The organism is Pseudomonas sp. IT-93MI4 (assembly GCF_949767635.1).
Lineage (GTDB): Bacteria > Pseudomonadota > Gammaproteobacteria > Pseudomonadales > Pseudomonadaceae > Aquipseudomonas > Aquipseudomonas putida_A.
The window spans coordinates 1-54,682 of sequence record NZ_CATKPP010000008.1 but is presented as its reverse complement, the minus strand read 5'-3'; the positions used below and the strand labels follow the sequence as shown (position 1 = coordinate 54,682).

The following is a 54,682-nucleotide window of genomic DNA, read 5'->3' as shown; positions in this document are numbered from 1 at the left end:
TTTGGCGTATGGGGGGCAGGACAAACTGGCATTGATGGCAGCACAGGCGGATCTGCTTGGGTTGAGTCGGGTGTAGTGTCTTCGTCACAAATCTTTCTGAAAGTTGTTACGTCCAGCTCGTCGGGAAATGCTCAAGGTAATCGGGGCGTCTCTTGGTTGGCCATCGGGAAATAAGGAGTTGGCATGCGTTATTACAGTCCAAGCACGGGAAGCACCTATCTTGAAGGTGTTCATGTGTGCCCCGATGATGCGATCCCTATTTCCGAGGAGCGGTACTTGTCGGTGATTGCTTGTCGGGTTGATGGGAGGGTTCGCGGCCATGATGCCGAAGGCTTGCCGATTTTGATCGACCCACCGCCACTCAGTGCCGAAGAGCTTGAACAGGTCGAACGAGTCTGGCGTGACGCTCAATTGGTGCAAACCGATAGCTTGGTGGTTCGTCACCGTGATGAGGTTGAGGACGGCAGTACTACAACCCTGATCGCTGAGCAGTATGCTGAGCTGCAAGCCTTCCGGCGGGCGCTTAGAAACTGGCCGGAGGGTGACGAGTTCCCGCTGATCGAACGCCGGCCACTAGCGCCTCTTTGGCTGGCCGGACTCCAATAAACGCCCCGCATTGACGGGGCGTTTTCATTTTCACTACGCGCAACTCGAACACACCTCACAGCCTCGCTTATGCGGGGCTTTTTCGTTTCTGGAGAACGAGCCTTATGAGTTTCTTTCACGGCGTCACGACCACTTCGGTCGATACCGGCGCACGCACTATCTCGTTGCCGTCCTCGTCGATCATCGGCTTGTGCGACACCTTCAGTCCCGGGCTGCTCGGTGGCGGTACCGCCAAGGCCGGCGAACTCAAACTGATCACTACCGAGCGTGAAGCCATTGCCGCGTTCGGCGCCGAGTCGGCGATCACCAAAGCCTGCCAAGCGATCTACACCAAAGCCAAGGCGGTCATCGTCGCCATCGGTGTGCCAAAGATGGACGACCCGGCGCTGCAGACATCAGCCATCATCGGCGGTGTTCTGGCGTCCGGTCAGCGTACCGGCCTGCAGGCGCTCCTTGATGGCAAAAGTCTGTTCAACGCCCAGCCGCGATTGCTGATCGCACCCGGCCATTCCGCCACCCAAGCGGTGGCCACGGCCATGGATAGCCTGGCGCAGAAGCTGCGGGCAATCGGCATCATCGACGGGCCATGCACCACTGATGAGGCCGCGATGGCCTACGCGAAAAATTTCGGCAGTCGCAACCTGTTCATGGTCGATCCGGGCGTGCAGTACTGGGATACCGGTGAAAGCAAAACCGTGGATGCACCTGGCTCTGCATGGACGGCGGGCCTGTTTGCCTGGACGGATGCCACCTACGGTTTCTGGGCCTCGCCTTCGAACAAGGAACTCACCGGCATCACCGGTACCACCCGCGCCGTCGAGTATCTGGACGGCGATGAAACCTGCCGGGCCAACCTGCTCAATAACGCGAACATCACCACGATCATTCGCGACGACGGCTATCGCCTCTGGGGCAACCGTACCCTGTCGAGCGATCCGAAATGGGCGTTCGTCACCCGCGTGCGCACGCTGTTCATTCTCATGGACGCGGTGCAGGCCGGCCACAAATGGGCGGTCGACCGCTCGATCACCAAGACCTACGTCAAGGACGTCACCGACGGCCTAGAAGCATTCATGCGCGACCTGAAAAATCAGGGCGCGGTGATCAACTTCGAGGTGTACGCCGACCAGGAGCTGAACACGGCCAGCCAGATCGAGCAGGGCAAGGTGTATTGGCGGATCCGCTTCACCGACGTACCGCCGGCCGAGAACCCGAATTTCCTTTTCGAAGTCACCAACGAGTGGATGACCGAAGTGCTTGAAGCCGCCTAAGGAGGCCACCTGATGATTCCTGAAGTTCTGTCCAACTGCGCCGGGTTTATCGACGGCGTGAGTTTTGCCGGCGAGATGCCGAGCCTGACCCTGCCCAAAGTCGTACTGAAAACTGAAACCTATCGGGGCGGCGGCATGGCCGGCGAGATCGAGATCCCGACCGGTGTCGAGAAACTTGAAGCCGGGTTTACCACCAACGGTGTGCGCCGTGAGGCATTGAAATGGTTCGGTTTGTCCGACCGCACCGCTTGTACGGCGGTGTTCCGAGCCACGTTCAAAGGCCTCAAGGGCAAGGTCACTCCGGTCATCGTGACGATGCGCGGCGGTCTCAAAGAAGTCGACATGGGCGACTGGAAGGCCGGCGAAAAAGCCGAGAGCAAACACAACATGGCGTTGACCTACTACAAGCTCGAAGTCGGCGGTCGGTTGATCTACGAGATCGACATGGTCGGCATGGTGCTGGTGGTCGACGGCGTTGATCAACTGGCAGAAGAACGTTCTGCCCTGGGCCTTTAAGGACTTACGCAATGACTCAAGCAATTCAAGTTACACCCGAACAGTCGCTCCCTAAGTGGATGGAACTGACCGAGGAAGGGTTTCGTATCAGCCTCAAATACCCGACCGAACTCAATGGTGTACAGGTCGACCGCCTGACGATGCGCGCACCTTGCGTGCGGGATGTGCGGGCCGCGCAAGCGGCCTCCAACGGTGACGCCGAACAGCGGGAACTGTCGCTGTTTTCCTCGCTGACCCAAACCTCCGAGGTGGATCTGGTGGGGCTCAAGATGGTGGATTACATGCGCTTGCAGGCCGGCTACTTTCGTCTGGTCACGGACGACTAAGTGCGACGGTTCTACGTTGAAGATCCTGGCCAAGCGTATGGCTAAAGAAACCGGATTCTCGGCGGCCGAGATCCTGGCCATGTCCTTCAACGAACTGGTGTGGTGGCTCTCCGATTGAGCCACCGCTTAACCAACCTTGCGCATAAGGTCCGCACATGGCGAAGAACCTCGCACTCGGCTTTGTCATTGGCGGCGCCGTCGATCCGACGGTAGGCAAAGCGTTCAAGGACGTCGAAAGCAAAATCAAACATTTGGACACCGTGGGCAGCAAGGCCCGCGTGTTGCAGAACACCATCGGCGACACCATGCGTCTGCGCGATGAATGGCGCAAGGCGCACATGACCGGCGTCGCCGGCGCGGACAAACTGCTGAGCAAGTACGAAAAGAACCTCGAACTGCTGAAGAAACAAGGCGTTGAGGTCGGGCGGCTGAGCAAGGCCTACGCCACGATGGGGCGTGTGGCAGCCGGCGCCGAACTCAAGGCGCTTGGACATCGGCAGATTGAGGAGGGGCGGACGGGTCTGAAAAGCACCCTCGGTCAGGCTGGTGCACTGACTGCAGCGGCTGCCATTCCAACCAAGGTCAGTGCGGACTATGGTGCGATCATTCGCGACATTGCGATCAAGGCCAACATTGCCAACACGCCGGAAGAGGCGCAACTGTCCAAGACTGTGATCGACACGTCACGCGATACAGGCATGGCGCGTAATCAGGTGGCCGAAGTCGTCAACGCCCTGGTCGCCGCCGGTATGGAGTTGGACAAGGCGCTGTCCTATGCACCGACCGCAGCCAAGTTTGCGGTGGGGCAAGGATCGGAAGGCACTGAAACGGCGAAGATGATCAACGCCTTGGGTCAGAACGCCAAGATTACCGACCCCAAAGTGATGCAGCAGGCGCTGGAGGCTATCGCCTACCAAGGCCAGGCGGGCAGTTTTGAAGCGGTCGACATGGCCAAGTGGTTTCCTGAATTGCTGGCCGGGATGGGCAAACTGGGTATCACCGGCATGGATTCGGTGACGCAGTTGGGCGCGATGTTGCAGGTGCAAATGAAGACGGCCGGTGGTTCGGACGAGGCGGCGAACAACCTCAAAAACTGGATGGAGAAAATAGGCTCTGGTGAAACGGTCAAGGCCTACCAGAAGGCCGGGATCGACTATAAGGGGTCGATGCAGACCGGTTTGCAGAATGGCAAATCCACACTGGAATCCAGTTTTGCCCTGGCCCAGAAGTACATTGAAGCGACCGATCCGAAGCGGGCGGCCGAAATGGCCAAGGCCACAGCGGCGATCAGTAAGGAGGCTGACCCCGAGAAAGCCAAGGCCATGATGAAGTCTCTGGAGGAGGCTTTGCGCACCGGTGACCTGTTCGCCGATATGCAGGTCAAGGCTGCGCTGACCGCGTACATGCAGAACAAGGATCTGTATGAGCAGCTGAAAAAGGATTCCGCCGGGGCGACCGGGATCCTCGATAAGAACCTAGCCGAGCGCCGGCAAACCTCGGCGCAGAAATGGTCCGAAATGGCCCAGTCGATGGACGATGCCATGCGCAGCATCGGCGATGCGATCCGGCCGGTCACCGATTCCGTGGCCGACGGCATCAACAACGTCAGTCGCAAACTGTCGGGCTTTGCCGACGAATTTCCACGGGTAACGCTTGGCATCGGCACAGCCGTGGCTGGACTGGTTGCGCTCAAGGGGGCCGTCAGCGCCTTCAAGGTTGGTAAGGGGCTGATGCACCTCGGGCGCGGTACGCTGATGGGCAACCCAAACATCCCGCAAAAGGTGATCGTCACCAACCTTCCCGGTGCTGGTGGCGGGCTGAATGGCGGTGATCTCGATGCCAGCGGCGAAGGCAAGAAAGGCAAAGGGGGGAAAGGCCGCGGGAGAGGAGGAGGTGGTCGTGGCGCGAAGATAGTCGGAGGCATGAAAGGTCCAGCGTTGCTGGCGGTGGTCGATGCTGGTTTTAAAGCCTACGACACCTATGAAAATGCCGAGACCCAGGATGAAAAGGCGGAAGGTTACGGACAAGCGGCCGGCGGTTTGGCAGGTACCTTGGCCGGTGCGGCTGCCGGTGCAGCCATCGGTACGGCGGTGCCGATCATTGGCAACATCGTCGGCGGCCTTATTGGCGGCTATCTCGGTTACATGGGCGGCGATGCGCTCGGTGGAGTCATGGGTAAAAAACTGTTCGGCGCTGATGAGTCGCTGAAAAAAGTACCGGATGCCGGGCCGTTGATGATGGCTGATGCCGGGAAAAACCTGACGCCGGTGATGGGCGACATTGCCCGGTCATTCGAACCCAAGCCGGCTGGTCCTTTGGCGCCTGCTGCAGCAATGGGCGATGTGGCTAGGTCGTTGGCCGCACCTGCCAGTACGCCAGTGCCACCGGCTCTTCTGGCTGCACCGGTTCCGGCTGTGAAAGCCGAGTCGCCTAAGATCGAGCAACAGGTCCAAATCTCGGCGCCGCTGCACATCACCGTCCAGGGCGATGCCAAGGATCCGGCGCAAATGGCGCGTGAGCTGCAGCCCTTCATTGCTCAGCAGATGCAGCAGGCCACGCAGCAGTTGCAGAACCGCAAGCTTTATGACGAACCGCATGTGTAAGGAGGGCCAATGGCCTACATGGAACAGCTGCAGTCTGGTCTGAAGAATCTGGCTGCAGCGGGGGAAACTGGACGCCGTAGCCTGGACGGCATGATGGGGCCGGTCAACGGTGCCATCAGCGAGATCAGCGGCGCTGCCTCGGAGTTGGAAGGTATTCCAATCGTGGGGCCGGCGGTCGGGGCAAAGCTGCAGCGTGTCATGCGCAGCGTCAACGCCGCGCAGGCTAAGGTCGGGCAGGTGGTGGCCACCTACAACAAGGCTACCCGCGCCGTGTCGCAGATTGATGAGCGGATGGGAGAACTCAAGGAACAGGCAGCGCGGGCGTCCACCGCGATCAACAAGATCGCCGGCAAGGTCAGTCCATCACTGGGGAACATTCTGCCGACCGGATCACTGGCGGGTGATGCGACACCGATGCCGGAAGCGGTGAAGCCGTTTCCGCACCTGTTAATCGTACAGCCGCTGGATCCCAAGGCGGTCCCGTATTACTTCAACCTGGACACCGCCGCCTTCGACGAGCTGCGGCGCTCGACGGAGTACCGCTGGGCGTCGCAAGAACGGTTAACCCGCCGTCCGGCGCAGCAAGCGGTGGGCATCGGCGAGGAAAAAATCACCCTCAAGGGCGCGATCTTCCCGGGCTTCAAGGGCGGAATCAAGCAGCTGGACACCCTACGCAGTCTCGGTGCCCAGCTCCTGCCTCTGACCCTGACCACCGGCTATGGCGATGTGCTCGGCACTTGGTGCTTGAAGAACGTCGAAGAAGAACAGAGCGCGCTGCTGCAGGGCGGTATCCCGCGCAAGCAGGCATTTACATTGGAGTTCACGCGTTATGGCGATGACCTGCAGAACGTCTGACGGGGATCTGCTGGACACCCTGTGCTACCACGCCTATGGGCATCTGAGCGGATCGGTCGAAGCGGTGCTGGACGCCAATCAGGGCCTGGCCGACGAGCCGCAACCGTATCGCGCCGGCATCGTGATCGAGCTGCCGGACCTGCCGGCACCCGATGACAGCGAGGTGATGCTGTGGGGCTGATGCCCCTCCGGTATTCCGCGCAATGACTCAATCGGCCCGCCCAGTGCGGGCTTTCTTTTGGATGGAATGATGACCCCAATCTTTCGCGTCGTGGCCGACGGCGCCGACATCACCCAGCGGATAAATGATCGGCTGCTGCAGCTCAAGACCACCGACAAGCCCGGCATGGAATCCGATGAGTTCGAGTTACGCATCGATGACCGTGACGGCGCTGTGGTGCTGCCTCCACGCGGGGCCAGCATCGAGATCTTCCTCGGTTATGCAGAAACCAAACTGACCCGCATCGGCCGTTACGTCGTCGATGAGATTGAGCTATCTGGCCCGCCCGATACGCTGGTCATCACCGGTAAGGCCAGCGACATGCGCGGCAGTGGCAAGACCACCCGCAGCGGCAGTTGGGAAAACGTACCGCTGTCGCGGATCGTCGCCGACGTCGCCGCGCGCAATGGCTGGCAAGCGGTGTGCCCGGTACAAACCAAAGTGCCTCGCGCTGATCAACTCAGCGAATCGGATTTCAATTTCATCACGCGTCTGGCCAAGCAGTACGACTGCACGGCCAAGGTCGCCGACAGCAAACTGCTGGTCATGTCGCGCCAGGCCGGGCAGAGCGCCTCGGGTAAAAGCTTCGGCGTTGTAGCGATCCAGCGGCGCGACGTCAGTCGATTCCAGTTTCGGCTCGGTGATCGGAACACGCACAAGGCGGTATCGACCAAACACCAGGATAAAAAGACGGGAAAGCTCGCAGTGGTCACTTTAGACAACAACGAATCGCCGGACGGCTTACCGCCAGTGCATACCGACCGCCACATCTACCCGAACAAGTCAGCCGCCGAAGCGGCAGCCCAGGCACGTCTCACTGCGTTCAACCGCTCCACTGCCGGCGTCCGGCTGGAAATGCCAGGGCGCACCGATCTGTTTGCCGAACGATCGATCAACGCTCAAGGCTTCAAGGCCGGCCTCGATGGCGAGTACCTGGTCGACTCTGTGGAGCAGGTGTTTACCCAGTCCGGCTGGAGCACAACGGTCGAGTGCAACGGCGGTAAGAAGGGCAAGGCAAAAGCTAAAGGCAAGAAGAAAAAAGCGGCGAAGGATCTGAAGGTCGTTCAGCTCAACTAAGAGCGTCGCATCCCCACACCTCAAGGAGACATCAATGTCACTGACAGAACAGCAACTGCAACGCATCATGCCCAACGCCCGCCGCCAAGCGGGCGTTTTTGTATCTGCACTCAACGCTGCCATGGCGCACCGACAGATCAACACGCCGAAACGCCAAGCCGCGTTCCTGGCTCAAATCGGACACGAGTCAGGTCAGCTGCAGTACGTGCGGGAGCTGGGCGGCGAGCAATATCTAAGCAAATACGACACTGGCGCTCTGGCCGCAAAACTGGGCAATACCCCGGCAGCGGATGGTGATGGCCAGCGCTATCGCGGTCGCGGCCTGATCCAGGTCACCGGCCACGACAATTACCTGCGCTGCAGCCTGGCGCTTTTCGGTGATGAGCGATTGCTGCGCACGCCTGAACTGTTGGAGCTGCCGCAGTGGGCCGCCGAGTCGGCCGCATGGTTCTGGTCGGTGAATGGTTTGAATGCGCTCGCGGATCAAAACGAATTCAACGCGATCACCCGCAGGATCAACGGTGGTCTCAATGGGCTGCAGGATCGGCTGGAGCTTTGGGGGCGGGCGAGGGCGGTGCTATGCGTCTCGGCGAACTGATCCCGGCACCGTATCGGCTGGTGGCCAAAGGCTTGGTGCTGGTGGCCGTTACTTGGCAAGTACAGGATTGGCGCTACGGCAAACAGCTCGCAGAGCAGGCCCGCCTCCACACCGAAACCCTCAACCAACTGAATCTGGCCTCGGCCGCGCAGCAGCGTGACGAACAAGACAAACGTCTCGTCCTCGAGCAGCATCTGGCGACGAGCGAACAAACTCATTATCGAGCCTTGAGCGATGTCCAACGTGATCAAGGTCGCTTGCGCGACCGCCTTGCCACTGCTGATCTGCGCCTGTCAGTCCTACTCGAAGCCACCAGCGGCGCCGGCAACGGATCGGTGTCAGCCACCACCGGCAGCGGCGGCGTGGTTCATGGCCCCACAAGAGCCGAACTTGACCCAGCGCATGCTCAACGAATTATCAGCGTCACCGACGACGGCGACCGGGGGCTGATTGCCCTCGCGGCCTGTCAGGCATACGCCAAAGAAGTCTCAACACCGAAGTGAAAAAGAGCGGCCGGTCCGGATGCGTCAACATCCGGATCGACCGCCGTCCCTGCAGATGATCCCTGCAAGTCCAGCCAAGGCTCTTGCTCCGTGCACAAAGCGCGGCGAGCCTAGTACCTGTTTATCTATACAGTAAAGGTCTTGCTTTTTATGTCTACACCCATCATCCCTTGGATGGGCGGCAAACGCCGCCTGGCCGACCGCCTCATCCCGCTTTTTCCGCCACACGAATGCTACGTAGAAGTCTTTGCCGGTGGTGCCGCGCTGTACTTCATGAAGCCCCAGCCATCGCCCGTGGAAGTCCTCAACGATATCAACGGCGACCTGGTCACACTTTATCGCGTTGTGCAGAACCACCTCGAAGAGTTCGTGCGCCAATTCAAATGGGCGCTCAGTTCGCGGCAGGTGTTCGAATGGCAGAAAATGACCCGCCCCGAAACTCTCACCGACATCCAGCGCGCCGCCCGATTCTTCTACCTGCAGCACCATGCCTTCGCCGGCAAGGTCTCCGGTCAGACGTTCGGCACGGCGACGACTGCCCCGGCCATCAACCTGCTACGCATCGAGGAGAACCTCTCGGCCGCATGGCAGCGCTTGTCCGGCACCTACGTCGAAAATCTCTCATGGCTTGAATGCGCTGAACGCTACGACCGGGCTCACACCTTCCACTACATGGACCCGCCTTATTGGCAGACCGCTGGTTATGGCGTCGAATTCCCGTTCGAGAACTACGAACGGATGGCTGACTTCATGCGCCGCTGCAAAGGCAAGGTGATGGTAAGCATCAACGACCATCCGGATATTCGTCGTGTGTTTGAAGGCTTCCACTTCGAGACCTTGGAAATTCGCTACAGCAATACCAATCAGCGGCAAGGCAAAGCGGAAGTCAGTGGCGAACTGGTGATCATGAATTGGAGCGCTGATGCTTTTAATTGTTTGTTTTAAGGGGCGTTATTTCAGTTTTCTGGTGTTCGGCTAGTTTAATGTGGGCTGAGCAGTCCAGTACATCACAAGTGATACTAGGGCAGTCCAAATCAAGGCGATGAGCACTATAAGCGCTATAAGTAGTCTGCTTATAGGTTCGTCGCTCTTTTTTGTTTTCTTTTTCATGAGGTGCGGGAGTGAGTGTGTTGTGTTACTTCTGGATTTCGGCTACCCAGTGAAATAACTCGGTTAGTGAAATGCTGAGCAAGGTCATGTGGCAAGGCCCCCTTTCTTTCTAGGTCTAATAAGACTTTCAAAAGATAATCAATTGCTTCTGGTCTTCCCTCGGCAAGTCCAAATCCAGTTTCAATGATTGTAGCTGTTAAAGAATTGTGATCTTTAATAGGCTCGGGCTCAATTGAGTTGACGAGGTCTATGGCAAGCTCACCAGAAGAAGAATCAATTAATATTAATCTTTGGAGTGGGTCGTTAAAGTGAGGATCGATAGAGATTGACATGTTCTGGACTCCCCAGTTTTTCAAAAAAATATAGCACCACCAAAAACGGCAAAGGGCCATCTTTTGGTAAAAATATCTATACATATTTTTTTGATTGTATAGGATTCTATGAATTTGTATAGGTTTCTATATTTAAGTAGCGACGCGACAAATGCCAATTCTGTTGATAAATCATAAGCATATTCCTAGCGTATCGTCTATGTAGGGGTGTACGAATCCATTCGTCGGCTGCGTAAAAAAGAAATGCAATTTCTAACCTTGTGGCTGCTTCAGAACTGTGTGATTCAAGATTTTTTTAACACTGTCTGAGGAGACTTCTAATGTTCATACATAACAAGCGGCTTCAATACACCGTGCGTGTTGCCGAACCCAATCCAGGGTTGGCCAATCTATTACTTGAACAATTTGGCGGAGCACAGGGAGAACTCGCTGCGGCATCGCGGTTTCACCCAAGCGCTGGCCGAGGATGATCCGGGCCGCAAAGACTTGCTGATGGACATTGCGACCGAGGAGCTGAGTCACCTCGAAATCGTCGGCTCCATCATCGTCATGTTGAACAAAGGCGCGAAAGGCCGAATGGCCGAAGGCGTTGAAGAGGAAGGTGAGTTGTACCGGGCCATCAATGGTGCGGGCAACGATTCACACATCACCAGTCTGCTTTACGGCGCCGGCGCACCGCTGACCAACTCCGCTGGTGTGCCATGGTCGGCAGCCTACGTTGATACGATCGGTGAGCCGACGGCCGACTTCCGTTCCAATATTGCTGCCGAGGCTCGCGCAAAAATCATCTATGAGCGGCTGATGAACGTAGCGGACGACCCCGGCGTTAAAGAAGCGCTCGGTTTTCTCATGACCCGTGAAATCGCCCACCAACTGTCCTTCGAAAAAGCACTGCATGCGATCCAGCCGAACTTCCCGCAGGGCAAGCTACCCGGTATGCCGGAGTTCACCAACGTGTACTTCAACATGTCCCAAGGGGAAGGCAGCACCCGTGGTCCGTGGAACCAGGGTGACGACTGGGAGTTCGTGGAAAACCCAGGGCCAGCGGTGGATGGCGGGGACGGGACCGCCAGTGTCCAGCTCAGCACTGAGGAAGATGCGCTGCTGCTGGACATGAAGGCTGGAACCATGTCCGACCCGGACAGTAACCCCATCACCGGCGCCGATCTGGGGGCGGGTGTTCAGGGTGACCCAAAAGCTTGATGACCAGTCCCGCACGCCGCCACGGCGTGCGGTTTTTTATTCATGCCGAGGTACACGACATGAGCTCGAATACCGATGTTTTCAACAATGACCTGGCGCAGTCCTTGACCGATCGGTTCAACGCAACCGCTGCATCCTATGACCGCACCGCCCTGCGGATCGCCCGAACGTTGCGCCAATCCACGGTCAGCACCAATGGGAAACATTCAACAGGACGATAGGAGGCGACATGGCACTTTCCTCATCGTCTGCCAGAACCCCATCACGTAACTGGTGGGGCATGGTGTCCAGTGGCGGTTGGCCCGGGGTGCTGTTCTGGGCGACGCTGCTGCTGGTAACTGGATTGCTTTCGATCAGCGGTTACTCTGCGCTGGTAGGGGCTGATAATGAAAATCTGCGTCTGGCAGCATTGGGAGGATTGTCGGGGTTCGCTGCGACCGCCCTGGGCGCCTTGGGGGCGATCATCCTTCGCGATATCGCCTCGCGCACCCAAGACATCATGCTGGGTTTTGCCGCCGGCATGATGCTGGCAGCAAGCTCCTTCTCGCTGATCCTTCCAGGTATCGAGGCCGCTCAGGCACTGTGCGGTAACCAGCTACTTGCCGCTTTTGTTGTCGTGTTCGGACTGGCTCTAGGCGTTGTACTGATGGTCGGCTTGGACAGATTCGTACCTCACGAGCACCAGGAAAGCGGCAGGCGCGGACCCGGCTCCCAACGTATCAATCGAGTCTGGTTGTTCGTTCTGGCCATCACGCTGCACAACTTGCCGGAGGGCATGGCCATCGGAGTCAGTTTTGCCAACGGCGACATGAAAGTAGGCCTGCCTCTGACGACCGCCATCGCCATTCAGGACATTCCGGAAGGCCTCGCCGTAGCGTTGGCTCTGCGGGTCACCGGCATATCGGCTTGGCGGGCGGCCCTGATCGCCATCGGTTCCGGTTTGATGGAGCCTTTGGGCGCAGTCGTGGGCCTTGGTGTATCGAGCGGATTTGCCTTGGGTTATCCAGTAGCCCTGGGTCTCGCAGCCGGCGCGATGATCTTTGTGGTATCTCACGAAGTCATTCCTGAAACGCATCGAAACGGCCATGAGACACCTGCGACCCTCGGTCTCATGTTGGGATTCGGGGTGATGATGTTCCTCGATACCGCGTTGGGTTAGCGGCATGAGCACTTCATCTGCGAATCGAAAAAATCTTGGAACGCCTCTCAAAAGGGTTGGGTCATTTTTCATGAACGCCACGATGGCGGGCGAGTCATCCTGATCGTCACGCCTCGGGCAAACATCCAACGACCAGAAGGAAGTTAGGAAATGGCTAGAAAAACTATTGAAGACTTGTTCATCCATGAACTCTCCGATGTTTACAGCGCCGAGAAACAGATCACCAAAGCATTGCCGCGTTTGGCGCGGGCCGCGACCAATCCACTGCTCGCGGAAGCCTTCACCTCGCACCTTGAAGAAACCCAGGGTCAGATCGAACGTATTGATCAACTGGTCGAGCTAACTGGATTGAAGCTCAAACGCATGAAGTGCGTTGCGATGGAAGGCTTGGTCGAAGAGTCCAAAGAGTTGCTCGATGAAATCGACAAAGGTGCGGTGCTGGACGCGGCGCTGATCGGTGCGGCGCAGAAGGTTGAACACTACGAAATCGCCAGTTACGGCACTCTGATCGCAATGGCCAAGCACCTTAAACTCGACGATGCCGCTGCATTGTTGCAAGCCACCCTCGCTGAGGAGAAAGGCGCCGACGAGAAGCTGTCGAAGATCGCGGAGCAAGGGGGTAACCAGGCGGCCACCCTGGAAAAATAACAACGCGCTGAAGTAGGTCGCCTACACACGCCACAGCGAATACGGTCGCTGTGGCGTTTTGCAAAGAAGCCGACTGTCGAACCGTATGAACCTTAGCGATCGGTCGCTCACCAAACTATACAAACGACGGAGGTGCATCATGCAAACCGAATACTTTTGGATCGCCTGTGCGGTGATTATGGTGCTGCTGGATCTATGGGCAGTGAATAGTGTGATGAGGAGCGATAAGCCTTCCGGGGCCAAAGTAGGGTGGGCGGCGTTAGTTTTTTTGATCCCTGTAATTGGGGTAGTGATCTGGGGGGCTGCGGGACCCCGGGGGGTCACCAAGGGGCCTTCCTCGCCGGAGCATAGCAAGGGGTAACCACGTTCGTCCTGATATCGCCTTCGATTAAAACGTAGCTTAATCCAGCGCCAACGTGATTATCAGCGATTATGCTCACTAAACTTTGCAGGAGTGCCATACTCTTAAGAGGAATAGTGGTCCGGTCTGCGGACTATGCCTTCTCCGGTTCGTTTTTGTGATTTCCAGTGATGATTTTCGTTTTACAGCCCACAAGCTTTTGCTGGAGCTGGATGCGTCTACGACACGCCTGATGATGTTGGTGGTCTCGGGTAAGGTATCGGGTGCTGATTGGGTAGAAGCTTTATCTCACCAGAAGCTGGCATTTGATACATGGTCTGTTTTTTCTATTCCCATTCATACGGATCCTATTCCTGCATTGGATGCGAGGCCTTAAACTGAACAGTCGCTGGATTCAGATTTATCGATGAAATTAAATCGGCAGACCAAATCCAGTTGTCAATCATCGAATTGAAGTACTAGTCGGCATTTTTTCTTTAAAGTCACCCGCGAATGCGCAGCAGATCCTGCTGCGCTTCAATACGTTTAGCATCGGCCAGAACCTTGGCTTGTGTAAACCGTTTCCAAGACACTGCGCTCGTGGAGTCGCCCTCTAGTAGGCTGTAGGCATACGCCTCCAGCCGGTCCACCTCGAAGAAAAGTGCCGCGTTGCGCGCGAGCTCATCGTCGGCCGATGAAACCGCCTGCTGCATTGTGTCTTGGTTCATGAAATAGCCCCCGTCCACTCTACTTTGGTAGTTTCCCGCCATCTCACGTCCGTCACGCCGAACCTCTCAGCCATAGGCTTGCTGAACATCTTGAGCGGAGCCTTCCCCGGTTTAGGGATAGGTGCCAAGTCTGCGTCGCAACATCCCCAATGCCAGGCGTCAGCGTTCCGCATTTTTGGAGAACGAATGACGAACGACTTTGGCTTTCCATGAAGCCGATATTCAATGATGTACAGATCAGTGCGATTCATGAGGCCCTCCTTTTGCTCCGCAACCACTCGTTGCGGTTGACGACGGCCGAGTCGTGTACGGCAGGCAAGATCGTCACCCTTCTGTCTGAAGTGGAGGGCAGTGGCGAACTGATTGAAAGCGGGTACGTCGTCTATTCCCCTGAGGCCAAACAGCGCTTGTTAAATGTCAGTCCCAGTACAATCGAGACGTTCAACCTGACCAGCTGTGAAGTGGCTCGAGAAATGGCGCTGGGCGCTTTGCGCGATAGCCCCGCCAGCGTTGCACTGGCGACCACCGGAATTCTTGGCCCAGATGATGTCGACGGGATACCTGCGGGCACCATCTGTTTCGCATGGGCCTTCCAAACCGATAGGGGGCAGAGCGTATTCACCCGGCAGTTGCGATTCTTCGGCTCTCGTTGTGAAGTTCAGCGCCAAGCCGCTGAGCACGCGTTGCAATCGTTGTCCCAGTTCCATCACCGTGTTCTCGCCGGCGAGCAGGCATAGGAACCCAGCCATGGATAAGTCACAGCACACTGATTATCAGAGTCGTACCTACCCGGTACGCGAACAAGCGACCGCTACCGGCCAAAAGCTGCCATTTCCTTCCGGCGGCTTTGGACTCAACGCGGCCTTTGACGAAGGGCTGATATCGGCAAAAAAGCAGATGTCGGCGCGTATGTCGTTGATGGAGTTATACGGTTTCAGGCATCACGCAAGCCGGATTCATCAAAGATGGCCGTGGATTTCAGCATCTTCAAAATCACTAACGCAAAAGCCCGGCTTTTTGTCTCGTTGTCCAAGACTTCTAGCGAAAGTTTTTCGTAGTCGGTCATAGCATCCAGTACGGTGTCCAGAACACGCTTGGGGAATAAGCCATGCATCACTTGATCTACCGAGTGATTGTTCACCTGAGCCATCACATCTGCCTGGCGGCTGATGCGCTGTGCAATGCCTGTGAGGAACTGCAGTTGGTCCTCTTCGCCCACCTCGGCACCGAAGATATCGTTCAGTGCCTCGATGATTTCCGACAGACGCTTTTTCTCCGGGTCATGGGGCTTACCGCTGCCCACATCGCTGCCGGGCTTGAGGGTGGATTCGCCACTTTCTTCGCTCAGCCGCAGCTGGTGCTCAGCACGCTTGCTCAGGCGATAGTGGCTCAGTTGCAGTTCGCCCACGTCCACGTCGTCTTGTTGCAAACGATCTATGCGCAGCAGCGGATGTAGATGCTTAGCGTACACACACAGCTGCTCTAGCTCGCGGTCCTCATAAGGCACGATCTGCGAGAGGAACTCGTACAGGCGCACAAAGCTCTGCAGGTTCTTGCGGAACAGGTCGAGCTGATCAATCTGCTCGCCAGCCTCTTTCAGCGCGTGCTCGGCTTTTTTCAGGCCAGCGCTGTCGCCGTTGGCTTCGGCGGTGCGCTTGTAATCCAGCGCCTGCTGGTGCGATTCGATCGAGAAGGCATAACGCTTGGCAAAGCGCTCTTTAGCCGGGGTGCAGTAGTAGCTGAGCTTGCTGGCCGCCGCCTTGGGGTCGAAGAAAGCCATGGCGAACGCTTCGACCTCCTGCCAGTGATAAATTCCCTCGGCATCCAGTGTCTTCTGCAGGTCATAAATGATCTGCGGATCAGTCACATCGGTCAGTTCGGCCTTGGTGTAGTAAGGCAAGAAGGCGTCAAGAATGTCCTGCGGCTCGTTGAAGAAGTCGAGGATGAAGGTTTGCTTGCTATCACCGAAAGTGCGGTTCAGCCGCGACAAGGTTTGCACACAGTCCACGCCTTGCAGCTTCTTGTCCACGTACATGGCGCACAGCTTGGGCTGATCGAAGCCGGTCTGGTACTTGTTAGCGGCGATCATCACGTTGAAGTCTTGGGTGTCAAAGGCGTTCGCCAGGTCGCGGCCATTGAGGCCAGCGTTGAGCAGGTTGTTGTTTTCCGTCACTTCTTCGGGGATCACCTCATCCGGTAACACGCTACCGGAGAACGCCACCAGCGGGTGCACATCGCTGTAACCCATCTGCTGCACGTAAGCCTTCATCGCCAACTGGTAGCGCACGGCTTCCTGACGGCTACTGGTCACCACCATCGCCTTGGTCTGCCCCCCCAGGAGGCCACGGATATTGGCGCGAAAGTGCTCGACGATCACCTCGACCTTTTGGCTGATGTTGTACGGGTGCAGACGCACCCAGCGGGCCAGTTTGATGCGCGCCTTTTTGCTGTCCACTTCGTCGTCTTCGCCGTCCGGGTGGGCGATCTTCCAGGCGGTGCTGTAAGTGGTGTAGTTACGCAGCACATCGAGGATAAAACCCTCCTCAATTGCTTGGCGCATAGAGTACAGGTGAAACGCCTCCGGCTTATTGCTTGAGCTGGCTGGCAGCGTCGGGTCGGCCGGGCGCCCGAATAGTTCCAGGGTCTTGGCCTTGGGCGTGGCGGTAAAGGCGTAGTAGCTGATGCGCTCATTCGGTTGGCGCGCCTGCACAGCAGCGTCGAGCAGCTCTTCGGCGCTGACTTCTTCCCCTTCCAAGGCATCGCTGCCAAGAATCTGCTTCAGCTTGCTGGCCGATGAACCGGTTTGCGAGGAATGCGCCTCGTCGGCGATTACCGCATAGCGCCCACTGGCGAGCTTGGGGTATTTATCCAGCGCGTCGAACAACGCCGGGAAAGTCTGAATCGTGACGATGATGATGCGCGTCTGCTCGGCCAGTGCTTCAGCAAGTTGTTCGGATTTGCTCTGGCTGCTGTTTTCACGATTGATCTGCTTGACCACGCCTTGGGCATGCTCGAACTGGTAGATGGTGTCCTGCAGCTGCTTATCCAACACGGTGCGGTCGGTAATCACAATCACCGAGTTGAACAACCGTTGGCCGGCATCGTCGTACAGCGAGGCCAGTTGATGCGCCGTCCAGGCGATGGAGTTGGACTTGCCCGAGCCGGCGCTGTGCTGGATCAAATAGCGCTTGCCCGGCCCATCGGTGCGGGTGGTATCGATTAGCTTATTGACCACTTCCCATTGGTGGTAACGCGGGAAGATCATCGTCTCCCTGGTCACCAGCGTTCCATCGAAGCTTTCACTGGTTTTCTTGTCCAAGTGCAGAAAGCGACCCAGCACTTTGAGCCACGCATCCGGCTGCAGCAGGCGTTGCCATAAGTAGCTAGTGGAGTATTGGCTGTCGCCCTCAGGCATCGGGTTGCCCGCACCACCTTCCTCGCTGCCGAGATTAAACGGTAGGAAGAAGGTGTCTTTACCCGCCAGCTTCGTGGTCATCGCCACCTCGTTCTGGCCTACGGCAAAGTGCACCAGCGCGCCGCGCTTGAAGGTCAGCAGCGGCTCGGGTTTGCGCGTGAGCGGGTCTTTGACCTGGCGGTCCTGGCGGTACTGGCGCTTGGCGTTTTCCACCGACTGCTTGAACTCGCTTTTCAGCTCCAGCGTGGCGGTGGGGATCCCGTTGACGAACAGCACCAGATCCAGCCGTGGGTTGTAGCTTTGACCGCTGCTGCCCGCCTCACGCGCATGCGGCGAGTACGACACCTCCGGCACCACGCGCAGGCGGTTGCATTGGTAGCGCTTGAGGGTGTCCGGGTTCATGCCATGGTCGGGCTGGAAGCTGCACAGCTCCACCTTGACTGCCGGTAGTTTGAAACCATGGCGCAGCACATCCAGGGTGCCGCTTTGCTCCAGCTCACGTACCAACTTTTGCACCAGCACATCATCCGGGTCATTCGGGTTGGCCTTGGCGAACTTGACCCAACGCTCCGGCCAGGCCTCCTTGAAGTAGCCCAGCACATCTTCGGTATAGAGTGCCGTGCGCCGGTCGTAGCCGCTGGCGGTGCCGACTAGCCAGCCCTGGGCGGCCAGGGCGAGGATGATGTCTTGTTGAAACTGAGCTTCCTTGCTGTCCGCCATTACACGGCCTCTTCTTCTAATTCGGGGGATTGGGCAAGAGCCAGTGGCTGCCAGCCGCGCACGTCGATTTTCCCGGTTACGGCGGCGGAGATTAGGGCGGAGCGGCGCTCTTTCAGTAGATCAATAGCCTTGATTGCTTGACCCAGCAAAGAACCGAACTCCGCAGTGACTCTATCTAAATAATCAGAGATTTTTATTTGCTCAACTACTGGCGGAATAGTTACAGGCAGCAACTTCAGCAAGTCCTGGCTTAAAGATGCTCGGGTAACCAAATTCATTTCCTTGTTGAAGAAAATACGTAGCCTTTGGTTACGGAAATAATATTTAGAGAACCCAGGGGATAGAGACTTTCCCGTCGGCCTAAATCGAATCAGAAATCCAGCAAAAACAGCACTTGGAAGCTCCTGCAGGCAGGTTGCACTGAAGCCTATCTCGTCAACTGTTTCCGATGTTCGGGTGAAAAATACATCCCCATACTCAATCGAGTAACGTCGCTGGTCTTCCGGTGAGGATTGAACAAGCCCGGTAACTTCACTAGGTAATACGGCGTTCTTATACACATCGCCATAACTTACAAAAGGGGAGCCCGACCCGAAAGCCTCTCCTCCAATATTTATGCCGTTTTGACACTCACCCAGATAACGTAAAGCCTTCACTCCCCAATGCGCCGGCACCTCGCCTAGCCACTCCACACCGGAGTCTTTCATCGGCACCGTGGGGTCGAGTCCTTTGGTGACGGCGTGGGATATCAAGGCCTGACGCTTTTCCTTGAGCAGTTCAATCAGGCGATGCTGCTCTTCGACCAGCGCGTCAATGCGGGCGGTTTCGTGGTCGAGGAAGAGAGCGATTTGGGTTTGCTCGCCTGTTGTAGGAAGCCAAGCAATACCACCGCGAAGAATTTCCTGAGTAACACTGAATACCTTGACCCCTTTTACACCCATACGTAACTGGGTTCTGAAGGCGAATGACTCTAGGCAATAGGCGAGAAACCGTGAATTTACGTCCGAATCCAAGCTGTAGATAATCGTGTGATAACCAGCGAAAAGAGGGTCCAAGCCTGACACATGAGTAAAATTACCGACGCCTTCAAGGTCCTCCGAGGTATCGGCAAACACAAAATCGCCATAGCTAATACAAGATGATGGCTCTGTGTCCAGATACTCCGCAGGCACGCACTTTAGAACCTGTATGTCTTGGTTCACCTCAAAAGGATATAAGGAGTGAACTTCACCATAGTTCAGACAAGGGATACCCGTATCAGTTAAATCTGCCTTTGTTATCGTCAACCCCTTTCTAAAGCGACCGAGATATCTGAGCGGTTTAATATCCCAATGTACAGGTACAGCCCCTAGCCACTCGACCCCGGAATCCCTGTAGTCCGGATACACTGGAAACGTCATGCCGACAGCCCCTCAATCATCTGTTTGATACTGTCGGTACAGGCTTTCAGGTCGCTATCGATCTCGGCCAACAGGCGCGGTGGTTGGAACACATAGAAATGGCGGTTAAAAGGAATCTCGTAACCGACAATGCCGACCTCACCATCCTGCGCATCGGTTTTGCTCTCGTCGATCCAAGCATCCGGCACATGGGGGATGATTTCGCGCTGAAAGTAGTCGTATACCGACTCGCCCAGCGGCACATTCGCGTTGTCGCGCAGGCCAGCGTCGGCTTCCGGCTGGCCTTTGGTCATGCAGATATCCGCTTCGGGGTCGCGCTCGCTTAGGGCGTTCATCAGGGCTTTGAGTTCGGGCGCACTCAGGCTGACGCTCTGCGCGGTGAGGGCTTTTTTCAGCAGCTTGCTGAACTGCTCTCGGTTGCGGTGCAACACGCTGGCATCCATCGCTTGAAGGGCGTCCATCAGCTGTTGTTGAGCGGTGCTGTCGAGTTTCTGCAGGGCTTTTTCATCCAGCACTTTGGCAATGCGTTCGGCGCTAGTTTGGAAGTTCTGGCGCAGCGGACGTTCGACAGTGATACGCCGGTAGCCGAAGGCGTCGATGGGGAAGATTTTGCTCTGCGCGGTTTGCTCGAAGCTGCCATACAGGCGCACCAGCTTGCTGATTTGATCCTCAGTGATGTACTGGCGCTTGCTGCCCAGCGACTTGCGCATTTTGGCGTAGTGCTGGCTGCCGTCGATCAACTGCACCTTGCCCTGACGCGCAGCGGCCTTGTGGTTGGAGAGAATCCACACATAGGTGGCGATGCCGGTGTTGTAGAACATGTCGGTGGGCAGTGCGACAATGGCTTCGACCAGATCGTTCTGCAACAGGTAGCGGCGAATCTCCGACTCTCCCGAACCCGCACCGCCGGTAAACAGCGGCGAGCCGTTGAGGATGATGCCGATGCGCGAGCCGCCGTCGCGTGGATCACGCATCTTGCTGACCAGGTGCAAGAGGAACAGCAGCGAACCGTCAGACACACGCGGCAGGCCTGGGCCGAAGCGGCCGTCGAAGCCTTTGCGGCTGTGCTCGTCGGTGATCTGCTTCTGCACCTTCTTCCACTCCACGCCAAACGGCGGGTTGCTGAGCATGAAGTCGAAGCGCTTGTCGGCAAGCTGGTCGTTGGACAGGGTGTTACCGAGCTTGATGCTGGCTACGTCCTGGCCCTTGATCAGCATGTCCGCCTTGCAGATGGCGTAGGACTCAGGATTGAGCTCCTGACCGTGTAGCGACACGCTGACCTTCTCGCTGATGGACTGGATGTACTCATCGCCCTCGGACAGAAAGCCGCCGGTGCCGGCGGTTGGGTCATAAATAGTGACGATGCTGTTGGGCGCGAGCTTGTGGTCTTGATCGGTGATCACTAGCGAGGTGGTGAGGTGCACGATATCGCGTGGGGTGAAGTGCTCCCCGGCGGTTTCGTTGGAGCTTTCCGCGAACTTGCGGATCAATTCTTCGAAGATGATGCCCATACCGAAGTTGCTGATGCGTTCAGGGCTCAGGTCGGTGGCGGCAAATTGCTGCACCACCTGATAGAGCAAATTGGCGCTGGCCAGTTGCTGGACGAAATCTTCGAAGTGGAAGTGTTCGAATATCTCGCGAGCGTCCTTACTGAAGGATTGTACGTAACTCATTAGGTCGGCAGGAGTCTGGCTGTCGGACAGCGTGCCAAGAGTTAGAGGCGAGGCGTTGAAGAACTGCAGGCCCCTTGCCGCACGCAGCATGTACATTTCACGTACCGTGTCTGGACGTCCTTCCTGAGCGTAAAACTCGCGAATCACAGCATCCTTGGTGGGCGCCAGCACACACTCCATGCGCCTCAGCAGGGTTAATGGCAGGATGATGCGACCGTACTGAGACTGCTTGAAGTCACCGCGTAGCAAATCGGCAATCGACCAGAGAAACGCGGCCGTTTGGGAATGATTTTCCGTATTCACGCAACAACACCTTGGAGTCGGGGTAAATGGGCAAGTCTAACATCCAGAATGCCCATCACGAGTGCACGTTTTGGCTGAAAGCTGACGGCCAAGGCGACCGCTTATGGCCGATAGCCGCCATTCGATTTACGGTCAAGCCATGATTCAACAATGAAAAAGCCCCGCATCGCTTGAAGCAATGCGGGGCTTTTTCAATGTATGTGGGATATGAATTCCGTACCAATTTCTGTACCAATAACTGTGTATTAGCATGAAATTCTGGGTTGTCCTCGGTGCTAAGCCCCTGATTTCATTGACCCTGAGAACCTACTGAATGCCCCTAAACATGGCGGTGTAATTCTGTTCCAGGGACATGAAACTACCTGTGGGGATTTTCGCAAAGGGCAAGGGTACGGTGGCGGACACAACCCTGCAAGTTCGGTGTAACGCGATTATTCGTCGCGGCCTTCCATCATGGTGCGTTTGAGCATCACGTACACCGCGCCCGCACCGCCGTGTTTCGCCTGGCACGAGCAGAAACCGAGCACTTGCGGATGCTGACGCAGCCAGGTGTTGACGTGGCTTTTAATCATCGGCCGCTTGCCGTCCAGGCGCACGGCCTTGCCGTGGGTGACGCGCACGCAGCGGATTTCGAATTTGGTCGCTTCGGCGAGAAAGGCCCAGAGGGTCTCGCGGGCTTTTTCGACGTTCATGCCGTGCAGGTCGAGGCTGCCTTCGAACGGGATCTGGCCGATCTTGAGCTTGCGCATCTGGCTTTCCTGCACCCCGTCGCGGGCCCACATCAACTCGTCTTCGGGGCCGACGTCGATCACGAACTGATCGGACAGGCCATCCACGGTGGTGGTGTCGGTGCGCACGGTGGCGGACTGGCGCAGTTTGGCGATCTGCGCGCGGTCAGCCTTGGGTTTGCCAGTGTCGGCGCGGTCGTGCTTGATCGGCTTGACGCCTTGGATCGCACTTTTGAACAGGGAAAAATCGTCGTCTTGCATGTCAGCCTCCGCGAAGGGCGGCCAGTTTACCCAAGTCGAAACAAAACGGCCCGGCAAAAAGCCAGGCCGTGGAGTCAGTCGTGTTTTTTCATCAGGTGCGGGGACATGTTCAGCTCCCGCGATTGCCTGGCGCGACGCCGGCATCGACGCCACAGCGCCACACCGAAATACAGGAACAACAAGCCGACCGCGAGAATGATCGCCGAACCCATCGGCGTGGCATTCAAATCGCCGAGCGCCGGCGGGCGTCCCAGCAGGCTGGCGGCACCGGCCATCGCCAGCAGCACACCGAACGTCGCCAGAATGGCGGCGATCGCTGCGCCGAATCGAAAACGCCAGTTGCTTTGGCCTTTGGGCCGCAAGCGGCGTGCGTCAAATCCATCGGATAACTTCATTCCGACCTTCCTCAATGGGTATCGGCCCTTCGACCGGGAGTTGACCGGGTTGTTCCTGAGGCTAAGGCAATTGAAGCAAATGCGAGGCTTTTGCGGATGAGCGGCGCGGTGAGCCGCTCATCAGAGCAGATCAGATCAGATCTTGAGTCAGGGCAAGGGTGGCGAAGTTGTCGGCCATGATCGCCATTTCCGCTTCCTGCACCACGGCGGCGCTGAGCACGCGGCCCTTGAACGGCAGGTCACGGGTGGCGCAGGCGTCTTCGACCAGGGTGCAACGGAAGCCCAGGTTCTTCGCCGCGCGCACGGTGGTGCTGACGCTGGAGTGGCTCATGAAGCCGCAGACGATCAGATCCAGCGAGCCGAGATTCTGCAAACGGTCGAGCAGTTCGGTGCCGTGGAACGCGCTCGGCAGCAGTTTGCCGATGATGGTTTCATCACCCTGTGGCTCAAGGCCCGGGATGAACTCGCCGCGTTCGCCCTGCGGGTCAAACAGGCCACCGACGGTGCCGAGATGACGCACGTGCACGATCGGCCGACCGGCTGCACGGGCCGCGGCGACCAGTTGTTTGATGTTCGCGACGGCCGCGTCCATGCCGCTCAGGGCCAGCGGGCCACTGAGGTACTCTTTCTGGGCATCAATGATGACCACGGTGGCATGGCTCAGTGTGGCCGCTGCGTAACCGCGGCCGCTGAGTTGAAACATCGTTTTTGGAACGGACATTCGGGGCTCCTTGGGGTGGGGCTTTTGCGGCATTGTCCTCTGGCTGAGCGGTTCTGTGAACCGCTACCATCGTAGGCAGCGTCGTTATTGGCCTGCAGCCTTGTCAAGTTACACGTTCTGTTCAATAGCTGATGCAAAAAACAGAAAAGTCCTACTGTCGGCGGCGAATGTTTCCCGCGTCGTCGTGACGCGTTTTGGCTGCTAGAATCGCCAGTCGTTTTTTCTGGAGTTCTGCCCCGTGATCACTTCCCGACTTCGTACCCTGCGCGACCACATCCGTTGGGCCGTCAGCCGCTTCCATGGGGAGGATCTGTTTTTCGGCCATGGCACCGACAACGCCTGGGATGAAGCCCGGCAGTTGGTGCTCGGTGCGTTGCACCTGCCGTGGGAGATCGCCGACAGCTATCTCGACTGTGCGCTGGAAGACGACGAACTGGTCAACCTGCAACGCCTGCTCAAGCGCCGCATCGAAGAGCGCATCCCGACTGCGTACCTGTTGGGTGAGGCATGGTTCTGCGGCATGTCGTTCATCGTCGATGAGCGCGTGCTGATCCCGCGTTCGCCGATTGGCGAGCTGATCGAAAACCGCTTCGCACCGTGGATCGGCGACGAGCCGGCACGCATCCTCGACCTGTGCACCGGCTCGGGCTGCATCGGTATCGCCTGTGCCTACGAGTTCCAGAACGCCGAAGTGGTGCTGGCGGACCTGTCGTTCGAAGCGCTGGAAGTGGCCAACCAGAACATCGAGCGCCATGGCGTCGATGAGCGTGTGTACACCGTGCAGGGCGATGGTTTCGATGGCCTGCCGGGGCAGCGTTTCGACCTGATCGTGTCGAACCCGCCGTACGTTGATGCCGAAGATTTCGCCGACATGCCGGACGAATACCAGCACGAACCGGAGCTGGGCCTGGCCTGCGGAGATGACGGTCTGAACCTGGTACGGCGGATGCTCGCCGAAGCGGCGGATCACCTGACCGAGAAGGGGCTGTTGATCGTTGAAGTGGGCAATAGTCAGGTACACGTCGAAGCGTTGTACCCGGAAGTCGATTTTGCCTGGCTCGAATTCGAGCGTGGCGGGCATGGTGTGTTCATGTTGACGGCGGAGCAGTGCCGCGATCATCAGGCGCTGTTCGCTTCCCGAGTCTAAAGGATAAAAGCTTCGCGAGCAGGCTCGCTCCCACAGGGAAGTACATTCCAAGGTGGGAGCGAGCCTGCTCGCGAATAGCCGCGCCGCGGTCTCAAGCCATCAGCGGTGTGTGGCAATCCAGATCAACAACCCCGCCTGAAACACCGCAAACGCCACCAGACAGGTAATGGTGAAGCGCAAACCAGCGTCTTCACGCTTGAACTTGCTGACCTTCTCTTCCTGCTTCTTCAGCTTCACTTCCTGCTCGGCCAGGTTCTGCTCGGCCTGTTGCAGCATCTGCGCCGCTTCGAGAATCTCGACGATCTGCAGCTTCTCGCTGTTCCAGTCGCCCAACAGGTCACCGACCTGTACCTCTTTGACGCTGCCCTTCAAATGCTGGGCGTCGGCGTAAACCACGTCAAAACCATGCACGCGCAAGAAGTGATCGCGATGCAGGCGGGTGTCTTCGTTCAGCGCGTCCTTGTTGTTCAAGTCCATGCCGTCGACGGTGTAGGCGGGCCAGCGTTTTTTCGCCCAATTGATGCCTTGTGCAGCCATGAAACGACCGATACCACGGTTCAACGGTTCGATCTGCAAACCGCTGTCGGGGCCGAAGTGCACACGTTTGCTGGTGTGATTGACCCACACATCCAGATGGTTCTGCTCTTTACGCACGCGCTGACCGGGCAGTTTGATCGCCATGCGCATCAGGCTGTGTTCTTTGCTGTTGCGCTCGGCGTAGCCGAACTCGACAAAGCGCAACGGCCGGCCACCGGTGTGACGGTCAGTCTGCAGTGGGGCCAGGCGGAGCATCTTGTGGTGCTCGACGCTGACGTCCGCCCATGGCAGCTCGACCGCTGGCGGTGCGTCTTTTTCAGCGGTGGTGTCGGGTGAAGTCGGGGTATCAGTCATAACGGCGAGATCCTGTCCAAGCCCTGCTTGTCGCCAGCCGATACGCTGGCGACAAAGGCTTATCGGCCGTTTTTTGCAGGACTGGAGGGCAAACTACGGTTAACGGTTGCGAATGCCGTCAATAAATTCGATGAGTTTGCCGCCCAGTTCCGCCGCCAGTGGCAAATTGGGGTCCTTGTACGAGGCCAATTGCCGCTTCACATCGGCGGGGACGATGCGCATGACGTGGTTCATGCCTTCGATCACCACCAGTTCGGCGTCGGGTTTGGCGGCTTTCAGCGCCTGCGCATCGCCGACGCCGACCTGCATGTCGTTGCTGCCCTGGACGATCAGCGCCGGCATCTTCAGTTGCGCAAAAGCCTTGGCCGGGTCCTGGCGGAAAAGCGAAATCAGATACGGCTGCACGCTCGGGCGGAAGATCGGTTGCAACGGCGCCGGCACGTCGGCATCGGTGTGACCGGCCTTGAGGCTGTCGAGAATCTGGTTGCTGCGCAGCATCAACGGTGGCGGCAGGCTACGGGCCAGTTGTTCGCGGATTACCTGATCCACCGGGCGGGCGCTGCCGGACAGCGAAATCAGCGCAGCGGCGTCGGCACGCGGGGCGGCGAGGGTGGCAATCAGTGCACCTTCGCTGTGACCGAGCAGAATCAACGGGCCGAAGCGCGGATCGTTTTTCAGCTTCTGGCTCCACGCCACGGCGTCGTCGACGTAGCCTTCCACCGACAGATTGCGCTCGTCAGGTGTGGCCGGCCGGCTCGCAGCCACCCCGCGCTTGTCGTAGCGCACGCTGGCGATGTTGTGTTTGGCCAGCACCCAGGCCAGTCGCTTGAGGCTGTCATTGCGCCCGCCATCGGGGTTATTGCCGTCACGATCTGTAGGACCGGAGCCGGCAAGGATCAGGACAACCGGCACTGGGTTGTCGGATTTTGGCAGCAACAGCGAGCCGAAAAGTTCACCGCTCCCGGTATCCAGAGAGATCGGGCGCTGCAGGACAGTCGCGTGGGCAAAGCCGGTAAACAGGGTAAGACTCAAGATCAGAACTCGCAGCATCATCACGCCATCATTCGCCAAGGTGCCGGTTGGACTCACCAACACCACTAAGGTTCGAGGATGAACTACTCGGTTAGCCTGCGTATACTGGCGCGCATCGAATTCGGGTTTGATTTCACGGAGCGTCCTGCATGTCCGGCAATACCTACGGCAAGTTGTTCACTGTCACCACCGCTGGCGAGAGCCATGGTCCGGCGTTGGTCGCCATTGTCGACGGCTGCCCGCCGGGCCTGGAGATCTCCCTCGAAGACCTGCAGCGCGACCTCGATCGGCGCAAGCCAGGCACCAGCCGCCACACCACCCAGCGTCAGGAAGCCGATGAGGTCGAAATCCTTTCCGGCGTGTTCGAGGGCCGCACCACCGGTTGCTCGATCGGCCTGCTGATCCGCAACACCGACCAGAAGTCCAAGGACTACTCGGCGATCAAGGATCTGTTCCGCCCGGCGCACGCCGACTACACCTACCACCACAAATACGGCGAGCGCGACTACCGTGGTGGCGGTCGCAGCTCGGCGCGGGAAACCGCGATGCGTGTGGCGGCAGGTGCGATTGCCAAAAAGTATCTGGCCAGCCAGGGCATCGTCATCCGTGGCTACATGAGCCAGCTCGGCCCGATCGAAATCCCGTTCAAGACCTGGGATTCGGTGGAACAGAACGCGTTCTTCAGCCCGGATCCGGACAAGGTCCCGGAACTGGAAGCCTACATGGACCAGTTGCGCCGCGATCAGGACTCGGTCGGGGCGAAGATCACCGTAGTCGCCGAAGGCGTGATGCCGGGCCTCGGCGAGCCGATTTTCGACCGCCTCGACGCTGAACTGGCGCATGCGCTGATGAGCATCAACGCCGTGAAAGGCGTGGAAATCGGCGCCGGTTTCGCCTGCGTCGCTCAGCGCGGCACCGAGCATCGCGATGAACTGACCCCGCAAGGTTTCCTCAGCAACAATGCTGGCGGCATCCTCGGCGGCATCTCGTCCGGTCAGCCGATCGTCGCGCATCTGGCACTGAAGCCAACGTCGAGCATCACCACCCCGGGCCGTTCGATCGACATCCACGGCAACCCGGTGGACGTGATCACCAAGGGCCGTCACGACCCGTGCGTCGGCATCCGCGCCACGCCGATTGCCGAAGCGATGATGGCCATCGTGCTGATGGATCACCTGCTGCGTCATCGTGGGCAGAACGCCGACGTGCGCGTCAGCACCCCGGTGCTGGGTCAGCTTTGATGGTTGATCGCCAAGTCGTCGCGGTCTGACCGTGGCGGCGCTTCCGTACTGGCGGCTGTCCAGTTTCTATCTGTTCTATTTCGCCTTGCTCGGTTCGACAGCGCCGTTTCTGGCGCTGTACTTCGATCACCTCGGCTTCAGCCCCGCGCGCATCGGCGAGTTGGTGGCGATCCCGATGCTGATGCGCTGTGTGGCGCCGAACATCTGGGGCTGGCTCGGCGACTACACCGGCAAACGCCTGGCCATCGTGCGCTTTGGCGCGGTGTGCACGCTGCTGACGTTCTCGCTGATTTTCGTCAGCAAGACCTACGCCTGGCTGGCGATGGTCATGGCGCTGCACGCATTCTTCTGGCACGCGGTGTTGCCGCAATTCGAAGTCATCACCCTCGCGCACTTGCAGGGGCAAACCGCGCGCTACAGCCAGATTCGCCTGTGGGGCTCGATCGGTTTCATCATCACCGTGGTCGCGCTGGGCCGACTGTTCGAATGGCTGAGCCTCGACATCTACCCGGCGGCGCTGGTGCTGATCATGGCCGGCATCGTCCTCAGCAGCCTGTGGGTGCCGAATGCGCAGCCGCCGCAGGGCAATCGGCCGAGCGGGGAAGGCTTTCTCACGCAACTGCGCAGCCCCGGTGTGCTGGCGTTTTACGCCTGCGTCGCGCTGATGCAGATGAGCCACGGCCCGTATTACACCTTTCTGACCTTGCACCTTGAACGCCTCGGTTACACACGCGGCACAATCGGCATGCTCTGGGCCGTGGGCGTGGTCGCCGAGGTGCTGATGTTCATGGTGATGAGCCGGATTCTCGTGCGCTTTTCATTGCGTCGGGTGCTGATGGCGAGTTTTCTGCTGGCGGCGCTGCGCTGGTTGCTGCTAGGTTCGTTCGCCGAATTCCTCTGGGTGCTGTTGTTCGCGCAGGTGCTGCACGCGGCGACCTTCGGCAGCTTTCATGCGGCTGCCATCGCCTTCGTGCAACGTAGTTTCGGTGCGCGTCAGCAAGGTCAGGGTCAGGCGCTGTACGCGGCGCTGGCCGGCACCGGTGGCGCGCTGGGCGCGTTGTATTCCGGTTACAGCTGGAATGCCCTCGGCGCGACATTGACCTTTAGTATTGCCAGTCTCGCGGCGCTCGCTGCTGCCGTTATCATTGCCACACGTATGCAAGAGGACAGGCCATGAGCCTTACGCGTGAACAGCTCGCCCAGCAGATCGTCGACGCCGGGCGTTTTCTTTATGGTCGCGGCTGGTCGCCGGCCACCAGCAGCAATTACTCGACGCGTCTGTCGCCGAGCGAAGCGCTGCTGACCGTGTCCGGCAAGCACAAGGGCCAGTTGGGCCTGGACGACGTGCTCGCCACGGATTTGTCCGGCAACAGCCTGGAACCGGGCAAAAAGCCCTCGGCCGAAACCCTGCTGCATACCCAGCTGTATAGCTGGCGCCCGGAGATCGGCGCGGTGCTGCACACCCACTCGGTGAACGCCACGGTGCTGTCGCGCCTGACGCCGCAAGACTTTATCGAGTTCGAAGACTACGAACTGCAAAAAGCCTTCAGCGGCATCTCCACCCACGAATCCCGGGTGCGCGTGCCGATCTTCGACAACGATCAGGACATTGCGCGCCTCGCCGCCAAGGTGCAGCCTTGGCTCGACGCCCATCCCGATTGCGTCGGTTACCTGATTCGCGGCCACGGCCTCTACACCTGGGGCGCGCAGATGAGCGATGCCCTGCGGCAGATTGAGGCTTTTGAATTCCTGTTTGAATGCGAGTTGAAAACCCGCAGCGTCATGAACCGCCAAGGCTGACTTCACCAGAAGCCGCCCATTCGCCTGATGAAATGCACTGCCCGACCGGTCTGCAAGAGCCGGACGGCAAGGCCGATACCGAGGAATTGCCCATGAGCAGCCTGTCCGTCTATCACGTATCCAGCCCCGAGATTCCGAACAAGGTGCTGACCCATTTCGAAGACATCGCCTCGACGCTCGCCGAGCAGGGCGTGCGCTTCGACCGCTGGCAAGCCGCGGCGAAGATCCAGCCCGGCGCCAGCCAGGAAGAAGTGATCAGCGCCTATCAGGAGCAGATCGACAAACTGATGACCGAGCGCGGTTACATCACCGTCGATGTGATCAGCCTCAACAGCGACCACCCGCAAAAAGCCGAACTGCGCGCCAAGTTCCTTGAAGAACACCGCCATGGCGAAGACGAAGTGCGCTTTTTCGTTGCCGGTCGTGGCCTGTTTACCCTGCACATCGACGATTATGTCTACGCGGTGTTGTGCGAGAAGAACGACCTGATCTCGGTGCCGGCCGGTACCAAGCACTGGTTCGACATGGGCGAGCACCCGCACTTCGTGGCGATTCGCCTGTTCAACAACCCGGAAGGCTGGGTCGCGAATTTCACCGGCGAAGACATCGCCGGGCGCTTCCCACGTCTGGAGGACTGAGCCGATGCCGATCAAAGCCATTGTCACTGACATTGAAGGCACCACCAGCGCGGTGAGTTTCGTTTTTGATGTGCTGTTCCCGTATGCGGCCAAACACCTGCCGGACTTCGTGCGACAGAACGCCGAACGTGCCGATGTGGCTGAGCAACTCGACGCCGTGCGCCGCGACAGCAATGCACCGCAGGCCGATGTTGAACGGGTTGTTGAAATTCTCTTGAGCTGGATCGAGGAAGATCGCAAAGCCACGCCGCTCAAAGCCTTGCAAGGCATGGTCTGGGCGCAGGGTTATCACGCCGGGCAGTTGAAGGGCCACGTGTACCCGGATGCCGTTGAAGCGCTCAAGCGCTGGCATCAGGCCGGTTATCAACTGTTTGTGTATTCGTCGGGTTCGATCCAGGCGCAGAAGCTGATCTTCGGCTGCTCCGAGGCGGGAGATCTGACACCGCTGTTCAGCGGGTATTTCGATACCACGTCGGGGCCCAAGCGTGAGGCGCAGTCTTACACCAACATTCAACAGGCGATTGGTGTCGAGCCGCAGGACATTCTGTTTCTGTCCGACATTGTTGAGGAGCTGGATGCCGCTCAATCGGCAGGCCTGCAGACCTGCGGCCTGGCGCGCGAGGGTGGGGAGCTGGGAAGCCATATCACCGTCGACAGCTTCACCGGCATCGAACCCGAAGCCTTCTAACCACCCTCAATCCAATGTGGGAGCGGGCTTGCTCGCGAAAGCGGTGTGTCAGCCAAATATTTTTGACTGACACGCCGCTTTCGCGAGCAAGCCCGCTCCCACACAAAGTTTTGCATCAGCCACAAAAACAGGCCGGACAGTGAAAACTGCCCGGCCTGTTTTTGTTTAAGGCTGTTTAAAACCTCGAATCAAATTACAGCGAGTGATACGTCGGCAGGGCAAAGCGCTGCTGGCTTTGCAGCATCGCAATCTGCGGCAGTTCACTGGCTTCTTCCGCCAGGTCACGACGGATCGCGCTGATCGCCCACGACAGTTGGTCGGCGTTGTGCATTTGCTGATACGTCAGGGCGCGCTTGAACACTTTGCCTTCACTGCTGCGCAGCGTCAGCAGAATCCCGCCATCGGGACGTGGCGCAGTGGTGACGTTGAAGTTGGAGAACAGCGAGGTAAATTTTTCTTGGATCAGGCTCATGTCTTTCAGCTCCGTATGCACTTGAATGGCAAGCATGCTGAGGAGGTTGCAGCGATTGTGCCAGCACACGAAAAAATAAAAATGTATATAAATCAATAACTTAAAAATTGTGAAATTTGCATGGCTCGTGCAATCTGCATGAATGGCCATCGTGCATCCTGCATTTTGCGGGATTCTCATGAGTTGAACGGAACCAAACGGCAAAGTCGCAATCACCGCCGCCAGGCGTGACAGGGCGGATACAAAACATTGCAAAAACCGCGTGTACAGGCCGCGAAGCGCTGACGTATTTTCGATCTCGACCTTGCCCACAGCGCAGGTCATGCCCACAGCCCGAACAATAAAAAACCGGCCGACCAGGCCGACCGGGGAGCTGCCATGCGTCACGCGTCGAGCGACACGATTACTTGGAGCATGATGCTCCGCAAACTGCCGACGATCGCCAAAGCCATCCCGCGGGTGGTCAAGGGCATGAAAGTCGCCAACGTCACGGATCCGACCCAAACGTGTGGCCTCGGCTGGACCTTCGAGCAAGCAACGCTGCGCAATCCAGAGGGGCAGGCGATCTTGCAGGACAACGTCTTGCTGACCTATGCGCAGGTCAACCAGTGGGCCAATCGCATCGCCCACTATCTGAGCGCGCAGGGCATCGGCAAGGGCGACGTGGTCGCAGTGTTCATCGAAAATCGTCCCGAGCTGCTGGTGACCATTCTGGCGCTGGCCAAACTCGGCGCGGTCAGTGCGCTGCTTAATACTTCGCAAACCCGCGACACACTGATTCACAGCGTAAATCTGGTGGCGCCGGTGGCGATTGTCCTCGGTGAGGAATTGCAGCCGGCGTTTGCCGCGATCCGCGAGCAGGTGTCGATCCCGGCGCAGCGCACCTGGTTTATCGCCGACCGTGACACCTATAGCCACCCAGGCATTGCGCCCGAGGGCTACGTCAATCTGATCAGTGCCAGTGCTGACGCCTGCACTGAAAACCCGCCCAGCAGCGGCGAAGTGTTCTTCGACGATCCGTGCTTCTACATCTACACCTCCGGCACCACCGGCCTGCCCAAGGCCGGGGTGTTCAAGCACGGCCGCTGGATGCGCAGCTCGGCCAGCTTCGGCATGATCGCCCTGAACATGACCCCCGACGATGTCGTCTATTGCACCTTGCCGCTGTACCACGCCACCGGCCTTTGTGTGTGCTGGGGCTCGGCGATCAACGGCGCTTCCGGGTTCGCGATCCGTCGCAAGTTCAGCGCCAGTCAGTTCTGGCCGGACGTGCGTCGCTACAACGCGACTACCCTCGGCTATGTCGGCGAATTGTGCCGTTATCTGGTCGATCAACCGCCCAGCGCCGATGACAGCCGTCACGCGGTGCGCAAGATGATCGGCAACGGCTTGCGTCCCGGCGCCTGGGCCGAGTTCAAGACCCGGTTTGCCGTCGAGCACATCTGCGAGCTGTACGCGGCGAGCGACGGCAATATCGGCTTCAGCAATATCCTCAACTTCGACAACACCATCGGTTTCTCGCTGATGGCCTGGGAGCTGGTGGCGTACGACCACGACAGCGGTCAGCCGTTGCGCAGCGCCGACGGCTTCATGCGCAAGGTCGGTAAAGGCGAGCAGGGCTTGCTGCTGGCGCGGATCGACGAAAAAGCACCGCTGGACGGTTACACCGACCCACAGAAAACCGCCAAGGTGGTGTTGCACGATGTGTTCAGCAAGGGCGACCGCTTCTTCAACACCGGCGACCTGCTGCGCAATATTGGCTTCGGCCACGCGCAGTTCGTCGATCGACTCGGCGACACCTATCGCTGGAAGGGCGAAAACGTCTCGACCACTGAAGTGGAAAACCTGTTGCTGCAGCATCCGCATATCTCCGAGGCAGTCGCCTACGGCGTCGAAGTGCGCAACACCAACGGTCGCGCCGGGATGGCCGCAATCACGCCCGCCGAGTCACTGGCGACCCTGGATTTCGCCGAATTGCTGGCGTTCGCCCGCCAGCGCATGCCGGCCTACGCGGTGCCGCTGTTCCTGCGGGTGAAGGTGAAAATGGAAACCACCGGGACTTTCAAATACCAAAAGACCCGACTGAAAAACGAGGGCTTCGACCCCGGCCAGACGGGCGATGACCCGATCTACGCGTGGCTGCCCGGCACCCAGACTTACGTGCAGGTGACGGACGAAATTCTGGCCGATATTCATCAAGGCAAATACCGCTATTGAGATTGGCTATGGCCTGACTTGAGAAAAAGGGGGTGACAGCTATCGTCGCGCTCGGGAAACTGTCGGCTTTGCGAATAACCGAAAGTGGAGTTGCCCTATGTCTGACCAGAGCCGCCAGATGACCCCTGAAGAAGCTGCCGAATTCACCGAGCAGGTTTTCAACAAGGCGCGCGAAGGTGATGCGCTGATGCTCGATCGGCTGATCAGCGCCGGTTTGCCGGTGAACCTGAAAAACAGCAAGGGCGACACCCTGCTGATGCTCGCCAGTTACTATGGCCACGTCGACGCCGTGCAGGTGCTGCTCAAGCACAAGGCCGACCCGGAAATGCGCAACGGCAACGGCCAGAGCCCGATTGCCGGCGCCGCGTTCAAGGGCGATCTGGCGGTGGTCAAGGCGCTGGTGGAAGCGGGCGCCGAGATCGAAGGTTCGTCCTTCGACGGCCGTACCGCGCTGATGATGGCGGCGATGTTCAACCGTGTTGAAATCGTTGATTACCTGATCAGCAAGGGCGCCGACCCGCAAGCCAAGGATGCCAATGGCGTCACCGCGCTGGACGCGGCCCGCACCATGGGCGCGGTCGATACCACGGCGCAGCTGGAAAAACTGCTGGCCTGATCAGGTCAAAAGATCGCAGCCTGCGGCAGCTCCTACAGGTCTCACATTCGTTCGCCAAATGGGCGCGGAACTTGTAGGAGCTGCCGCAGGCTGCGATCTTTTGCTTTGTGCGCTATCCTCCGCGCCCTCAAATTCAACCTTCCACAGGATCCGCCCTCATGAAAGCCGCACTCGTCGAACTCATCAGCAAAATCAGCTCTGGCTGCATGGGCGAGGACGAGATCCTGAACGTGGCCGACGAAGCGGCGCAGGCCTACGCCGATGCCGACGCCTTTCTGGCAGCCAACCCAGACATCAACTACGACGAAACCTTCCCGATCCCGCTGGGCGAGTGGGTGGTGGTCGGCAGCCTGCCGGAAACCGTGCTGTTCCAGGCTGATACCTACGCTGACCTGTTCGCGCAGATCGTCGCCTCGTTCGGCCCGGGCGTCGATTTCAACCTCAAGCCCAAACAACTGGCCAAGACCGAAGCGCTGACTGCGCTCAATCGCATCCAGGTGCAGATGAGCAGCCTGAACAAGGAAAACGGCGGTTACACGCTGATGAACTTCAGCCAGTTGCTCGACGACGAGCTGCAAGTGGTGCTGGTCTACGGCAACGACGTGCCACGGGTGCTGGAGCTGTGCGCCGAAGTCGGCATCGCTGCTGCGCCTTCGCTGGAAGCGCTGAAAGTCGCCGTTCACGTCTGAACGCAATAAAAGGGAACCCTGCGCGCGACCGTCTATCCTAAAAGTGCATGCCACTATTCTGGAGCGACACCATGGGTTCCACGTTCAACGGTCTGATTGGCCTGATCATTCTCGCCCTCGATATCTGGGCGATCATCAACGTACTGAAAAGCGGCGCCGAGACCGGGATGAAAATCCTCTGGGTTCTGCTGATCATCCTCCTGCCAGTACTTGGCCTGATCATCTGGGCGATCGCCGGGCCACGGGGCAATGTGCGGGTCTGACCACAACTTTGAAAGCACCCCATAACTTGTGGGAGCTGGCTTGCCAGCGATAGCATCGCAGCGGTTTCACTGACAGACCGCGTTGACTGCATCGCTGGCAAGCCAGCTCCCACAAAGTTATGTGGTATGCCGATGAAGTGAGGTTCGACCTGTCATCTTCGGCAACGTAGAATGCGCGCCTTTCCCGGGCAATCGTCCCCCACGATTGGCGCCCGCGCATTCATCGGAGCACTTGACCATGACCGTCACCAAAACCAGCGAGTACCTGGAAACCCTCTACGAAGGCTACGGCCAGCGTTTTCGCATGGAAAAACTGCTGCACGAAGTGCGCACCGAACACCAGCACCTGGTGATTTTCCAGAACCCGCGCATGGGCCGGGTGATGGCGCTGGACGGCGTGATCCAGACCACCGAAGCCGATGAATTCATCTACCACGAAATGCTCACCCACGTGCCGATCCTCGCCCACGGCACTGCCAAACGCGTGCTGATCATCGGCGGCGGCGACGGCGGCATGCTGCGCGAAGTGACCAAGCACGCCAGCGTCGAGCACATCACCATGGTCGAGATCGACGGCACCGTGGTCGACATGTGCAAGGAATTCCTGCCGAACCACTCCAAGGGCGCCTACGACGACCCACGGCTGAACCTGGTGATCGACGACGGCATGCGTTTCGTCGCCACCACCACGGAAAAATTCGACGTGATCATCTCCGACTCCACCGACCCGATCGGCCCGGGCGAAGTGCTGTTCTCGGAGAACTTCTATCAGGCGTGCCACCGTTGCCTGAACGAAGGCGGGATCCTCGTGACCCAGAACGGCACGCCGTTCATGCAGATCGACGAAGTCAAAACCACTGCCGGTCGCCTGCGCAGCCTGTTCCCGGACTGGCACTTCTATCAGGCGGCCGTGCCGACCTACATCGGCGGTTCGATGACCTTCGCCTGGGGCTCGACCAACCCGGCCTACCGCAAACTGAGCCGTGAAACCCTGCAACAGCGCTTCATCGGCAGCGGCATCGTCACCCGCTACTACAACCCGGAAATCCACATCGGCGCATTCGCGCTGCCGCAGTACGTGTTGCAGGCGATCAACAAGCCGAGCAACGACTGACGCACTATTCCCGGATCGGTGATAGATCCCCTGTGGTGAGGGGATTTATCCCCGATCGGCTGCGCAGCAGTCGTAAAATCGGCAGACGCGTTGGAACTGACACTATGCGTTCGCTGAATTCAGGGACGCTTCGCGCCCATCGGGGATGAATCCCCTCGCCACACAAGCCTGTTTCCCCATCGGTTAATTTTTTTTCATGTTCGTCCGCTGCAATCCTTTTGAACGATCAATCTCGCCAAAAGTCGAGATAGATGTAAGCCCATTTGCGGGTTTGATCGAGGAGGCACCGATGCAAAAGTGGAAAGTCACTTTCGTGGACGATCATGGTGAAATTGTCGATGAGGTGTTCGAGCGCGCGGAATGCCCCAGCGATGACGAGGCTGCACGCCTGATCAAGGAACGGCTTCTGCCCGTGGCCGCCGAACTGGATCTGAACGATCTGGAAGGGCGCACCCCCGACGCCGGGGCGAAAAGCCTGAAAACCCAGAACAGCATCGAAATCCGCAGTATCACGCCAATCTGAAATTCTTCCTGTCACTTGAAGCACCAGGCCTTGGCAGCAGCTCTATCTTGGGGCTACTCTGCAAGCGAGATCAGCGAAACAATCGCTAAGGTCTGGTCTTGTCAGCTACATGCTTGTTTCCCGCGTGCAACCACGTTGCCGAAGTACTTTGGCCTGTAAGGCCCGGGGCGGGAATACGGAAAGTCTATCCATCTATCCGAGGGGGACGATTCATGAGCACAGCCTATCAAGAAGACATCAGCAGCAATGTTCTGCGCCGCATGAAAGAAGGCGGTTTCGACTTTTCCCGGTTCCATCCCATCGAGTTCTACGCCATTTTCCCGGATGAGGAGCGGGCGCGCAGGGCGGCAGGCAAATTTCGTGGTGAATCCATCAATGCCCAGGTCAGTGCGCGCGACGATGGCGCCTGGTCGCTGGAACTGAGCAAAGTGATGTACGCAACCTATGACGACATTGGCGATTTCGAGCAGGGCTTCTCTGCCGTGGTCGAGCCGCTGGGCGGCATCATCGAGGGCTGGGGCGTCAAGCAGGAGGTGCGTAACCGCCATCGTCTGAACTGATCTCTGGTTTCAGGTATTGAGCAACGGCTGACCTTCGGGTTGGCCGTTGTCGTTTCTGGCCGCCGAATAGCCCGTGGCAAAACCCTGAAACAAGAATCCCGGGCAAAAAAAAGCCACCGGAGAGGGCGGCTAAAGGGAAGACCGATAAGTAGAGGAAACCGGTCAGGGTTACGGCCTGCGGGGACTGCGCGGGCAGTCCGGATCAGTGGAGCTGAAACCTTCACCGGGGAAGTTTTCAGCGAATGCGCCGATTATCCGCAGCTCGGTGCGAGCGGTGAAATCAACTCTGACTATGCTGGTGATAGGCGATGCAATGCGTCGCAATGAAGCGGGGGCAATCCGGTTGGGGCCATTGCCGCACAGGAATGGTGCGGTGCTTGCGGCGTGATTATCCAACCGATTGAAATCAAAGCGTTTATGCCGATGGCACGGGCCTTGCGAAGGCCTGTAGGTCCGGGTGACAAGGAGTACGGCATGATCCGCACCTATTTTGATGAAATGTACGATGCCGGCGGCCAGGTCCGCCCGCATTACCGGGAGTTCGCCCGCTGGCTGGCCGACACGCCTGACGAGTTGCTGGCACAACGGCGACGCGAGGCCGATCTGCTGTTCCACCGGGCGGGGATCACGTTCACGCTCTATGGCGACGAGCAGGGCACCGAGCGCCTGATTCCGTTCGACACCATCCCGCGCAGCATTCCCGCCAGCGAGTGGCGGATCGTCGAGCGCGGCTGCATCCAGCGGGTCAAGGCGTTGAACATGTTCCTCGCCGACCTTTATCACGAGCAGCGCATCATCAAGGCCGGGATCATCCCCGCCGAACAGGTGCTGGCCAACGAGCAGTACCAGTTGGCGATGCAGGGCCTGGATCTGCACCGCGACATCTATTCGCACATCTCCGGCGTCGATCTGGTGCGCGACGGCGACGGCACTTACTACGTGCTCGAAGACAACCTGCGTACTCCGAGCGGCGTCAGCTACATGCTCGAAGACCGCAAAATGATGATGCGCCTGTTCCCGGAGCTGTTCGCCGCCCAGCGCATCGCGCCCATCGACCACTACCCGAATCTGTTGCTCGACACCCTGAAAAGCTCCAGCCCGATCGACGACCCGAGCGTGGTGGTGCTGACGCCGGGGCGCTTCAACAGTGCGTTCTTCGAACACGCTTTCCTGGCGCGGGAAATGGGCGTTGAACTGGTGGAGGGCGCCGACCTGTTCGTGCGTGACGACAAGGTGTACATGCGCACCACCGACGGGCCAAAAGCGGTGGACGTGATCTACCGCCGTCTCGACGACGCGTTCCTCGATCCGCTGGCATTCAATCCCGACTCGATGCTCGGTGTACCGGGGCTGCTGTCGTCCTATCGCTCGGGCAATGTAGTGCTGGCCAATGCTATTGGCACCGGCGTGGCGGATGACAAATCGGTGTATCCGTTTGTCACCGAGATGATCCGTTTCTACCTCGATGAAGAACCGATCCTGAAGAACGTGCCGACCTGGCAGTGCCGCAACCCCTCGGAACTTTCCCACGTACTGGCCAATCTTCCGGATCTGGTGGTCAAGGAGACCCAGGGCTCCGGCGGTTACGGAATGCTGGTGGGGCCGGCGTCAACCACGGCGCAGATCGATGCGTTCCGTGAGCGGATCAAGGCCAAGCCCCACGCGTACATTGCGCAGCCGACGCTGTCGCTGTCGACCTGTCCGACCTTTGTCGAAAACGGCATTGCGCCGCGTCATATCGACTTGCGTCCGTTTGTATTGTCTGGCCGCGAAACCCGGGTCGTGCCCGGCGGTTTGACCCGTGTCGCCCTGCGTGAAGGCTCCCTGGTGGTGAACTCCTCCCAGGGCGGCGGCACCAAGGACACCTGGGTGGTCGAGGATTGAAGGAAGCTTGCCATGTTAAGTAGAACTGCCTCGGATCTGTACTGGATGTCGCGTTACCTGGAGCGGGCGGAAAACCTCGCACGGATGCTCGATATCAGCTATTCGCTGTCGCTGATGCCGCAGGACGGTCGCGGCGACGGTTTGCACGAACTGGCCATGCCGCTGTTGATCACCGGCACCCTCGACGATTATCTGGAGCGTCACGGCGAACTGCATGCCGAACGCCTGCTGCACTTCTTCGCCCTGGACGCGGCCAACCCGGCGAGCATCTACAGCTGCCTCGGCGCAGCGCGAGCCAGTGCGCATGCGGTGCGCGGGCGCATCACCGCGGACATGTGGGAGAACATCAACGCTACCTGGCTGGAGATTCGCGGCATTGCCGAACAGGGCCTCAGTCGTTACGGCATGAGCCGTTTCTGCGAGTGGATCAAGGAGCGCTCGCACCTGTTCCGTGGCGCGTCCTACGGCACGATCATGCGCAACGATGCGTTCCGCTTCATTCGTCTGGGGACGTTCATCGAGCGTGCTGACAACACGCTGCGCCTGCTTGATGCGCGCTATGAAATGGCCGGCGATCAGGCCGAGGCCGTCAGTGACGGTACGGCGCACGCCTATTACCAGTGGAGTGCACTGTTGCGAGCGCTGTCATCGTTCGAGGCCTACACCGAGATCTACCGCGACGCCCCCGGCGCCCGGCATGTCGCCGAGCTGCTGCTGTTGCGCGCCGATGTGCCGCGCTCACTGCGCGCCTGCACCGAGGAAATCGACCAGATCCTCGCCCAGTTGCCCGGCGCCAATGGCCGTCCGGCACAACGCCTTGCTGCCGAAATGGACGCGCGTCTGCGCTACACCGGTATCAACGAAATCCTCGCCGAAGGCTTGCACGCCTGGCTCACCGAATTCATCCCGCTGGTGCGCCAGTTGGGCAACGCGATTCACAGTTCATACCTGGAGGCTGCATGAGACTTTCCATAAGCCACGAGACCACCTATCACTATGAAGATCAGGTGCGGGCGAGCATCCAGTATCTGCGCCTGACCCCGCACGACAGCGAGCGTCAGCACGTGTTGAGCTGGCAGCTCGACCTGCCGCGTCCGGTGCGCGCCCAGCTCGATCCGTTCGGCAACATCCTGCATGTGCTGACCATGGACGAGCCGCACGAAGCGATCATTATCGGCGCCCGTGGCCAGGTCGATATCGACGAATTGCGCGAGGCTGAGCATGAGAGCCAGTCGGCGCTGCCGTTCCTGCGTTTCACCCGGCTGACCGAGGCCGACGAAGCGCTACGGGCGTTTGCCGACAAATCCTGCAAACAGCGGCGCGATCGCACTGCGCTGATCGACCTGATGCATGGTTTGAACCAGCACATCAGCTACACGCCGGGTTCGACTGAAGTCGACACCAGCGCCGCCGAAGCCTTTGCCGGGCGCGCCGGGGTTTGCCAGGATCACACCCATGCCTTTCTCGCCTGTGCACGCAGCCTGGGGATTCCGTCGCGTTATGTGTCGGGTTATCTGTACAGCGAGGACGCCGAGCACCTGGCCAGTCACGCCTGGGCCGAAGCGTGGCTGGATGACGCCTGGTACAGCTTTGACGTGACCAACCAGTTGGCCCGCCCGGAGAGGCACCTGAAACTGGCGGTGGGCCTGGATTATCTGGATGCCTGCCCGGTGCGCGGCATGCGTCGGGGCGGTGGTTGTGAGCAGATGCATGCGAAGGTGTTCGTGTCGCCGACGCCGGTTATCTCCGTGCAACAACAGTAATTTGCTTCACACAAAACCCTGTAGGAGCGAGCCTGCTCGCGAAAGCGGTTTATCAGTCAGCAATGTGGTGTCTGAAACTCCGCTTTCGCGAGCAGGCTCGCTCCCACATGGGGAGTTGCATCAGGGCTTAACCTTGCGCCCAGCCATGTGTTGCAAATAGCCGATCAACAACTGCAAATCCCTCTCCGGCAACACCTCTGCCGAAAACCCCGGCATCTTCGCCTGCGGCCACTGGCGCAAACTCTGCGGATCGCGAATGTAGCGCTTGAGAAAATCCGCGCCGAAATACTCGGTCGGGTTGTACGGAATATTCAAGTCCGGCCCGAACTGCGCATCCCCCGCACCGTTCAACCGGTGGCAGGCCAGGCAGTTCTTCTGGAACAGCGCAAAACCCTGATTCACCGGGTCATCCGCTTTCAGCTTGGGATCCGGTAACAGCGCCGGGAAGCGCTCGGCCACCGGCGCCATGCGCTTGATGCTCGCCACCTGGAACGGCCATTGCTCCGGGCTGATGTTGCCGGCCTGCGGGTCAGTCCACACCAGATAGAACGGCCCGGCGCTGTGTTTGCCCTCGGACAGCGGCGGCCACGGCTGCGTCGGGTCCTCGATCGCCAGCCAGGCCTGCGCGCCTTTGCTGTTGAGCAACGGCGCAGCGGCCAGTTCGGCGGCAAACCCGTCCAGCGCCACCGCTTGCAGGTGATCGGCCGGTTTGATCCCGGTGAGCAGCGCCGCCACGGGCACGGCGCGATAAGTCATGTCTTTCTTGTAGGACACATCGTTCTTGATGGTCAGAGTTTGTGCTTGCGGATGCTTGAGCAACTCTTCGGTCTGCCAGGTGCGACTGTTCGCGCCCAGCTCCAGCGTGAGCTGCGCCGCAGACAAGGGCATGCTCAGCAGCAAGGCCCAGAACACAATGAGCGTTTTCAAATGATCGCCGTCCCTGTCGTGGAAGTGCGCAAAGGTTCGCACAGCCACGCTGGCCCGGGTAGCGGGCCAGTCACATTTTGTCTGGCGATAACGGACGCCTGCCGCTTGAGTCAGCCAATCACCTTGGTCAGATTGGGCAAAATCAACAGCAGCGTGGTGGCGAAAAGAATGAGTCCTGCTTGACGAACTTTCGGTTGTTTGAACATGGCTTGGCCGCCTTTATTGTTATTTCCTGATGTTTGCCTGCATATCCATGACGGCAAACGCTGCACTTCCTGTTGAAGAACGTCGGCCCCGGCAAAACCCGACGACCCTGACGTACATTTACTACCTTAGAGCCCGCGTCACGCTTGGCTTAGATCCATTTCATATGTATTTGCTGCCGTTTGCGATAAAAACAGCATGAGGCTTATTGCCAGCTTCTTCGCCGCCCGCTGGCTAGACAACTCGCTGACCTGAACCGGTTCACCTGAGGATGGATGACCGTCCGTCTGAGCGTGCACGTCAACGTCATTGAGCGCTGTGGTCATTGAATCCATGCGCGCTCGGGACAACAGTGACACTACGAAATTCACTCACCGCACAGGTTCGAGGACGTCATGACCCAAGCTTTGATTTTCGATGCGTTACGCACGCCCCGCGGCAAAGGCAAGGCCGATGGCGCGCTGCACAGCGTCAAACCGGTGAATCTGGTCGCCGGGTTGTTGACCGCGCTGCAAAGCCGCACTGCGCTGGACACCAGCCAGGTCGATGACGTGGTGCTCGGCTGCGTCACGCCGATTGGTGATCAGGGCTCGGACATTGCCAAGACTGCGGTGCAGGTGGCGGATTGGGACGTTAGCGTCGCCGGCGTGCAGATCAACCGTTTTTGCGCCTCGGGCCTGGAAGCGGTCAACCTCGGCGCGATGAAGGTGCGCTCGGGCTTCGAAGACCTGGTGGTGGTCGGTGGCGTCGAGTCGATGTCGCGGGTGCCGATGGGCAGCGACGGCGGCGCCTGGGCACTGGATCCGCAAACCAATCTGCACAGCCACTTCATCCCGCAGGGCGTTGGCGCGGACCTGATCGCCACCCTTGAAGGCTTCAGCCGTGAGGACGTCGATGCCTACGCGTTGCACTCGCAGCAAAAAGCCGCACGGGCGCGGGCCGACGGTTCGTTCAACAAGTCGCTGGTGCCGGTGCAGGATCAGAACGGCATCATCCTGCTCGACCACGATGAATTCATTCGCGCCGAATCGACGATGGAAGGCCTCGGCAAACTCAAGCCAAGTTTCGAAATGATCGGCCAAATGGGGTTTGATGCCACCGCGCTGCGGGTTTACAGCCACGTCGAGCGGATCAACCACGTGCATACGCCGGGCAACAGCTCCGGGATCGTTGACGGTGCGGCGCTGATGTTGATCGGCTCCGAAGCCAAGGGTCGTGCGCTCGGCCTGCAACCACGGGCCCGGATCGTCGCCACGGCGGTCACCAGCACTGACCCGACCATCATGCTCACCGGCCCCGCACCGGCCACCCGCAAGGCCTTGGCCAAGGCGGGTTTGCGCGTGGAAGACATCGACCTGTTCGAGGTCAATGAGGCATTTGCCTCGGTGGTGCTCAAGTTTATCAAGGACATGGCGGTGGACCCGGACAAGGTCAACGTCAACGGCGGCTCGATCGCCATGGGCCATCCGCTGGGCGCCACCGGTTGCGCGATCCTCGGCACTTTGCTCGATGAACTGGAAACCCGGCGCCTGCGCTACGGCCTGGCGACGCTGTGCGTCGGCGGCGGCATGGGCATTGCCACCATCATCGAACGCCTCTGAGCCCCGAATTCAAGGAAACCTTGTTATGAGCGAAGCCATTCGTTACGAAAAAGGCCAGGACGGCATCGTCGTTTTGACCATCGACATGCCGGGCCAGAGCGCCAACACCATGAACGCCGTGTACCGCGATGCCATGGGCGCCTGCGTTGCGCGGCTGGTGGCGGAAAAAGACAGCATCGCCGGGGTGATCATCACCTCGGCGAAGAAAACCTTCTTTGCCGGCGGCGACCTCAATGAGCTGATCAAGGTCGGCAAACCCGAGGCCAAAGTCTTCTATGACATGGTGCTGAACCTCAAAGCGCAATTGCGCACTCTGGAAACCCTCGGCAAACCGGTGGTTGCGGCGATCAACGGCGCGGCGCTTGGCGGTGGCTGGGAAATCTGTCTGGCCTGCCATCACCGGGTGGCGCTGGACGATGCGGCGGTGCAACTCGGTCTGCCTGAAGTGACGCTGGGCCTGCTGCCGGGCGGCGGCGGGGTGGTGCGCATGGTGCGTATGCTCGGCATCGAAAAAGCCTTGCCGTACTTGCTCGAAGGCAAAAAGGTGCGCCCGCAACAGGCATTGCAGGCCGGTCTGATCGATGAACTGGCGGCGGATCGTGACGAGTTGCTGGCCAAGGCGCGCGCCTGGATTGTCGCCAACCCGAGTGCGGTGCAGCGTTGGGACGTGAAGGGTTATCAGATCCCCGGCGGCACACCGTCGAATCCGAAAGTCGCGCAGATGCTGGCGATAGCGCCGTCGATCCTGCGCAGCAAGACTCAGGGCACGCTGCCGGCGCCAGAGAGGATTCTGTGTGCGGCGGTGGAAGGCGCGCAGGTCGATTTTGACACCGCGCACCTGATCGAAACCCGTTACTTCACCGAGCTGACCACCGGGCAGATCTCGAAAAACCTGATCGGCACCTTTTGGTTCCAGCTCAACGAGATCAACGCCGGCGGTTCGCGGCCGCAGGGTTTTGCGCCATATGTCACGCGCAAGGTCGGTGTGCTCGGTGCGGGCATGATGGGCGCCGGGATCGCCTTCGTCAGTGCCTCGGCTGGCATCGATGTGGTGCTCAAGGACATCAACCTGGCGGCGGCCGAGAAGGGCAAGGCCCATTCGGCGGCGCTGCTGGACAAGAAAGTCGCCCGTGGCCAGATGACGGCCGAAAAGCGCGAAGCGGTGCTGGCGCGGATTCACATCACTGAAAATGATGCGGATCTGGCGGGTTGTGATCTGATCATCGAGGCGGTGTTCGAGGATCGCGAACTCAAGGCCAAGGTCTCGTCGGCAGCGCAAAAGATTGTCGGTGCTGACGCGGTGATTGCCTCCAACACTTCGACCTTGCCGATCACCGGGCTGGCGACCGCAGTACCCGATCAGAGTAAGTTCATCGGTCTGCACTTCTTCAGCCCGGTGGACAAAATGCCGCTGGTGGAAATCATCAAAGGTGCGCAGACCAGTGCTGAAACCCTGGCGCGCGGTTTCGACTTCGTCCTGCAAATCAAGAAAACCCCGATCGTGGTCAATGACAGTCGCGGCTTCTTTACCTCGCGGGTGTTTGGCACCTTCACCAATGAAGGCATCGCCATGCTCGGCGAGGGCGTGAGCGCGCCGATGATCGAGACCGAAGCGCGCAAGGCCGGGATGCCGGTCGGGCCGCTGGCGATCTCCGACGAAGTTTCCCTCAGCCTGATGAGCCATATCCGTCAGCAAACGGCCAAAGACCTGCAAGCGGAAGGGAAACCGCTGATAGAACACCCGGCCTTCGCCGTGATTGACTTGCTGCTCAACGAATACAAGCGCCCGGGCAAAGCCGCTGGCGGTGGTTTCTACGATTACCCGGCGGGTGGTCAGAAACATCTGTGGCCGGAGTTGAGGACGCGCTTCGAGCAGGCCGACGGGCAGATTTCGCCGAAGGATGTGCGTGATCGTCTGCTGTTCGTGCAGGCCCTGGAAACCGTGCGCTGTGTGGAGGAGGGGGTGCTGACCTCGACGGCGGATGCCAACGTCGGCTCGATCTTCGGCATCGGTTTTGCGCCGTGGACCGGCGGCGCCTTGCAATTCATCAATCAGTACGGGGTGCAGGACTTCGTCGCACGCGCGCAGTATCTGGCCGAGCAGTACGGCGAGCGCTTTGCGCCACCGGCGCTGCTGCTGGAAAAAGCCGCGAAAGGCGAGCTGTTTTAAGTGAGCGGCTGAACGCTGCGGGGCTTGCCTTGCCGGGGTGTTTCAAGGCAGGCTCCGGGGTGTTCATTATTCCCATCACGTGTCAGGTATTTTTTATGTCGCTACGCATCTGCATTCTGGAAACCGACATCCTGCGTCCGGAACTGGTCGATCAATATCAGGGTTACGGGCAGATGTTTCAGCGCCTGTTCTCGCAGCAACCGATTGCCGCCGAGTTCACCGTGTACAACGTGATGCAGGGCGAATACCCCAGCGACGACCTGACCTTCGATGCGTACCTGATCACCGGCAGCAAGGCCGATTCGTTCGGCACTGACCCGTGGATCCAGACCCTCAAGCAATACCTACTGACCCGCTACGAGCGTGGCGACAAGCTGCTCGGCGTGTGCTTCGGCCATCAATTGCTGGCGCTGTTGCTCGGTGGCAAGAGCGAGCGCGCCAGCCAGGGCTGGGGCGTCGGCACCCACAACTACAAACTCGCGGCCAAGGCGCCGTGGATGAGCCCGGTGCGTGAAGAGCTGACGCTGCTGATCAGCCACCAGGATCAGGTCACGGCGCTGCCGGAAAACGCCACGGTTATTGCTTCCAGCGATTTCTGCCCGTTTGCCGCGTACCACATCAACGATCAGGTGCTGTGCTTCCAGGGGCACCCGGAATTCATTCACGACTATTCGCGGGCGCTGCTGGATCTGCGCCAGGAAGCGCTGGGTTCGCAGATCTACTCGAAAGGCGTGGCCAGCCTCGAGCAGGAGCACCATGGCACCACGGTGGCAGAGTGGATGATGCGCTTTGTGGCGCACAAGCCAGAAGCTGCTTAATAGCAGATCAAAAGATCGCAGCCTGCGGCAGCTCCTACATTGGGATGGCGTACACCCTGTAGGAGCTGCCGCAGGCTGCGATCATTTGCTTTTGCTTCCCTATAACCACCCCGACCTCTTGAAACTCGCCCACAAACTTACACACCCCACCGTAATAAACCCCAACACAGCGAAATAGCCGTAGTGCCAGCTCAGCTCCGGCATGTTCTGGAAGTTCATCCCGTAAATCCCAGCCACCGCCGTCGGGAACGCCAGAATCGCCGCCCACGCGGCAAACTTGCGTTGCACCACACTCTGCCGTGACGCCTCGAGCAGCACGCCGATTTCGATGGTCTGGCTGGCGATATCCGCCAGCGTAGTCAGGTCTTCCATCTGCCGCGTGACGTGAATCTGCACATCGCGGAAGTACGGGCGCATGTTCTTGTCGATGAACGGGAAGCTCAGCTTCTGCAGCTCCTCGCCAATCTCCACCATCGGCGCTGCATAGCGGCGCAGGCGCAAAACGTCGCGGCGCAGACCGTGGAGTTTCTGAATGTCATGCTCGTTCAACGCACTGCACAGCACGTTGCGCTCCAGTTCATCGATCTCGGCATGAATCGCTTCGCCCACCGGCTGGTAGTTTTCGATGACGAAATCCAGCAGCGCATACAGGACGAAATCTTCGCCGTGCTCCAGCAGCAGCGGCCGCGCCTCACAACGTTGGCGGACATGCGCGTAGGACGCCGAGTGGCCGTTGCGGGCGGTGATGATGTAGCCCTTGCCGGCGAAGATGTGTGTTTCGATGAACTGCAAGATCCCATGTTCGCGGATCGGCGAGTAGGTGACGATAAACAAGGCGTCACCAAAGGTTTCCAGCTTCGGCCGGCTGTGTTTTTCCAGGGCGTCTTCGATGGCCAGTTCGTGCAGGTTGAACTGGCGCTGCAGATTGGCCAGCTCCTGAGCGTCCGGCTCTTCCAGGCCGATCCAGACAAAATGTCCGGTTTTTGCGGCCCAGGCGGCGCCTTCGTCAAGCGTGATATTGGTGACTTTCTTACCGGCGCTGTAAACCGCAGCAGCAACAACTCGACCCATGGTGGTGGTTCACTTCTTCTTGGCAGATGGCAGGGAATACAAGGCTTCAGCTTAGCTGTGTCGCTGCTTGAGAGTCAGTGAAATCTGTACAGTTCACCCGGCAAAAGAAAACCCGCACAAGGCGGGTTTTTTTCACACAGCTCGCAGCTGCTGATCCATCGCGGCGATGCATTCGCGCATCTGCTCGCGGCACTGGGACATAAGCATGGGCATATCATCCATGGTCAGCCCGGCTGTAGGAATCGCCGGCAGCGAGCGTATGAGAATGTTACCGCTGCGCCAGCGGTTCAGGCGCATGTGCTTGATGTAGCTGCTGACGCACACCGGCACGATCGGCACACCGGCGGCGATCGCCATCTGGAACGCGCCTTTCTTGAACGGCAGCAGTTCTTCACCGAGGTTGCGCGTGCCCTCCGGGAATACCCAGATCGACGTGTCTTCGTGCTGCAAGGTGTGGGTGGTGGTGAGCATCGACTTGCGCGCCTTGTGCGCGTTCCCGCGATCGATCAACACGTTGCCCGCGAGCCAGAACAGTTGCCCGAACAGCGGCACCCATTTCAGGCTTTTCTTGCCGATGCACACGGTCCGCCGGGGCACCACGTTGCCGAACACGAACAGGTCGTAGTTGGACTGATGGTTGGCGACAATCACGCAACTGTCTGGCTTGTTCATCAACGGGCCGACGTCGGCTTTTACCCGCAAGCGCAGAATGCACATGGCCGGAAGCGCGTAGAGGCGGGCGCACAGTCGGCTGTTGTCCGGATTGAACGGCCGGCACATCCCGAGGATCACCCCCAACACGCCGGCCAGAATAAAGTGCAGGCCCATCAATAACATACGAAACACAAACAGCATTTTCAGGCCCCACCGGGACAAAAGGTGGCGCAGTGTACGGATGTGCACTGTTTTCGGCAATTGCTGCTATAGAGTCCGGAGATAGGCGATGTTTAAGCGCATGTTTCCAAGTTGATCGTCAGACGTGTCCTAGAGCTGTCGGCGGATGATCAACCGAACGCGCAAGAAAAAGCCCGACATGACGGTCGGGCTTTTCTTCGGCTCGGGAAGCGTGGGCTTAGCCCAGATGTTCCTGATCCTGGATGATCGCGTTGTCGAGGGCTTCGAGCAGCGCCTTGCGCACTTTGAGCTTGGTGTTCTTGTGCGCGTTCATGTTGATCTTCTTCAACTGACGCGCCGCGGCCAGGGCTGCGCCTTGCAGCTCTTCGGCAGCCACCACCTTGTCGAGGAAGCCGGCATCCACCGCGCTTTTCGGATCAAACATTTCGCCGTTGATCACCGAACGGTGGAACGCCGAACGACGCAGACGATCACGCGCCAGCTCGATGCCGGCGTGGTGCATGGTCATGCCGATTTGCACTTCGTTCAGACCGATGCTGAACGGGCCGTCGACACCGATGCGGTAGTCGGCGGACAGCAGCAGGAATGCACCTTTGGCCACGGCGTGGCCTGGGCAGGCAACGATCACCGGAAACGGGTGGGACAGCAGGCGACGGGCGAGTGTCGAACCCGCAGTCACCAGCGCCACGGCTTCTTTAGGCCCGGCGGTCATCACCTTCAAGTCATAGCCGCCCGACAGAATCCCCGGCTGACCGGTAATGATCACGATGGCACGATCAGTCTTCGCCTGATCCAGCGCCGCGTTGAACGCCGCAATCACGTCCGGGGAAATGGCATTGACCTTGCCGTTGTTCAGGGTCAGGGTCGCGATACCGTCTTCGAGGTGGTAGGCAATCAACTCACTCATGACGCTATTCCTTGTAAGAAAGATGGGCAGACGTTACCCACCGCCGTAGGCCAGGTAAAGCACTGTGACTGACTCGCCGGTCACCGTTTCCGGCTGCGCCCGGCGTAGCACACCGTTCTGCTTCTATATAGAAGGGCGGCCGTCACCAGAGATTGGCCGGTTTGCCATCGCCCAAGGTGGGGCGAAACGCCTTTTTGTCTTAACCGCATGAAAATTCTGAAAAAAAGTTTGCCATCAGAAAAGCTTTCGACTACATTAGCGCGCCTCGACAGACAGAACATGTTTGAAGAGATACGGTGAAGTGTCCGAGTGGCTTAAGGAGCACGCCTGGAAAGTGTGTATACAGGAAACTGTATCGAGAGTTCGAATCTCTCCTTCACCGCCACATTCAATACGCAAAACCCCTGATTTCGAAAGAGATCAGGGGTTTTGTGGTTTCTGGCGTCTGGATTTTAATCCGCTACGCCTGTCATGCGTGCAAGTGCTCAGCCTGATTTGCCATAGCGCATTACAATCGTCGCTTTATCCGTAGAAAAAAGGACTGTTCCCATGATCATCTCCACCACCCACGCCATCGAAGGCCGACAGATCACCGCGTACCTGGACATTGTCAGCGCGGAGTCGGTGCAGGGCGTCAACGTGATCCGTGACATGTTTGCCGGCATGCGCGATTTTTTTGGTGGGCGCTCGCAGACGCTGGAGCGTGCGTTGAAAGAGGCGCGGGTTCAGGCGACGGACGAGATCAAGGAACGGGCGCGGGCGTTGCAGGCGGATGCGGTGGTCGGGCTGGATTTCGAGATCAGCATGCCGGCGGGCAAGGGTGGCATGGTTGTGGTGTTCGCGACGGGTACGGCGGTCAAATTGCGTTGATGCAGTCGCGGTGTTCAAGCGAGCCCATTCAGATGATGAATGGGCTTTTTGCTTTTCTGCTTTCGATCAGCCCTGTGGCTTGAGGATGACAAGCCCGTGGGCGTCATAGGTCAGGGGCGTATCGATTGCGACCATCGGCGGGGTGCCGGTGGAGGGCGTCGGATCGGCCGGCTGACTCGGGTGGTAGATAACGCCGGGAGTCAGAACCGGTTTGTCCGGGTAGGTGATGGTGATGTCGCCTGAAGCGAGCTTTTCCTTGAATTTTTCACCGGCGGCTTTGCCGGCAGCGATTTGTTCGTCCGTGAGTTTTACGACCGGCATTTCCGGGAATCCGTTGATTTTCATGTTCTCTCCTTGAGATTCATTTGTATGAAAAAGGGCAACGGCCTGTGGGCGGGAATCTTTAGCGTTGTGAGATCAACGGTTGGTTCGGATGTTGAGCAGGTGTAGGCCATTCGTCGGGCATCGTTCGAACTGAACCACAAGTCCGGTAATGACCGGCTAGTCTCAAAAGCCTTGGAGGTCGATATTTTTTCAGGCAAAAGGGCTTTGCCGGTGTCGATCTATTGCAAAGGGGAGAGGCTATGACTGATCCGTATATCGAAGACGATGGAGCCGAATTTTCATTCAACAACTGTGTCCGTTGCGGCCAGACGGAGTACCAATCGGGCTTTGGCGAGGATCCGGTGCAGACCGGCAAGATCAAGTCCACGGCACCCAAGGGGCCGAAAGCCAAATTCCTTCCAAAGGTCTCGGTCCGCTCAAGAAAATAAAGTGAGACCGAACGACCCCGTCTATGAACGGGGTTTTTTATGCCTGCTGTTTATGAAAAGGAAATCTCCTACAAACTCTTGGCCCGGTTTGGTGTTTTTCACAAACTTTTCACGTCCACGGTCGTAGGGTGAAGCCATCCGTTAGAAAGCAAGTCTCCAGCCCGTCTCCCCAGCGGGCTTTTTTTTGCCTGCGATAAAACCTTTGGCGAAATCGCTGTCCAATCGGCGCCAAGTGCGCGGCGGCAGCTGATTTGTCTGGACTTCAGCGCGTCGGCAGCTTTCAATCTCGGCCCCTTTTGATCTCCCTATTTTTGAGGTTTTCGTCATGCGTCTAACATTGCCTGCTCTGGTTCTGGGGCTTCTCGTTGCTCAAGGTGCGGTCGCCGGTGAAGGCACTGCTGCACTCGGCGGCGGTCTGGGTGGCGCGCTGGGTAACGTGGTCGGCCAGAAGATGGGCGGCAGCACGGGCGCAGCGATTGGTGCCGGTGTTGCAGGCGCGGCCGGCAGTGCGATGGCAGCCGGCAAGGGCAGCCGCACCAAAGCGGCCATTGGTGGTGGTGTTGGCGCGGCCGGTGGTTCGGTGATCGGCAACAGCCTGGGCGGCCGGAATGGTGCAACCATTGGCGCCGGTCTTGGTGGCGCTGCCGGTGGTGCCGTCGGCGCTAACCTGTCCAAAGGTCACAAGCGTCACTGATAGCGAACGTTTGTCAGAAAAAGCCCGGCTCGATGTCGGGCTTTTTCATGGCTGAACGTTTTCTCGAAAAATGTCTCCAATCTGACATAGGCCCTATGGGCATACCCTCCCGATTCGGGAACTGTGAGGTTCAAATGCGCTTGTCATTGTCTGCACTGTTTTTCGGATTATTCATCGCTCAAGGTGCGATGGCCGCCGGAGATGGCAGCGCCGCCGTGGGTGGCGGTTTGGGCGGTGTACTCGGTAACGTGGTCGGTGGCCAGCTCGGTGGCAGCACCGGTGCCGCGGTTGGCGCAGGCGTCGGTGGCGCGGCGGGCAGCGCGGTTGGGGCGAATAAACACAATCGCACCGAAGCCGCCATTGGTGGTGGCCTCGGCGCTGCCGGCGGCTCGGTGGTCGGCAACAGCCTGGGCGGCTCCACCGGTTCGGCCATTGGTGCCGGTTTGGGCGGCGCAGCGGGTGGTGCGGTGGGCAACAACCTGGGTGACGACGGTGGTAGAGCTCATTCCGGTGGTGGTCACAAGCACAACAAGTACAAACACAAAAACCGCCATCACTGATTGAGTATTCGAAAACAAACCCGGCCTGGCGCCGGGTTTTTCGTTTCTGGCGGTCGGACACTGGAACGATTGGCTGTAAGGCTTTTCGAACGTTATACAACCCACCAGACGTAGAGGTTTGCCATGACGCCCGAAACCGAAGGCAAGGAAGAAAAAGGCCCGAGTGGTCTGCCGTTTATCAATGATCCGGGGAACGAGGATCCGGGGTCGCTGATGGATGATGCGACGGTGCCGTTGAATGATGCGGATGAGGCAGATATGGAGTATGAGGAGGATGAGGATGAGCAGTGAGGGGGAGTAAGGTGGATTGAAAATTTGGATTTGTTTTTAAGGGCCTGAGTGAACAGGCCCTTTTCGTGGTCATGTTTAATCGGTTTCTTTTGAGTCAGCCCATACATACAGGTTACTGAAGGCTGACATTTTTTTGATTTTTTTTAAATTAAGATATTCTTCCAGTTCTTTTTTAATGATTTTTTCATCGCAATATTTCCTATGTTTAGATGGTCTTTCGCGGGCAAAATTGTATAGGCGCCAAGTATCAAACCCATTAATTTCACCGTTTGGGCCATAGTCAAAATCTACGCTTCCTGTCGATAGATTGATGCGGCAGCCAACACCATGCAATTCATATTTAACGCCTCGAGTGACTCTTCCTCGTCGCTTTATTATCTTGGTGTACCAGAGCCGTCGAATGTCACGAGTGCCAAATTTGCGCTCAAATATCAGCGTGCTGGACTCTACCATGGAGATAAAGTCATTTATCAGGATGTCCAAAGCTTCATTTTGATCGCTCATCTTCTTCTCCGGTGCTCCAACCTGTCCAGGCCCACATTGTTTGCTGATTCCAATACATCTTCAATACTTCGTAGAGCTCCGTTATACGTTTTTAGATCTGTTATGAGTTTGATTGTCACATTGGTCGAAGTTTGTCGTGCAGCTGCTGCGCGATGGTGTCCGTCCAAGATATATAGGTTGCCGTCATGTTCTATTACGGTGATGGGATCGGTTGGGTCGTATCCGTTGCGCATTTTATTTTTATAATCCTCGACTGTCCTGGTTGAGGTTTTTCCCTCTATTGTATGTACACGCTTCAAAGTTTTCGGATCTATATTGTGAGCAATGGTCGGTAGTTTCGGCTCACCCTCGTCAACCTTAGCCCCGCCAATCCCACCCGGCACCTCACAGCCTGGCCTGTTCGGCGGCGGACAGTTCGACGTCAACCCCAACGGATCCACCCACCCCGTCGGATTCGGCACGTACCGGTACTGATTCAACCCACCCGCCAACTTGATGGGATCCGGCGTCAAATACCGTCCCAACCTCGGGTCGTAATACCGATGCCGGTTGTAATGCAGCCCACTCTCCGCATCGAAATACTGCCCCTGAAAGCGCAGCGGCTGGTCCAGGTAGTCCTCGCCGGCCAGGGTGATCGCCGCGACTTTGCCGTAGGCGTCGTATTGCGCCGACCAGACGATTTCGCCGCTGTAGTCGGTGAGTTCCTGCGGGGTGCCGAGGTGGTCGAGTTGGTAGTAGAACGGGCAAGCCTTTTTCGGGCCTTTGCCGTCGAGCAGTGCCAGCGGGCGGAAGGTGCCGGGTTCGTAGACGTAGCTGCGGTGGTGGGTTTTGCTGCTTTCGGCGACGAGGTGGTCGCCTTGCCAGAAGAACTCGGTGGTCTGGCCGTCGACGGTTTTGCGGATGCGTCGGCCGAAGGCGTCGTATTGGTAGGTCGCGGTTTGGCCGTCGGCGCGGGTCAGGCCGATCAGGCGGTGCTGGCAGTCGTAGCGGTATTCGGTGACGAGTTGCTGGTCGCGGCCACGGCGTTCGCGGATCAGGTTGCCGAAGGCGTCGTAGTCGTAATGGCGATCGCCCTGCATCAGCAGGCGGTTGCCCTTGATCCGGGTCGGCCCGGGACGATCCTGCATCAGCAGGTTGCCGGCCGGGTCGTGGGCGAAGGATTCCGGCAGTTCGTCGCGCGAGTGGCGC

At 58.7% G+C, this 54,682-nt stretch carries 61 protein-coding genes, 1 tRNA gene and 1 pseudogene (1 of these 63 cut by a window edge); 43 read left to right on the top strand and 20 right to left on the bottom strand.

What is annotated here, in order from left to right:
* The 12 genes from ACM6I7_RS06085 to ACM6I7_RS06030 all read left to right on the top strand — a co-directional run.
* Positions 1-174, top strand: partial view of a phage tail protein gene (locus ACM6I7_RS06085; protein WP_205941822.1) — the 3' end only. 1,428 nt of this gene lie to the left of the window's left edge; only the last 174 of its 1,602 coding nucleotides appear in the window; its start codon lies beyond the left edge, outside the window; its stop codon occupies positions 172-174.
* A gap of 9 nt (positions 175-183) precedes the next feature.
* Entirely contained in the window at positions 184-606 is a 423-nt protein-coding gene (locus ACM6I7_RS06080) for a phage tail protein (protein WP_122843345.1), read from the top strand.
* 104 nt (positions 607-710) lie between these two features.
* Entirely contained in the window at positions 711-1,877 is a 1,167-nt protein-coding gene (locus ACM6I7_RS06075) for a phage tail sheath family protein (protein WP_122843344.1), read from the top strand.
* A 12-nt stretch (positions 1,878-1,889) separates the two neighbouring features.
* Positions 1,890-2,393 carry a phage major tail tube protein gene (locus ACM6I7_RS06070; protein WP_103368783.1) on the top strand — a complete coding sequence of 168 codons (504 nt, stop codon included), beginning with the start codon at positions 1,890-1,892 and terminating at the stop codon, positions 2,391-2,393.
* Positions 2,394-2,404: 11 nt separating this feature from the next.
* Positions 2,405-2,719 (top strand): phage tail assembly protein, encoded by a 315-nt coding sequence (locus tag ACM6I7_RS06065; RefSeq protein WP_122843343.1) that lies wholly within the window; start codon positions 2,405-2,407, stop codon positions 2,717-2,719.
* Between the two features lie 155 nt (positions 2,720-2,874).
* A complete protein-coding gene (locus ACM6I7_RS06060; RefSeq protein ID WP_414888154.1) occupies positions 2,875-5,322 on the top strand; it encodes a phage tail tape measure protein in 2,448 nt (815 codons plus the stop codon).
* A gap of 9 nt (positions 5,323-5,331) precedes the next feature.
* Positions 5,332-6,177 carry a phage tail protein gene (locus ACM6I7_RS06055; protein WP_122843341.1) on the top strand — a complete coding sequence of 282 codons (846 nt, stop codon included), beginning with the start codon at positions 5,332-5,334 and terminating at the stop codon, positions 6,175-6,177.
* Entirely contained in the window at positions 6,152-6,358 is a 207-nt protein-coding gene (locus tag ACM6I7_RS06050; protein WP_096796963.1) for a tail protein X, read from the top strand. Before ACM6I7_RS06055 ends, ACM6I7_RS06050 begins: the two co-directional genes overlap by 26 nt.
* A 69-nt stretch (positions 6,359-6,427) precedes the next feature.
* Positions 6,428-7,474, top strand: a complete 1,047-nt coding sequence (locus ACM6I7_RS06045) for a phage late control D family protein (RefSeq protein WP_414888153.1) — start codon at positions 6,428-6,430, stop codon at positions 7,472-7,474.
* Positions 7,475-7,508: 34 nt separating this feature from the next.
* Positions 7,509-8,072, top strand: a complete 564-nt coding sequence (locus ACM6I7_RS06040) for a glycoside hydrolase family 19 protein (RefSeq protein ID WP_414888152.1) — start codon at positions 7,509-7,511, stop codon at positions 8,070-8,072.
* Positions 8,054-8,575 carry a lysis protein gene (locus ACM6I7_RS06035; protein ID WP_414888151.1) on the top strand — a complete coding sequence of 174 codons (522 nt, stop codon included), beginning with the start codon at positions 8,054-8,056 and terminating at the stop codon, positions 8,573-8,575. The genes ACM6I7_RS06040 and ACM6I7_RS06035 overlap by 19 nt, the downstream gene beginning before the upstream one ends.
* Positions 8,576-8,725: 150 nt before the next feature.
* Positions 8,726-9,520, top strand: coding sequence for a DNA adenine methylase (locus ACM6I7_RS06030; RefSeq protein WP_414888150.1), 795 nt, complete (start codon positions 8,726-8,728; stop codon positions 9,518-9,520).
* 161 nt (positions 9,521-9,681) lie between these two features.
* On the opposite strand, the gene ACM6I7_RS06025 is transcribed toward ACM6I7_RS06030, so the two are convergent.
* A complete protein-coding gene (locus tag ACM6I7_RS06025) occupies positions 9,682-10,017 on the bottom strand; it encodes a hypothetical protein (protein WP_414888149.1) in 336 nt (111 codons plus the stop codon).
* Positions 10,018-10,337: 320 nt separating this feature from the next.
* On the opposite strand from ACM6I7_RS06025, the pseudogene ACM6I7_RS06020 reads away from it, so the two are divergent.
* The 5 genes and pseudogenes from ACM6I7_RS06020 (at position 10,338) to ACM6I7_RS06000 (ending at position 13,764) form a co-directional block, all read left to right on the top strand.
* Positions 10,338-11,220: pseudogene (locus tag ACM6I7_RS06020) on the top strand (manganese catalase family protein).
* 229 nt (positions 11,221-11,449) lie between these two features.
* Positions 11,450-12,379, top strand: coding sequence for a ZIP family metal transporter (locus ACM6I7_RS06015; protein ID WP_414888148.1), 930 nt, complete (start codon positions 11,450-11,452; stop codon positions 12,377-12,379).
* A 150-nt stretch (positions 12,380-12,529) separates the two neighbouring features.
* On the top strand, positions 12,530-13,027 hold the full coding sequence (locus ACM6I7_RS06010) for a ferritin-like domain-containing protein (RefSeq protein WP_414888147.1): 498 nt from the start codon (positions 12,530-12,532) through the stop codon (positions 13,025-13,027).
* 139 nt (positions 13,028-13,166) lie between these two features.
* A complete protein-coding gene (locus ACM6I7_RS06005; RefSeq protein ID WP_414888146.1) occupies positions 13,167-13,388 on the top strand; it encodes a PLD nuclease N-terminal domain-containing protein in 222 nt (73 codons plus the stop codon).
* Between the two features lie 157 nt (positions 13,389-13,545).
* Positions 13,546-13,764 (top strand): hypothetical protein, encoded by a 219-nt coding sequence (locus ACM6I7_RS06000; protein WP_414888145.1) that lies wholly within the window; start codon positions 13,546-13,548, stop codon positions 13,762-13,764.
* Between the two features lie 106 nt (positions 13,765-13,870).
* On the opposite strand, the gene ACM6I7_RS05995 is transcribed toward ACM6I7_RS06000, so the two are convergent.
* On the bottom strand, positions 13,871-14,095 hold the full coding sequence (locus tag ACM6I7_RS05995; protein WP_414888144.1) for a hypothetical protein: 225 nt from the start codon (positions 14,093-14,095) through the stop codon (positions 13,871-13,873).
* Complete coding sequence (locus ACM6I7_RS05990) at positions 14,092-14,346, bottom strand: DUF6555 family protein (RefSeq protein WP_414888143.1); 255 nt, start codon at positions 14,344-14,346, stop codon at positions 14,092-14,094. Before ACM6I7_RS05990 ends, ACM6I7_RS05995 begins: the two co-directional genes overlap by 4 nt.
* Between ACM6I7_RS05990 and ACM6I7_RS05985 the strand changes: the two genes are divergently transcribed.
* A complete protein-coding gene (locus ACM6I7_RS05985; protein WP_414888142.1) occupies positions 14,305-14,832 on the top strand; it encodes a CinA family protein in 528 nt (175 codons plus the stop codon). The two genes, ACM6I7_RS05990 and ACM6I7_RS05985, sit on opposite strands and share 42 nt — an antisense overlap.
* Before the next feature lie 197 nt (positions 14,833-15,029).
* Here the strand turns inward: ACM6I7_RS05985 and ACM6I7_RS05980 are convergent, their stop codons facing one another.
* The 6 genes from ACM6I7_RS05980 to ACM6I7_RS05955 form a co-directional block, all read right to left on the bottom strand.
* Positions 15,030-18,230: a type I restriction endonuclease subunit R gene (locus ACM6I7_RS05980; protein ID WP_414888141.1), complete on the bottom strand. Its 3,201-nt coding sequence runs from the start codon at positions 18,228-18,230 to the stop codon at positions 15,030-15,032.
* A complete protein-coding gene (locus ACM6I7_RS05975; RefSeq protein WP_414888140.1) occupies positions 18,230-19,630 on the bottom strand; it encodes a restriction endonuclease subunit S in 1,401 nt (466 codons plus the stop codon). The genes ACM6I7_RS05980 and ACM6I7_RS05975 overlap by 1 nt, the downstream gene beginning before the upstream one ends.
* Positions 19,627-21,606 carry a type I restriction-modification system subunit M gene (locus tag ACM6I7_RS05970; protein ID WP_414888139.1) on the bottom strand — a complete coding sequence of 660 codons (1,980 nt, stop codon included), beginning with the start codon at positions 21,604-21,606 and terminating at the stop codon, positions 19,627-19,629. The genes ACM6I7_RS05975 and ACM6I7_RS05970 overlap by 4 nt, the downstream gene beginning before the upstream one ends.
* Positions 21,607-22,037: 431 nt before the next feature.
* Complete coding sequence (locus tag ACM6I7_RS05965) at positions 22,038-22,595, bottom strand: Smr/MutS family protein (protein WP_027613336.1); 558 nt, start codon at positions 22,593-22,595, stop codon at positions 22,038-22,040.
* Between the two features lie 74 nt (positions 22,596-22,669).
* Complete coding sequence (locus ACM6I7_RS05960; RefSeq protein WP_007914024.1) at positions 22,670-22,990, bottom strand: hypothetical protein; 321 nt, start codon at positions 22,988-22,990, stop codon at positions 22,670-22,672.
* Between the two features lie 130 nt (positions 22,991-23,120).
* On the bottom strand, positions 23,121-23,711 hold the full coding sequence (locus ACM6I7_RS05955; protein ID WP_003223193.1) for a cysteine hydrolase family protein: 591 nt from the start codon (positions 23,709-23,711) through the stop codon (positions 23,121-23,123).
* A 238-nt stretch (positions 23,712-23,949) separates the two neighbouring features.
* Between ACM6I7_RS05955 and prmB the strand changes: the two genes are divergently transcribed.
* A complete protein-coding gene (gene prmB / locus ACM6I7_RS05950; protein WP_086794742.1) occupies positions 23,950-24,858 on the top strand; it encodes a 50S ribosomal protein L3 N(5)-glutamine methyltransferase in 909 nt (302 codons plus the stop codon).
* 99 nt (positions 24,859-24,957) lie between these two features.
* On the opposite strand, the gene ACM6I7_RS05945 is transcribed toward prmB, so the two are convergent.
* Positions 24,958-25,749: a hypothetical protein gene (locus ACM6I7_RS05945; RefSeq protein WP_414888138.1), complete on the bottom strand. Its 792-nt coding sequence runs from the start codon at positions 25,747-25,749 to the stop codon at positions 24,958-24,960.
* A gap of 99 nt (positions 25,750-25,848) precedes the next feature.
* On the bottom strand, positions 25,849-26,802 hold the full coding sequence (locus tag ACM6I7_RS05940; protein ID WP_414888137.1) for an alpha/beta hydrolase: 954 nt from the start codon (positions 26,800-26,802) through the stop codon (positions 25,849-25,851).
* Positions 26,803-26,930: 128 nt separating this feature from the next.
* Here ACM6I7_RS05940 and aroC point away from each other — a divergent pair, with 128 nt between their 5' ends.
* The 5 genes from aroC to mtnC all read left to right on the top strand — a co-directional run bounded on the left by aroC (position 26,931) and on the right by mtnC (position 31,148).
* A complete protein-coding gene (aroC, locus tag ACM6I7_RS05935) occupies positions 26,931-28,022 on the top strand; it encodes a chorismate synthase (RefSeq protein ID WP_027613332.1) in 1,092 nt (363 codons plus the stop codon).
* Between the two features lie 31 nt (positions 28,023-28,053).
* A complete protein-coding gene (locus ACM6I7_RS05930) occupies positions 28,054-29,199 on the top strand; it encodes an MFS transporter (RefSeq protein WP_414888136.1) in 1,146 nt (381 codons plus the stop codon).
* Positions 29,196-29,822, top strand: coding sequence for a methylthioribulose 1-phosphate dehydratase (locus ACM6I7_RS05925; protein WP_007959997.1), 627 nt, complete (start codon positions 29,196-29,198; stop codon positions 29,820-29,822). Before ACM6I7_RS05930 ends, ACM6I7_RS05925 begins: the two co-directional genes overlap by 4 nt.
* A gap of 92 nt (positions 29,823-29,914) precedes the next feature.
* On the top strand, positions 29,915-30,460 hold the full coding sequence (locus ACM6I7_RS05920; RefSeq protein ID WP_027613329.1) for a 1,2-dihydroxy-3-keto-5-methylthiopentene dioxygenase: 546 nt from the start codon (positions 29,915-29,917) through the stop codon (positions 30,458-30,460).
* Between the two features lie 4 nt (positions 30,461-30,464).
* A complete protein-coding gene (gene mtnC / locus ACM6I7_RS05915) occupies positions 30,465-31,148 on the top strand; it encodes an acireductone synthase (RefSeq protein ID WP_027613328.1) in 684 nt (227 codons plus the stop codon).
* A gap of 193 nt (positions 31,149-31,341) precedes the next feature.
* Here the strand turns inward: mtnC and ACM6I7_RS05910 are convergent, their stop codons facing one another.
* On the bottom strand, positions 31,342-31,620 hold the full coding sequence (locus tag ACM6I7_RS05910; RefSeq protein WP_027613327.1) for a DUF3509 domain-containing protein: 279 nt from the start codon (positions 31,618-31,620) through the stop codon (positions 31,342-31,344).
* A 378-nt stretch (positions 31,621-31,998) separates the two neighbouring features.
* Between ACM6I7_RS05910 and ACM6I7_RS05905 the strand changes: the two genes are divergently transcribed.
* The 10 genes from ACM6I7_RS05905 (at position 31,999) to ACM6I7_RS05860 (ending at position 41,249) form a co-directional block, all read left to right on the top strand.
* The gene (locus ACM6I7_RS05905) at positions 31,999-33,837 is read left to right on the top strand and encodes a long-chain-acyl-CoA synthetase (protein ID WP_027613326.1); all 1,839 of its coding nucleotides are present in this window, start codon (positions 31,999-32,001) and stop codon (positions 33,835-33,837) included.
* Positions 33,838-33,934: 97 nt separating this feature from the next.
* Positions 33,935-34,453 carry an ankyrin repeat domain-containing protein gene (locus ACM6I7_RS05900; protein ID WP_027613325.1) on the top strand — a complete coding sequence of 173 codons (519 nt, stop codon included), beginning with the start codon at positions 33,935-33,937 and terminating at the stop codon, positions 34,451-34,453.
* Positions 34,454-34,611: 158 nt separating this feature from the next.
* Positions 34,612-35,142: a hypothetical protein gene (locus tag ACM6I7_RS05895; protein ID WP_414888135.1), complete on the top strand. Its 531-nt coding sequence runs from the start codon at positions 34,612-34,614 to the stop codon at positions 35,140-35,142.
* Positions 35,143-35,213: 71 nt separating this feature from the next.
* Positions 35,214-35,405, top strand: coding sequence for a PLDc N-terminal domain-containing protein (locus tag ACM6I7_RS05890; protein WP_007960694.1), 192 nt, complete (start codon positions 35,214-35,216; stop codon positions 35,403-35,405).
* 238 nt (positions 35,406-35,643) lie between these two features.
* Positions 35,644-36,519 (top strand): polyamine aminopropyltransferase, encoded by an 876-nt coding sequence (speE, locus tag ACM6I7_RS05885; RefSeq protein ID WP_041068886.1) that lies wholly within the window; start codon positions 35,644-35,646, stop codon positions 36,517-36,519.
* Positions 36,520-36,808: 289 nt separating this feature from the next.
* Positions 36,809-37,042, top strand: coding sequence for a hypothetical protein (locus ACM6I7_RS05880; protein WP_007960696.1), 234 nt, complete (start codon positions 36,809-36,811; stop codon positions 37,040-37,042).
* 212 nt (positions 37,043-37,254) lie between these two features.
* Positions 37,255-37,602 carry a ribonuclease E inhibitor RraB gene (locus ACM6I7_RS05875; protein ID WP_007960698.1) on the top strand — a complete coding sequence of 116 codons (348 nt, stop codon included), beginning with the start codon at positions 37,255-37,257 and terminating at the stop codon, positions 37,600-37,602.
* Between the two features lie 474 nt (positions 37,603-38,076).
* Positions 38,077-39,486 carry a circularly permuted type 2 ATP-grasp protein gene (locus ACM6I7_RS05870; protein WP_027613322.1) on the top strand — a complete coding sequence of 470 codons (1,410 nt, stop codon included), beginning with the start codon at positions 38,077-38,079 and terminating at the stop codon, positions 39,484-39,486.
* A 12-nt stretch (positions 39,487-39,498) separates the two neighbouring features.
* Positions 39,499-40,449, top strand: coding sequence for an alpha-E domain-containing protein (locus ACM6I7_RS05865; RefSeq protein WP_027613321.1), 951 nt, complete (start codon positions 39,499-39,501; stop codon positions 40,447-40,449).
* Positions 40,446-41,249, top strand: a complete 804-nt coding sequence (locus ACM6I7_RS05860) for a transglutaminase family protein (RefSeq protein ID WP_027613320.1) — start codon at positions 40,446-40,448, stop codon at positions 41,247-41,249. The genes ACM6I7_RS05865 and ACM6I7_RS05860 overlap by 4 nt, the downstream gene beginning before the upstream one ends.
* Positions 41,250-41,369: 120 nt before the next feature.
* On the opposite strand, the gene ACM6I7_RS05855 is transcribed toward ACM6I7_RS05860, so the two are convergent.
* Positions 41,370-42,137 (bottom strand): c-type cytochrome, encoded by a 768-nt coding sequence (locus ACM6I7_RS05855; RefSeq protein ID WP_096797033.1) that lies wholly within the window; start codon positions 42,135-42,137, stop codon positions 41,370-41,372.
* A 383-nt stretch (positions 42,138-42,520) separates the two neighbouring features.
* Complete coding sequence (locus tag ACM6I7_RS05850; RefSeq protein WP_414888134.1) at positions 42,521-42,715, bottom strand: hypothetical protein; 195 nt, start codon at positions 42,713-42,715, stop codon at positions 42,521-42,523.
* 60 nt (positions 42,716-42,775) lie between these two features.
* On the opposite strand from ACM6I7_RS05850, the gene ACM6I7_RS05845 reads away from it, so the two are divergent.
* The 3 genes from ACM6I7_RS05845 to ACM6I7_RS05835 all read left to right on the top strand — a co-directional run bounded on the left by ACM6I7_RS05845 (position 42,776) and on the right by ACM6I7_RS05835 (position 46,969).
* Entirely contained in the window at positions 42,776-43,981 is a 1,206-nt protein-coding gene (locus tag ACM6I7_RS05845; RefSeq protein ID WP_414888133.1) for an acetyl-CoA C-acetyltransferase, read from the top strand.
* Positions 43,982-44,006: 25 nt separating this feature from the next.
* Entirely contained in the window at positions 44,007-46,151 is a 2,145-nt protein-coding gene (locus ACM6I7_RS05840; protein WP_414888132.1) for a 3-hydroxyacyl-CoA dehydrogenase NAD-binding domain-containing protein, read from the top strand.
* A 95-nt stretch (positions 46,152-46,246) separates the two neighbouring features.
* On the top strand, positions 46,247-46,969 hold the full coding sequence (locus ACM6I7_RS05835) for an amidotransferase (protein ID WP_095139972.1): 723 nt from the start codon (positions 46,247-46,249) through the stop codon (positions 46,967-46,969).
* A 99-nt stretch (positions 46,970-47,068) separates the two neighbouring features.
* On the opposite strand, the gene ACM6I7_RS05830 is transcribed toward ACM6I7_RS05835, so the two are convergent.
* The 3 genes from ACM6I7_RS05830 to ACM6I7_RS05820 form a co-directional block, all read right to left on the bottom strand.
* A complete protein-coding gene (locus ACM6I7_RS05830) occupies positions 47,069-48,040 on the bottom strand; it encodes a magnesium and cobalt transport protein CorA (RefSeq protein ID WP_027613314.1) in 972 nt (323 codons plus the stop codon).
* Positions 48,041-48,172: 132 nt separating this feature from the next.
* Positions 48,173-48,895, bottom strand: coding sequence for a 1-acylglycerol-3-phosphate O-acyltransferase (locus ACM6I7_RS05825; RefSeq protein WP_414888131.1), 723 nt, complete (start codon positions 48,893-48,895; stop codon positions 48,173-48,175).
* 217 nt (positions 48,896-49,112) lie between these two features.
* Positions 49,113-49,802 (bottom strand): crotonase/enoyl-CoA hydratase family protein, encoded by a 690-nt coding sequence (locus ACM6I7_RS05820; RefSeq protein ID WP_064586733.1) that lies wholly within the window; start codon positions 49,800-49,802, stop codon positions 49,113-49,115.
* 295 nt (positions 49,803-50,097) lie between these two features.
* Between ACM6I7_RS05820 and ACM6I7_RS05815 the strand changes: the two genes are divergently transcribed.
* Positions 50,098-50,187: transfer RNA gene (locus ACM6I7_RS05815), tRNA-Ser, on the top strand.
* Between the two features lie 164 nt (positions 50,188-50,351).
* A complete protein-coding gene (locus ACM6I7_RS05810; RefSeq protein WP_027613311.1) occupies positions 50,352-50,672 on the top strand; it encodes a YbjQ family protein in 321 nt (106 codons plus the stop codon).
* A gap of 66 nt (positions 50,673-50,738) precedes the next feature.
* Here the strand turns inward: ACM6I7_RS05810 and ACM6I7_RS05805 are convergent, their stop codons facing one another.
* Positions 50,739-51,017, bottom strand: coding sequence for a hypothetical protein (locus ACM6I7_RS05805; protein WP_027613310.1), 279 nt, complete (start codon positions 51,015-51,017; stop codon positions 50,739-50,741).
* Between the two features lie 239 nt (positions 51,018-51,256).
* Here ACM6I7_RS05805 and ACM6I7_RS05800 point away from each other — a divergent pair, with 239 nt between their 5' ends.
* The 4 genes from ACM6I7_RS05800 to ACM6I7_RS05785 all read left to right on the top strand — a co-directional run bounded on the left by ACM6I7_RS05800 (position 51,257) and on the right by ACM6I7_RS05785 (position 52,990).
* Positions 51,257-51,445 (top strand): hypothetical protein, encoded by a 189-nt coding sequence (locus ACM6I7_RS05800; RefSeq protein ID WP_414888130.1) that lies wholly within the window; start codon positions 51,257-51,259, stop codon positions 51,443-51,445.
* A 325-nt stretch (positions 51,446-51,770) separates the two neighbouring features.
* The gene (locus ACM6I7_RS05795; protein WP_007960728.1) at positions 51,771-52,139 is read left to right on the top strand and encodes a glycine zipper domain-containing protein; all 369 of its coding nucleotides are present in this window, start codon (positions 51,771-51,773) and stop codon (positions 52,137-52,139) included.
* Between the two features lie 134 nt (positions 52,140-52,273).
* Positions 52,274-52,699, top strand: a complete 426-nt coding sequence (locus ACM6I7_RS05790) for a YMGG-like glycine zipper-containing protein (RefSeq protein ID WP_027613308.1) — start codon at positions 52,274-52,276, stop codon at positions 52,697-52,699.
* A 123-nt stretch (positions 52,700-52,822) separates the two neighbouring features.
* On the top strand, positions 52,823-52,990 hold the full coding sequence (locus ACM6I7_RS05785; protein WP_003223252.1) for a hypothetical protein: 168 nt from the start codon (positions 52,823-52,825) through the stop codon (positions 52,988-52,990).
* Positions 52,991-53,065: 75 nt separating this feature from the next.
* Here the strand turns inward: ACM6I7_RS05785 and ACM6I7_RS05780 are convergent, their stop codons facing one another.
* Positions 53,066-53,494 (bottom strand): DUF6896 domain-containing protein, encoded by a 429-nt coding sequence (locus ACM6I7_RS05780; RefSeq protein WP_330207791.1) that lies wholly within the window; start codon positions 53,492-53,494, stop codon positions 53,066-53,068.
* The coding region (locus ACM6I7_RS05775) for an RHS repeat-associated core domain-containing protein (RefSeq protein WP_414888129.1) at positions 53,491-54,682 on the bottom strand (1,192 nt) is incomplete at its 5' end. The genes ACM6I7_RS05780 and ACM6I7_RS05775, both read right to left, overlap by 4 nt.

Coding starts and splice junctions, on each gene's coding strand:
- ACM6I7_RS06080 (WP_122843345.1), top strand. CDS start 184: ATGCGTTATTACAGTCCAAGCACGGGAAGCACCTATCTTGAAGGTGTT.
- ACM6I7_RS06075 (WP_122843344.1), top strand. CDS start 711: ATGAGTTTCTTTCACGGCGTCACGACCACTTCGGTCGATACCGGCGCA.
- ACM6I7_RS06070 (WP_103368783.1), top strand. CDS start 1,890: ATGATTCCTGAAGTTCTGTCCAACTGCGCCGGGTTTATCGACGGCGTG.
- ACM6I7_RS06065 (WP_122843343.1), top strand. CDS start 2,405: ATGACTCAAGCAATTCAAGTTACACCCGAACAGTCGCTCCCTAAGTGG.
- ACM6I7_RS06060 (WP_414888154.1), top strand. CDS start 2,875: ATGGCGAAGAACCTCGCACTCGGCTTTGTCATTGGCGGCGCCGTCGAT.
- ACM6I7_RS06055 (WP_122843341.1), top strand. CDS start 5,332: ATGGCCTACATGGAACAGCTGCAGTCTGGTCTGAAGAATCTGGCTGCA.
- ACM6I7_RS06050 (WP_096796963.1), top strand. CDS start 6,152: ATGGCGATGACCTGCAGAACGTCTGACGGGGATCTGCTGGACACCCTG.
- ACM6I7_RS06045 (WP_414888153.1), top strand. CDS start 6,428: ATGACCCCAATCTTTCGCGTCGTGGCCGACGGCGCCGACATCACCCAG.
- ACM6I7_RS06040 (WP_414888152.1), top strand. CDS start 7,509: ATGTCACTGACAGAACAGCAACTGCAACGCATCATGCCCAACGCCCGC.
- ACM6I7_RS06035 (WP_414888151.1), top strand. CDS start 8,054: ATGCGTCTCGGCGAACTGATCCCGGCACCGTATCGGCTGGTGGCCAAA.
- ACM6I7_RS06030 (WP_414888150.1), top strand. CDS start 8,726: ATGTCTACACCCATCATCCCTTGGATGGGCGGCAAACGCCGCCTGGCC.
- ACM6I7_RS06025 (WP_414888149.1), bottom strand. CDS start 10,017: ATGTCAATCTCTATCGATCCTCACTTTAACGACCCACTCCAAAGATTA.
- ACM6I7_RS06015 (WP_414888148.1), top strand. CDS start 11,450: ATGGCACTTTCCTCATCGTCTGCCAGAACCCCATCACGTAACTGGTGG.
- ACM6I7_RS06010 (WP_414888147.1), top strand. CDS start 12,530: ATGGCTAGAAAAACTATTGAAGACTTGTTCATCCATGAACTCTCCGAT.
- ACM6I7_RS06005 (WP_414888146.1), top strand. CDS start 13,167: ATGCAAACCGAATACTTTTGGATCGCCTGTGCGGTGATTATGGTGCTG.
- ACM6I7_RS05995 (WP_414888144.1), bottom strand. CDS start 14,095: ATGAACCAAGACACAATGCAGCAGGCGGTTTCATCGGCCGACGATGAG.
- ACM6I7_RS05985 (WP_414888142.1), top strand. CDS start 14,305: ATGAAGCCGATATTCAATGATGTACAGATCAGTGCGATTCATGAGGCC.
- ACM6I7_RS05990 (WP_414888143.1), bottom strand. CDS start 14,346: ATGAATCGCACTGATCTGTACATCATTGAATATCGGCTTCATGGAAAG.
- ACM6I7_RS05980 (WP_414888141.1), bottom strand. CDS start 18,230: ATGGCGGACAGCAAGGAAGCTCAGTTTCAACAAGACATCATCCTCGCC.
- ACM6I7_RS05975 (WP_414888140.1), bottom strand. CDS start 19,630: ATGACGTTTCCAGTGTATCCGGACTACAGGGATTCCGGGGTCGAGTGG.
- ACM6I7_RS05965 (WP_027613336.1), bottom strand. CDS start 22,595: ATGCAAGACGACGATTTTTCCCTGTTCAAAAGTGCGATCCAAGGCGTC.
- ACM6I7_RS05960 (WP_007914024.1), bottom strand. CDS start 22,990: ATGAAGTTATCCGATGGATTTGACGCACGCCGCTTGCGGCCCAAAGGC.
- ACM6I7_RS05955 (WP_003223193.1), bottom strand. CDS start 23,711: ATGTCCGTTCCAAAAACGATGTTTCAACTCAGCGGCCGCGGTTACGCA.
- ACM6I7_RS05945 (WP_414888138.1), bottom strand. CDS start 25,749: ATGACTGATACCCCGACTTCACCCGACACCACCGCTGAAAAAGACGCA.
- ACM6I7_RS05940 (WP_414888137.1), bottom strand. CDS start 26,802: ATGATGCTGCGAGTTCTGATCTTGAGTCTTACCCTGTTTACCGGCTTT.
- aroC (WP_027613332.1), top strand. CDS start 26,931: ATGTCCGGCAATACCTACGGCAAGTTGTTCACTGTCACCACCGCTGGC.
- ACM6I7_RS05925 (WP_007959997.1), top strand. CDS start 29,196: ATGAGCCTTACGCGTGAACAGCTCGCCCAGCAGATCGTCGACGCCGGG.
- ACM6I7_RS05920 (WP_027613329.1), top strand. CDS start 29,915: ATGAGCAGCCTGTCCGTCTATCACGTATCCAGCCCCGAGATTCCGAAC.
- mtnC (WP_027613328.1), top strand. CDS start 30,465: ATGCCGATCAAAGCCATTGTCACTGACATTGAAGGCACCACCAGCGCG.
- ACM6I7_RS05910 (WP_027613327.1), bottom strand. CDS start 31,620: ATGAGCCTGATCCAAGAAAAATTTACCTCGCTGTTCTCCAACTTCAAC.
- ACM6I7_RS05905 (WP_027613326.1), top strand. CDS start 31,999: ATGCGTCACGCGTCGAGCGACACGATTACTTGGAGCATGATGCTCCGC.
- ACM6I7_RS05900 (WP_027613325.1), top strand. CDS start 33,935: ATGTCTGACCAGAGCCGCCAGATGACCCCTGAAGAAGCTGCCGAATTC.
- ACM6I7_RS05895 (WP_414888135.1), top strand. CDS start 34,612: ATGAAAGCCGCACTCGTCGAACTCATCAGCAAAATCAGCTCTGGCTGC.
- ACM6I7_RS05890 (WP_007960694.1), top strand. CDS start 35,214: ATGGGTTCCACGTTCAACGGTCTGATTGGCCTGATCATTCTCGCCCTC.
- speE (WP_041068886.1), top strand. CDS start 35,644: ATGACCGTCACCAAAACCAGCGAGTACCTGGAAACCCTCTACGAAGGC.
- ACM6I7_RS05880 (WP_007960696.1), top strand. CDS start 36,809: ATGCAAAAGTGGAAAGTCACTTTCGTGGACGATCATGGTGAAATTGTC.
- ACM6I7_RS05875 (WP_007960698.1), top strand. CDS start 37,255: ATGAGCACAGCCTATCAAGAAGACATCAGCAGCAATGTTCTGCGCCGC.
- ACM6I7_RS05870 (WP_027613322.1), top strand. CDS start 38,077: ATGATCCGCACCTATTTTGATGAAATGTACGATGCCGGCGGCCAGGTC.
- ACM6I7_RS05865 (WP_027613321.1), top strand. CDS start 39,499: ATGTTAAGTAGAACTGCCTCGGATCTGTACTGGATGTCGCGTTACCTG.
- ACM6I7_RS05860 (WP_027613320.1), top strand. CDS start 40,446: ATGAGACTTTCCATAAGCCACGAGACCACCTATCACTATGAAGATCAG.
- ACM6I7_RS05855 (WP_096797033.1), bottom strand. CDS start 42,137: ATGCCCTTGTCTGCGGCGCAGCTCACGCTGGAGCTGGGCGCGAACAGT.
- ACM6I7_RS05850 (WP_414888134.1), bottom strand. CDS start 42,715: ATGGATTCAATGACCACAGCGCTCAATGACGTTGACGTGCACGCTCAG.
- ACM6I7_RS05845 (WP_414888133.1), top strand. CDS start 42,776: ATGACCCAAGCTTTGATTTTCGATGCGTTACGCACGCCCCGCGGCAAA.
- ACM6I7_RS05840 (WP_414888132.1), top strand. CDS start 44,007: ATGAGCGAAGCCATTCGTTACGAAAAAGGCCAGGACGGCATCGTCGTT.
- ACM6I7_RS05835 (WP_095139972.1), top strand. CDS start 46,247: ATGTCGCTACGCATCTGCATTCTGGAAACCGACATCCTGCGTCCGGAA.
- ACM6I7_RS05830 (WP_027613314.1), bottom strand. CDS start 48,040: ATGGGTCGAGTTGTTGCTGCTGCGGTTTACAGCGCCGGTAAGAAAGTC.
- ACM6I7_RS05825 (WP_414888131.1), bottom strand. CDS start 48,895: ATGCTGTTTGTGTTTCGTATGTTATTGATGGGCCTGCACTTTATTCTG.
- ACM6I7_RS05820 (WP_064586733.1), bottom strand. CDS start 49,802: ATGAGTGAGTTGATTGCCTACCACCTCGAAGACGGTATCGCGACCCTG.
- ACM6I7_RS05810 (WP_027613311.1), top strand. CDS start 50,352: ATGATCATCTCCACCACCCACGCCATCGAAGGCCGACAGATCACCGCG.
- ACM6I7_RS05805 (WP_027613310.1), bottom strand. CDS start 51,017: ATGAAAATCAACGGATTCCCGGAAATGCCGGTCGTAAAACTCACGGAC.
- ACM6I7_RS05800 (WP_414888130.1), top strand. CDS start 51,257: ATGACTGATCCGTATATCGAAGACGATGGAGCCGAATTTTCATTCAAC.
- ACM6I7_RS05795 (WP_007960728.1), top strand. CDS start 51,771: ATGCGTCTAACATTGCCTGCTCTGGTTCTGGGGCTTCTCGTTGCTCAA.
- ACM6I7_RS05790 (WP_027613308.1), top strand. CDS start 52,274: ATGCGCTTGTCATTGTCTGCACTGTTTTTCGGATTATTCATCGCTCAA.
- ACM6I7_RS05785 (WP_003223252.1), top strand. CDS start 52,823: ATGACGCCCGAAACCGAAGGCAAGGAAGAAAAAGGCCCGAGTGGTCTG.
- ACM6I7_RS05780 (WP_330207791.1), bottom strand. CDS start 53,494: ATGAGCGATCAAAATGAAGCTTTGGACATCCTGATAAATGACTTTATC.